Origin of the sequence: Vibrio crassostreae (assembly GCF_024347415.1) — a bacterium.
Classification (GTDB): domain Bacteria; phylum Pseudomonadota; class Gammaproteobacteria; order Enterobacterales; family Vibrionaceae; genus Vibrio; species Vibrio crassostreae.
Genome location: NZ_AP025476.1, coordinates 1,730,147 through 1,787,817, shown reverse-complemented (window position 1 = coordinate 1,787,817; position 57,671 = coordinate 1,730,147). Strand labels below are relative to the sequence as shown.

57 protein-coding genes (2 of these 57 running past the window's edge) are annotated in these 57,671 nt (G+C 42.6%); 33 read left to right on the top strand and 24 right to left on the bottom strand.

The window, feature by feature from the left end; translation table 11 throughout:
* Positions 1–973, top strand: the 3' portion of a protein-coding gene (locus OC193_RS08275) for a hypothetical protein (protein WP_048661960.1). It extends 248 nt beyond the left edge of the window; 973 of the gene's 1,221 nt are visible here — the last part of the coding sequence; its start codon lies beyond the left edge, outside the window; the stop codon is at positions 971–973.
* Between the two features lie 83 nt (positions 974–1,056).
* On the opposite strand, the gene OC193_RS08270 is transcribed toward OC193_RS08275, so the two are convergent.
* The gene (locus OC193_RS08270; protein ID WP_048661961.1) at positions 1,057–1,659 is read right to left on the bottom strand and encodes a DUF2971 domain-containing protein; all 603 of its coding nucleotides are present in this window, start codon (positions 1,657–1,659) and stop codon (positions 1,057–1,059) included.
* A gap of 1,651 nt (positions 1,660–3,310) precedes the next feature.
* Between OC193_RS08270 and OC193_RS08265 the strand changes: the two genes are divergently transcribed.
* Positions 3,311–3,592 carry a hypothetical protein gene (locus OC193_RS08265; protein WP_048666383.1) on the top strand — a complete coding sequence of 94 codons (282 nt, stop codon included), beginning with the start codon at positions 3,311–3,313 and terminating at the stop codon, positions 3,590–3,592.
* Between the two features lie 686 nt (positions 3,593–4,278).
* Here the strand turns inward: OC193_RS08265 and OC193_RS08260 are convergent.
* A complete protein-coding gene (locus OC193_RS08260; protein ID WP_048661944.1) occupies positions 4,279–4,689 on the bottom strand; it encodes a helix-turn-helix transcriptional regulator in 411 nt (136 codons plus the stop codon).
* A 121-nt stretch (positions 4,690–4,810) separates the two neighbouring features.
* Here OC193_RS08260 and OC193_RS08255 point away from each other — a divergent pair, with 121 nt between their 5' ends.
* The 4 genes from OC193_RS08255 (at position 4,811) to OC193_RS08240 (ending at position 7,056) form a co-directional block, all read left to right on the top strand.
* Positions 4,811–6,115: a phage/plasmid replication protein, II/X family gene (locus tag OC193_RS08255; RefSeq protein ID WP_048661943.1), complete on the top strand. Its 1,305-nt coding sequence runs from the start codon at positions 4,811–4,813 to the stop codon at positions 6,113–6,115.
* An 8-nt stretch (positions 6,116–6,123) separates the two neighbouring features.
* Complete coding sequence (locus OC193_RS08250; protein WP_048661941.1) at positions 6,124–6,399, top strand: single-stranded DNA-binding protein; 276 nt, start codon at positions 6,124–6,126, stop codon at positions 6,397–6,399.
* A gap of 2 nt (positions 6,400–6,401) precedes the next feature.
* Positions 6,402–6,755 (top strand): hypothetical protein, encoded by a 354-nt coding sequence (locus OC193_RS08245; RefSeq protein ID WP_048661940.1) that lies wholly within the window; start codon positions 6,402–6,404, stop codon positions 6,753–6,755.
* Between the two features lie 67 nt (positions 6,756–6,822).
* A complete protein-coding gene (locus OC193_RS08240; RefSeq protein WP_048661938.1) occupies positions 6,823–7,056 on the top strand; it encodes a hypothetical protein in 234 nt (77 codons plus the stop codon).
* Positions 7,057–7,649: 593 nt separating this feature from the next.
* On the opposite strand, the gene OC193_RS08235 is transcribed toward OC193_RS08240, so the two are convergent.
* Entirely contained in the window at positions 7,650–8,060 is a 411-nt protein-coding gene (locus OC193_RS08235; protein ID WP_048661944.1) for a helix-turn-helix transcriptional regulator, read from the bottom strand.
* A 121-nt stretch (positions 8,061–8,181) separates the two neighbouring features.
* Between OC193_RS08235 and OC193_RS08230 the strand changes: the two genes are divergently transcribed.
* The 4 genes from OC193_RS08230 to OC193_RS08215 all read left to right on the top strand — a co-directional run bounded on the left by OC193_RS08230 (position 8,182) and on the right by OC193_RS08215 (position 10,427).
* Entirely contained in the window at positions 8,182–9,486 is a 1,305-nt protein-coding gene (locus OC193_RS08230) for a phage/plasmid replication protein, II/X family (protein WP_048661943.1), read from the top strand.
* An 8-nt stretch (positions 9,487–9,494) separates the two neighbouring features.
* A complete protein-coding gene (locus tag OC193_RS08225; protein WP_048661941.1) occupies positions 9,495–9,770 on the top strand; it encodes a single-stranded DNA-binding protein in 276 nt (91 codons plus the stop codon).
* Positions 9,771–9,772: 2 nt separating this feature from the next.
* The gene (locus OC193_RS08220; protein ID WP_048661940.1) at positions 9,773–10,126 is read left to right on the top strand and encodes a hypothetical protein; all 354 of its coding nucleotides are present in this window, start codon (positions 9,773–9,775) and stop codon (positions 10,124–10,126) included.
* Between the two features lie 67 nt (positions 10,127–10,193).
* Complete coding sequence (locus tag OC193_RS08215) at positions 10,194–10,427, top strand: hypothetical protein (RefSeq protein WP_048661938.1); 234 nt, start codon at positions 10,194–10,196, stop codon at positions 10,425–10,427.
* Positions 10,428–11,020: 593 nt separating this feature from the next.
* On the opposite strand, the gene OC193_RS08210 is transcribed toward OC193_RS08215, so the two are convergent.
* A complete protein-coding gene (locus OC193_RS08210) occupies positions 11,021–11,431 on the bottom strand; it encodes a helix-turn-helix transcriptional regulator (RefSeq protein ID WP_048661944.1) in 411 nt (136 codons plus the stop codon).
* Between the two features lie 121 nt (positions 11,432–11,552).
* On the opposite strand from OC193_RS08210, the gene OC193_RS08205 reads away from it, so the two are divergent.
* The 4 genes from OC193_RS08205 (at position 11,553) to OC193_RS08190 (ending at position 13,798) form a co-directional block, all read left to right on the top strand.
* The gene (locus OC193_RS08205) at positions 11,553–12,857 is read left to right on the top strand and encodes a phage/plasmid replication protein, II/X family (RefSeq protein WP_048661943.1); all 1,305 of its coding nucleotides are present in this window, start codon (positions 11,553–11,555) and stop codon (positions 12,855–12,857) included.
* An 8-nt stretch (positions 12,858–12,865) separates the two neighbouring features.
* On the top strand, positions 12,866–13,141 hold the full coding sequence (locus tag OC193_RS08200) for a single-stranded DNA-binding protein (protein ID WP_048661941.1): 276 nt from the start codon (positions 12,866–12,868) through the stop codon (positions 13,139–13,141).
* A 2-nt stretch (positions 13,142–13,143) separates the two neighbouring features.
* A complete protein-coding gene (locus OC193_RS08195; protein ID WP_048661940.1) occupies positions 13,144–13,497 on the top strand; it encodes a hypothetical protein in 354 nt (117 codons plus the stop codon).
* A gap of 67 nt (positions 13,498–13,564) precedes the next feature.
* On the top strand, positions 13,565–13,798 hold the full coding sequence (locus tag OC193_RS08190; protein ID WP_048661938.1) for a hypothetical protein: 234 nt from the start codon (positions 13,565–13,567) through the stop codon (positions 13,796–13,798).
* A 174-nt stretch (positions 13,799–13,972) separates the two neighbouring features.
* Here the strand turns inward: OC193_RS08190 and OC193_RS08185 are convergent, their stop codons facing one another.
* The 3 genes from OC193_RS08185 to OC193_RS08175 form a co-directional block, all read right to left on the bottom strand.
* On the bottom strand, positions 13,973–15,697 hold the full coding sequence (locus tag OC193_RS08185) for an ATP-binding protein (protein ID WP_048658753.1): 1,725 nt from the start codon (positions 15,695–15,697) through the stop codon (positions 13,973–13,975).
* Positions 15,697–16,881, bottom strand: coding sequence for an FIST signal transduction protein (locus OC193_RS08180; protein ID WP_048658752.1), 1,185 nt, complete (start codon positions 16,879–16,881; stop codon positions 15,697–15,699). Before OC193_RS08180 ends, OC193_RS08185 begins: the two co-directional genes overlap by 1 nt.
* 115 nt (positions 16,882–16,996) lie before the next feature.
* Positions 16,997–17,362, bottom strand: a complete 366-nt coding sequence (locus OC193_RS08175; protein ID WP_048665037.1) for a hypothetical protein — start codon at positions 17,360–17,362, stop codon at positions 16,997–16,999.
* A gap of 252 nt (positions 17,363–17,614) precedes the next feature.
* On the opposite strand from OC193_RS08175, the gene ccoN reads away from it, so the two are divergent.
* The 10 genes from ccoN to uspE all read left to right on the top strand — a co-directional run bounded on the left by ccoN (position 17,615) and on the right by uspE (position 26,619).
* Positions 17,615–19,048, top strand: a complete 1,434-nt coding sequence (ccoN, locus tag OC193_RS08170) for a cytochrome-c oxidase, cbb3-type subunit I (protein WP_102424429.1) — start codon at positions 17,615–17,617, stop codon at positions 19,046–19,048.
* A gap of 11 nt (positions 19,049–19,059) precedes the next feature.
* On the top strand, positions 19,060–19,680 hold the full coding sequence (gene ccoO / locus OC193_RS08165; protein ID WP_017059643.1) for a cytochrome-c oxidase, cbb3-type subunit II: 621 nt from the start codon (positions 19,060–19,062) through the stop codon (positions 19,678–19,680).
* Positions 19,681–19,689: 9 nt separating this feature from the next.
* On the top strand, positions 19,690–19,863 hold the full coding sequence (locus OC193_RS08160) for a CcoQ/FixQ family Cbb3-type cytochrome c oxidase assembly chaperone (RefSeq protein WP_004733679.1): 174 nt from the start codon (positions 19,690–19,692) through the stop codon (positions 19,861–19,863).
* Positions 19,863–20,837 carry a cytochrome-c oxidase, cbb3-type subunit III gene (gene ccoP, locus OC193_RS08155; protein WP_048658749.1) on the top strand — a complete coding sequence of 325 codons (975 nt, stop codon included), beginning with the start codon at positions 19,863–19,865 and terminating at the stop codon, positions 20,835–20,837. The genes OC193_RS08160 and ccoP overlap by 1 nt, the downstream gene beginning before the upstream one ends.
* A gap of 108 nt (positions 20,838–20,945) precedes the next feature.
* Positions 20,946–21,425 (top strand): FixH family protein, encoded by a 480-nt coding sequence (locus OC193_RS08150; protein ID WP_048658748.1) that lies wholly within the window; start codon positions 20,946–20,948, stop codon positions 21,423–21,425.
* Positions 21,426–21,430: 5 nt separating this feature from the next.
* Entirely contained in the window at positions 21,431–23,803 is a 2,373-nt protein-coding gene (locus OC193_RS08145) for a heavy metal translocating P-type ATPase (RefSeq protein WP_048665035.1), read from the top strand.
* Positions 23,803–24,039 (top strand): cbb3-type cytochrome oxidase assembly protein CcoS, encoded by a 237-nt coding sequence (ccoS, locus tag OC193_RS08140; protein ID WP_048658746.1) that lies wholly within the window; start codon positions 23,803–23,805, stop codon positions 24,037–24,039. Before OC193_RS08145 ends, ccoS begins: the two co-directional genes overlap by 1 nt.
* Complete coding sequence (locus OC193_RS08135) at positions 24,029–24,703, top strand: sulfite exporter TauE/SafE family protein (RefSeq protein WP_048658745.1); 675 nt, start codon at positions 24,029–24,031, stop codon at positions 24,701–24,703. The genes ccoS and OC193_RS08135 overlap by 11 nt, the downstream gene beginning before the upstream one ends.
* 86 nt (positions 24,704–24,789) lie before the next feature.
* Positions 24,790–25,536, top strand: coding sequence for an FNR family transcription factor (locus OC193_RS08130; protein WP_017632474.1), 747 nt, complete (start codon positions 24,790–24,792; stop codon positions 25,534–25,536).
* Between the two features lie 132 nt (positions 25,537–25,668).
* A complete protein-coding gene (gene uspE, locus OC193_RS08125; RefSeq protein ID WP_017070547.1) occupies positions 25,669–26,619 on the top strand; it encodes a universal stress protein UspE in 951 nt (316 codons plus the stop codon).
* 139 nt (positions 26,620–26,758) lie between these two features.
* Here uspE and ttcA read toward each other — a convergent pair whose 3' ends face one another.
* The 4 genes from ttcA to OC193_RS08105 form a co-directional block, all read right to left on the bottom strand.
* A complete protein-coding gene (gene ttcA, locus OC193_RS08120) occupies positions 26,759–27,652 on the bottom strand; it encodes a tRNA 2-thiocytidine(32) synthetase TtcA (protein WP_017059635.1) in 894 nt (297 codons plus the stop codon).
* A 303-nt stretch (positions 27,653–27,955) separates the two neighbouring features.
* On the bottom strand, positions 27,956–28,606 hold the full coding sequence (locus OC193_RS08115; protein ID WP_048665034.1) for a DUF2987 domain-containing protein: 651 nt from the start codon (positions 28,604–28,606) through the stop codon (positions 27,956–27,958).
* Positions 28,607–28,728: 122 nt separating this feature from the next.
* The gene (locus OC193_RS08110) at positions 28,729–29,577 is read right to left on the bottom strand and encodes a glucosaminidase domain-containing protein (protein WP_048665033.1); all 849 of its coding nucleotides are present in this window, start codon (positions 29,575–29,577) and stop codon (positions 28,729–28,731) included.
* Positions 29,570–30,397 (bottom strand): DUF2189 domain-containing protein, encoded by an 828-nt coding sequence (locus OC193_RS08105; protein ID WP_048612081.1) that lies wholly within the window; start codon positions 30,395–30,397, stop codon positions 29,570–29,572. The genes OC193_RS08110 and OC193_RS08105 overlap by 8 nt, the downstream gene beginning before the upstream one ends.
* Positions 30,398–30,726: 329 nt before the next feature.
* Here OC193_RS08105 and potA point away from each other — a divergent pair, with 329 nt between their 5' ends.
* From potA to OC193_RS08080, 5 genes are all read left to right on the top strand, one after another.
* Positions 30,727–31,842, top strand: a complete 1,116-nt coding sequence (potA, locus tag OC193_RS08100) for a spermidine/putrescine ABC transporter ATP-binding protein PotA (protein ID WP_048658741.1) — start codon at positions 30,727–30,729, stop codon at positions 31,840–31,842.
* Positions 31,826–32,683, top strand: a complete 858-nt coding sequence (gene potB, locus OC193_RS08095; protein WP_017059630.1) for a spermidine/putrescine ABC transporter permease PotB — start codon at positions 31,826–31,828, stop codon at positions 32,681–32,683. Before potA ends, potB begins: the two co-directional genes overlap by 17 nt.
* Complete coding sequence (gene potC / locus OC193_RS08090; RefSeq protein ID WP_004733706.1) at positions 32,683–33,453, top strand: spermidine/putrescine ABC transporter permease PotC; 771 nt, start codon at positions 32,683–32,685, stop codon at positions 33,451–33,453. Before potB ends, potC begins: the two co-directional genes overlap by 1 nt.
* Positions 33,454–33,600: 147 nt before the next feature.
* Positions 33,601–34,635 (top strand): extracellular solute-binding protein, encoded by a 1,035-nt coding sequence (locus tag OC193_RS08085; protein WP_017059628.1) that lies wholly within the window; start codon positions 33,601–33,603, stop codon positions 34,633–34,635.
* Positions 34,636–34,846: 211 nt separating this feature from the next.
* The gene (locus tag OC193_RS08080; protein WP_048665032.1) at positions 34,847–35,884 is read left to right on the top strand and encodes an extracellular solute-binding protein; all 1,038 of its coding nucleotides are present in this window, start codon (positions 34,847–34,849) and stop codon (positions 35,882–35,884) included.
* Between the two features lie 95 nt (positions 35,885–35,979).
* Here the strand turns inward: OC193_RS08080 and cobB are convergent, their stop codons facing one another.
* The 11 genes from cobB to OC193_RS08025 all read right to left on the bottom strand — a co-directional run bounded on the left by cobB (position 35,980) and on the right by OC193_RS08025 (position 47,596).
* Positions 35,980–36,714 carry a Sir2 family NAD+-dependent deacetylase gene (gene cobB, locus OC193_RS08075; RefSeq protein ID WP_048658739.1) on the bottom strand — a complete coding sequence of 245 codons (735 nt, stop codon included), beginning with the start codon at positions 36,712–36,714 and terminating at the stop codon, positions 35,980–35,982.
* A 258-nt stretch (positions 36,715–36,972) separates the two neighbouring features.
* Positions 36,973–38,193 (bottom strand): ammonium transporter, encoded by a 1,221-nt coding sequence (locus tag OC193_RS08070; RefSeq protein ID WP_048665031.1) that lies wholly within the window; start codon positions 38,191–38,193, stop codon positions 36,973–36,975.
* A 377-nt stretch (positions 38,194–38,570) separates the two neighbouring features.
* Positions 38,571–38,987: a hypothetical protein gene (locus OC193_RS08065; protein ID WP_048665030.1), complete on the bottom strand. Its 417-nt coding sequence runs from the start codon at positions 38,985–38,987 to the stop codon at positions 38,571–38,573.
* Positions 38,971–40,044 (bottom strand): formate dehydrogenase subunit gamma, encoded by a 1,074-nt coding sequence (locus OC193_RS08060; RefSeq protein WP_012603931.1) that lies wholly within the window; start codon positions 40,042–40,044, stop codon positions 38,971–38,973. Before OC193_RS08060 ends, OC193_RS08065 begins: the two co-directional genes overlap by 17 nt.
* 13 nt (positions 40,045–40,057) lie before the next feature.
* A complete protein-coding gene (gene fdh3B / locus OC193_RS08055; RefSeq protein ID WP_048658735.1) occupies positions 40,058–40,666 on the bottom strand; it encodes a formate dehydrogenase FDH3 subunit beta in 609 nt (202 codons plus the stop codon).
* Between the two features lie 11 nt (positions 40,667–40,677).
* Entirely contained in the window at positions 40,678–43,533 is a 2,856-nt protein-coding gene (locus OC193_RS08050) for a formate dehydrogenase subunit alpha (RefSeq protein WP_048665029.1), read from the bottom strand.
* A 10-nt stretch (positions 43,534–43,543) separates the two neighbouring features.
* Positions 43,544–43,744, bottom strand: a complete 201-nt coding sequence (locus tag OC193_RS08045) for a twin-arginine translocation signal domain-containing protein (protein WP_004733728.1) — start codon at positions 43,742–43,744, stop codon at positions 43,544–43,546.
* Positions 43,745–43,819: 75 nt separating this feature from the next.
* Positions 43,820–44,458: a TorD/DmsD family molecular chaperone gene (locus tag OC193_RS08040; RefSeq protein ID WP_048665028.1), complete on the bottom strand. Its 639-nt coding sequence runs from the start codon at positions 44,456–44,458 to the stop codon at positions 43,820–43,822.
* 9 nt (positions 44,459–44,467) lie between these two features.
* Positions 44,468–46,129, bottom strand: coding sequence for a 4Fe-4S dicluster domain-containing protein (locus OC193_RS08035; protein WP_048658732.1), 1,662 nt, complete (start codon positions 46,127–46,129; stop codon positions 44,468–44,470).
* A gap of 299 nt (positions 46,130–46,428) precedes the next feature.
* On the bottom strand, positions 46,429–47,142 hold the full coding sequence (locus OC193_RS08030) for a DUF3306 domain-containing protein (RefSeq protein WP_019824643.1): 714 nt from the start codon (positions 47,140–47,142) through the stop codon (positions 46,429–46,431).
* Entirely contained in the window at positions 47,132–47,596 is a 465-nt protein-coding gene (locus OC193_RS08025; protein WP_019824644.1) for a DUF3305 domain-containing protein, read from the bottom strand. The genes OC193_RS08030 and OC193_RS08025 overlap by 11 nt, the downstream gene beginning before the upstream one ends.
* Before the next feature lie 455 nt (positions 47,597–48,051).
* Between OC193_RS08025 and fdhD the strand changes: the two genes are divergently transcribed.
* Positions 48,052–48,891, top strand: a complete 840-nt coding sequence (gene fdhD / locus OC193_RS08020; protein ID WP_048658780.1) for a formate dehydrogenase accessory sulfurtransferase FdhD — start codon at positions 48,052–48,054, stop codon at positions 48,889–48,891.
* A gap of 298 nt (positions 48,892–49,189) precedes the next feature.
* On the top strand, positions 49,190–51,079 hold the full coding sequence (locus OC193_RS08015) for a methyl-accepting chemotaxis protein (protein ID WP_048666382.1): 1,890 nt from the start codon (positions 49,190–49,192) through the stop codon (positions 51,077–51,079).
* Between the two features lie 133 nt (positions 51,080–51,212).
* Here OC193_RS08015 and OC193_RS08010 read toward each other — a convergent pair whose 3' ends face one another.
* The gene (locus OC193_RS08010; protein WP_009846736.1) at positions 51,213–52,796 is read right to left on the bottom strand and encodes an ABC-F family ATPase; all 1,584 of its coding nucleotides are present in this window, start codon (positions 52,794–52,796) and stop codon (positions 51,213–51,215) included.
* Positions 52,797–53,247: 451 nt separating this feature from the next.
* On the opposite strand from OC193_RS08010, the gene OC193_RS08005 reads away from it, so the two are divergent.
* Complete coding sequence (locus OC193_RS08005) at positions 53,248–55,593, top strand: AAA family ATPase (protein WP_048665026.1); 2,346 nt, start codon at positions 53,248–53,250, stop codon at positions 55,591–55,593.
* Position 55,594: 1 nt separating this feature from the next.
* Complete coding sequence (locus tag OC193_RS08000) at positions 55,595–56,482, top strand: mechanosensitive ion channel family protein (RefSeq protein WP_048658728.1); 888 nt, start codon at positions 55,595–55,597, stop codon at positions 56,480–56,482.
* A 136-nt stretch (positions 56,483–56,618) separates the two neighbouring features.
* Here OC193_RS08000 and OC193_RS07995 read toward each other — a convergent pair whose 3' ends face one another.
* Positions 56,619–57,671, bottom strand: partial view of a methyl-accepting chemotaxis protein gene (locus tag OC193_RS07995; RefSeq protein ID WP_048665025.1) — the 3' portion only. It continues 567 nt past the right edge of the window; 1,053 of the gene's 1,620 nt are visible here — the last part of the coding sequence; the start codon falls outside the window, past its right edge; the stop codon is at positions 56,619–56,621.

Sequence of the window (57,671 nt, the reverse complement as noted above, 5' to 3'; positions counted from 1 at the left end):
TCGCGAGAAAGTCGACGCGAAGCAACAAACCTTACGATACGTTATCGATGATGTCAGCAATGCCGCTTCTGCGCTAATGCTTGAGAAGCTTCAAGGTACCTTAATAAGTTCGTTGTTTTCAGACTTACCCGATTACAATCAATTCGCTAGTGTTGCGTATTCGCCATCTTTAAACTTTTCCAAACTCCATGAAATATCCGCGAAAAGTAGGCCATTGAGCTCAAGTTTAATCGAGTTTGTTTCCAATCAAGAGTTTGCAGATAAATATGGAAAGAAATCTAAGGTGATTCTCGATCCAAAAATTGCAGCACGACAGATAGGTATTGAAAATTGTCGTTTATTGTTCCCATTGTTAATGAGTCAACAGCTGATCAAGTGGAATGATGGCAACATTAAACACATCACACCTAAGGTTTGGCAGCACTTGGTCGTGACGTCAAATGCGACTCGAATTCGACTTCAAGAAACGTCGGTTAAAGACCCAAACGTAGGAATTTTACTTGGCGTGTTGCGAGTTCTGCCTTTGTTTCTAATTTGTAACCACTTTTCTTCCACGTTTGAAGACGCATTGGTAAAAACGATGCTTGGTTATCGTGAAGCAAGTGACAAACATGACGAATATTATGCTTGTACTGAGGTGATGCCAAATACACAGTTTCTCGAAGCGATGGTCGAGCAGTTAGAGCTTAAACTACTAAAAAACCTCGTTGAATTTATAGATTGGAGCCCTGGAAACCAGTTCATAAAGAGGGCACTTCTAGAGGAAGTGAATGACACTCCTGTACTTGAGCGAACGGTTTATGGGGCAGCTTTGGCTCAAGGTAGGAAGTATTCTGTTTTCGAAGCGTTAGAGAATAGTGAGTTATTTAACGTTAAGCACCGACCTTATTGGTTTTCAACTGTTCAAATGTCTATAGCGACGATTGAGCAGATGCAAGATCAAGTGCCTGGAAAACTGACGACGAACATGTAAAAAGGGAGCCACATTAAATGTGGCTCTCTTTTTTGTTGCACTGTAACTTAATGAAAGCGCCTGTAAATCTTGCTGTATACCGTTTAACAGACCACTTCGAATGTAAACGACTCCTGCTTGGCAATTGCATGCTTAACGGGTATACCAAGGCGCTGGCAAGTCATCAGAACTTTCAACTTCCTGTCGGCAGGAGCGTGCTCTGACAGAATCACCGAGCTTAGGCATTCTCTATTAAGGTAGAGCTTATTACCGATCATTTCCTCATCAGATAGCACCCAACGGTATTCCTTTTCGTAGCACCAATTAGAGTGCTTAACCTTGAACATTTCAGATCCCAATTCAGATCCTTGCAATTCCCCCAACGATGCTGAGTGGAACATGCTTGGCTCATCTTCGTATTGGACTTCGAAACAGTTGAGATTGGCCTCACCGTTATAGCAGTTGAGGTCATACTCGATGCACATACCTTTAAAGTTGTCGCCATACTGAGACCATAGTATAGGGTGGTCGCTGGATTGAGAAAAACACATAACCTTGAAATTGTTTTGAAGTTCATTCTTGAATATGTGGTTAGATTCAAAAGGGTTATTGAAAGTTTTAGCATAATCGAACCACAGCGAACACTCGGCAATCGACTGTATGTTTCTATCATGGAGGGATCTGAACTTATAAAGTTTAGGCAACATATCAAACACCTAGTTTACAAAATTGCCTGATGTTAACACTTTAATTCATAGTTGAGACCTGAATGCATAGCATTTGATTGCCTAATCACCAAATATATTCATATAACTGTTTGATAGATCAAAATTTAAACATGAAATAGTAGCCTGTTTAAGTGGTTTATCTGGCAGCTGAGCGACAGTAATCTAACATTCGCTTGTTGAAAATAAGATACAACGTAACTTTTAGTTTGTCTGGGTGAGGTTGGTAAACAGGGACTGCTGAGTTTAATAAGCTTCGTGTAAATACCTGAAAGCTATCGGATATATGCTCTAGATCGATTCCAACGACATCCCATAAACTAAGCGTGACATTAAAGTACCCATGTGAAACGCGTACGCATGTTAACGGTTTTAGATGTTAGTACGAACATTGGCGCCAGAAGAAGAGCCACATGAAAAGTTGGTGACGGTTGTAGGTAAAATAATTCAATTTGATTGGCTACTGATAAAGGTGTCGTTTTGGTGTTATCAATAAAGATGGTCGCCTGTGTGAAATCTGAAAAGAAAACAACAACCAATGCCCACAAGATTCACACACAACACAGCAAAAATGACTACAAACATGAGCATGAATCAGGAAACGAGAAGAGAAAAGCTTTCTGTTGATAAAGTTTGTGTGCACGGAGATCGAATTACAGACGGTACATACGTTGGGTACATATAGCTATTTGTTTTTTGTGATCTTAAAGAGCGCTGCTGCATGCTTAAAAAGACCAATACGTTAGATTAGGCGGACATTTTAAAATGGCTCAAACCGGACATTACTAAATTGCTCTAACAGTCTAAGTGCGTATTATGGGTCTAAATTATGTTGAGTGGTTTGCTTGCTTAACTGAATAAGAACGTGGGTGAGCAACATGCTCAATGAGGAGGTCAGCTTGTCTGGCCTTTTTGATGCTCGTTGGGAAAATCGTTGTTAGAAGTTAACCCGTAACATAATTTGCACAATGCGCACTAACATTCTGAGTTTGTTATTGCATGACATACCAGTATGTCAAAAAATGACATACTTTCTTTCTTTTGAATCTCTTCTTTCTTTCGTTCCTAGCTTCGCTTGTTTTTAACGGAAGAAAGCCACCGAACTCCGAGGCAAGCGTAGCGCGGGGTCGGGGCTTTCGTTTCTCAGAGTACACTATCTTTAATAGTGTACTCTTGTCTAAATATTGTATTTCCTCACTGCCTTTTCTTATTAATCAATAAGTTAGCTTTCGCTATTTTTGTCTTAAAAAATCATTTGCGAATCTCTTGTAATTGCAAATATGGTTTGTTATTCTTTTTGTGATTTCAATGCAATCGCAATAGGGTGCTTTATGTCAGATATACCTAGTCCTTGGGACACCAAGAAAGTGCGCCAAATTCATGAGGATAGAAGCAAGTCTTACTCTGATAATTTGGATTCGAATTTTAACTTTCGTTGTAACTCTGAGCTTAAGGAGGATTTTAAAAAGCTATGTAAACGCGATCAGTCTTCTCCAACAGTTGCTTTGAAGAGATATATGCTGTCTTGCCTAAGGAAAGGTCGTATAGATTGATTTTTTGCTGTGAGCATTCAGGGACGTTACAGCGTCCCTGAATGTATGAAACCCCAACCACGAAAATTAGGAATAATCATATGGATACAATTATTGTAAATACACACGCCGATAGCAATGCTCCAACTTATTCGCTTAGTGAGATGGATAAGAAAAAATCATGCGAGAAATATTCCCTGTCTGATTTTTCAGACCAGGTTAACCGTCTGCATAGTATTTCTATGTTTTTGAAATCTGGGGCTTATACGGATGATATTCGTGCTGGTATTACTGAGCATTTGCTTGACGAGATAGAGAGCTTACAGGGGCTTCTTATGTACGCTCAGGTTTTCTCTTTGGCTGATGTTGACCATGATAGTTAGATTAAGCTCGCTTTCTGCTGCTATAAGCTTGCTTGTAGAGCATAAAGGAGCAACAAACGTAGTTTGTACTGTCTCACTTAATAACACGCTAAGTGCGTATTATGGGTCTAAATTATGTTGAGTGGTTTGCTTGCTTAACTGAATAAGAACGTGGGTGAGTAACATGCTCAATGAGGAGGTCAGCTTGTCTGGCCTTTTTGATGCCCGTTAGGAAAATCGTTGTTAGAAGTTAACCCGTAACATAATTTGCACAATGCGCATTAGTAATCAAAACCCAAAATTGATTCATCAAATCTTATTTTTGATTCATAATTTAGCCCCGCAGGGATAAGGGCACTCGATACAGTTCTTGGGCATAACTTCCCCAAATGCCCGAAAAGCAGCGAAGCGTTACTCCCTCAAAAGAAGATCATAAAACCTTCCTTTCATTTTGCCAGAATAGCTTTTTGGTACAGAGCACTCCCAATTTTCGTTTCTATCGGTTACTCGACGTTTGACGACGAACAAGGACGGCGAAGACTGAGCAAGGACGGTGAGAAGGAGAAAAGGAGAAAAAGCCACCGAACACCGAGGCAAGCGTAGCGCGGGGTCGGGGCTTTCCTTTTCGAATATCCACATGTGATGTAAATCACGTTAGTTGGGGTAGACTTCCTTTAATAGTCTACCCTTGTGCCATATTTGCACATTTACCTACTTTCGGCTTGTGCAGCCCAATAAGCATCATCTTTAGTTTTGTTAATTTCATCTGCCACATATGGATCGCCTTCGCAATCAACTTTAAGATCACTGATGAACTTTTTATGATCACTAACATGCTTCCAAGTAATTAATGTTTCTAAGTCTCTATACCTTGTTGCACTTGCCATCTCATAGATGAAGGTCTCAAGACTATACTTGGTATCTAATTCTCCATTACATATTTCGTCGGCTGTTACATCTAGATTTTCGGCCAATAGTCTTATCTGTGTTGCTTTAGGTTCTGTTTCACCATTTTCCCATTTTAGATATGTTTGTTTGGCAACTTTTACTCTTTCAGCTATTTGTTCTTGCGTGAATCCTTTGTTCATTCTCGCTTGTTTAATTACATCTTTAAGCATGAAAAGACCCCTTTAGGTACGTTTATTTATTATTGTAACACCACTTTTTTGTATGCAGCTCTTGAAGTTATGAATGGTAGAGGTTAAGTTATAAAAAAACGTACTTGACAGGCTTTTTAATATGCTCGATTTGCTCCGATTAATGGTTCCATTTAAATCTGAATATTGTTTTCATCTGGAATGTCGTGCTTCGGGTAGTTCTGCATATTATCAAGAGTTGAATGTGGCTAAAGTTGCTGCTGATACTGGATTTATTGGTTCTGGTGCAATTGAGAGAGACGAGTTTGGCAACATCAATAGTGTATTTAGTGAATTTATCCCATTTCAGCAAGTACCATCGAGTTATACGGGTATTGCTCTCAAGTTTCATAATGGTTCAGTAAACATTCCCCCTCATATCGAGTTGAAAGCTAGTCCGGCCAAAATTATTCAGGGTCATAACGTTTTCGGTTCTAATTGCATTTTGCTGGCTTACTCGGAATTTTATTCTTCTCTTACTTTATCGAATCCTGAACTCGCTTTGATGGTTGATTGGGATCTTGCTCAAGTATTGCAACTTGACTGTACTTTTTCCGCTCAAGTTGAAACTGAACAGCAATGTAAACAAGCTATTAACCACTTTAGAAATGTCTCTCATGGTCAGGTTCGCTCTTCTCGATACGATTATGAAACAACTTGTAAGCACAATACCAACTCGTCCTATTGGGGAGGTAAAATTTATTCTAAATATCATGAGTTTATCAAGCAGTACAATGAATATTCGGATAAAGCACAGAAAGGTGATAAACACGCTCAATTCGTATTTGACGCCATGTCTGACCCTAGAATACTTCACTATTCAAAGTATTTAGTTCGCTTTGAATCCGAAATTAAGAAACGAAAATTACAGCAATTAGACATACCTACAAATATCCACGACTTAATTAAATATCAACATCAGCTAAAAGAAGAAACAGGCAAAGAGTTAATCGAAGAACTCTGGAAAGAAACATATGGAAAGCTGATAGACAACACATTCAAAGGTCAAGCTATGAATATTTATGATGATGAGAGAGTACAGGGACAGCTCAGAGAATTTTACAAGAAGTTCACCCCAACAGGAAAAGTTAGTTTCGCTAAAGCGGATAGGGCATTTTCATTTTACCGCCGCTTAATCAATGAAGGCTTTAAAGAGGTTCAGCGTTCTTTTAGTGCTCGTAGGAGTTTTTATAACAACCTGAATATGTTACTCGATGCTGGATTTACTAAGGCTCAACTTCAAAACCTGTCTGGTAATGGCATGAATAAAGTTGTTCCTTTATGCGAAATCATCAGCATAGATTTTTCAAAACAAGTTCCTGATTGGTATGTCGAACCTGATTTTGGTCCTATGACTAGACAGCTTTTAGAGTTAGATACCAGTGTTACTCAACTAAGAACAGCATAAGGCTAAACATGATTAAAATTGAGATTTTCAAAGAAGATGAACGTGTAGAACAGCGCACATCAAGAGCAAAAGATGATAAACCATCACGTACTTTTTATGAGCAAGATGCCTATGCTTATCTAGTTGGTAAATTTCCTTCACTCATTAAAATTTCAATGGAAAAGGATCAAACACCATACGCAGCTGGGTTATATACGCTTCATAGTTCTAGCTATGCTATTAACAATTTTGGAGCGCTAGAATTAAAGCGCTTTGGTCAATTAATTACTCCGATTGAGGCTTAACTTTGAGCATAATTAAACCTGAAGAACTAAAGAAAGTTGCAGGCTTACCTGAGAGTGCCAAATTTCATGGTTGGCTCATTCACAACCCAGAGCAAGATGATTTTCTTCTTCAATACAAAGAGACTGATGCCATATTGAACAAGATTTGGACTGGTTTACCTGATCAAGCTATGAATTTTAATTTATATTCAGAGGCTTTATGCACCATAGAATTTCTTGAATTGAAGAACAGAGCAATCATTGTTGTGGCTTTTGATTTGGGGAACCAGGTTATTGTTATAGCACCAGATGATTTTAAAGGCCGTATGTCTTTACCATCTTCAAATCCATTTAGAACCGATTCTACTAAACACTAAAAATAAAGCCCGTAACTGGTGACACAGCTACGGGCTTTGAACACAACCAACTGAAACGGAGTTGATTATGACCGCTAAAGAATACACGTTATGCGATGCAGAAGATAAATTAAATAACATTGCCCATCTATCAATGTTCTTGCAATCTGGAGCATGTCCATCTGAAATGTCAGTTAATCTTTATGACCACATGCATGATGAGATAGAAACTCTACAAGCTATGTTAGGTTACATGAAAGTTTATCCGCAGATTAAAGCCCAAGAGCAGCTAGATAGCCCCCAGAAAGAACTTACGTCTTAGTGCGTATTATGGGTCTAAATTATGTTGAGTGGTTTGCTTGCTTAACTGAATAAGAACGTGGGTGAGTAACATGCTCAATGAGGAGGTCAGCTTGTCTGGCCTTTTTGATGCCCGTTAGGAAAATCGTTGTTAGAAGTTAACCCGTAACATAATTTGCACAATGCGCATTAGTAATCAAAACCCAAAATTGATTCATCAAATCTTATTTTTGATTCATAATTTAGCCCCGCAGGGATAAGGGCACTCGATACAGTTCTTGGGCATAACTTCCCCAAATGCCCGAAAAGCAGCGAAGCGTTACTCCCTCAAAAGAAGATCATAAAACCTTCCTTTCATTTTGCCAGAATAGCTTTTTGGTACAGAGCACTCCCAATTTTCGTTTCTATCGGTTACTCGACGTTTGACGACGAACAAGGACGGCGAAGACTGAGCAAGGACGGTGAGAAGGAGAAAAGGAGAAAAAGCCACCGAACACCGAGGCAAGCGTAGCGCGGGGTCGGGGCTTTCCTTTTCGAATATCCACATGTGATGTAAATCACGTTAGTTGGGGTAGACTTCCTTTAATAGTCTACCCTTGTGCCATATTTGCACATTTACCTACTTTCGGCTTGTGCAGCCCAATAAGCATCATCTTTAGTTTTGTTAATTTCATCTGCCACATATGGATCGCCTTCGCAATCAACTTTAAGATCACTGATGAACTTTTTATGATCACTAACATGCTTCCAAGTAATTAATGTTTCTAAGTCTCTATACCTTGTTGCACTTGCCATCTCATAGATGAAGGTCTCAAGACTATACTTGGTATCTAATTCTCCATTACATATTTCGTCGGCTGTTACATCTAGATTTTCGGCCAATAGTCTTATCTGTGTTGCTTTAGGTTCTGTTTCACCATTTTCCCATTTTAGATATGTTTGTTTGGCAACTTTTACTCTTTCAGCTATTTGTTCTTGCGTGAATCCTTTGTTCATTCTCGCTTGTTTAATTACATCTTTAAGCATGAAAAGACCCCTTTAGGTACGTTTATTTATTATTGTAACACCACTTTTTTGTATGCAGCTCTTGAAGTTATGAATGGTAGAGGTTAAGTTATAAAAAAACGTACTTGACAGGCTTTTTAATATGCTCGATTTGCTCCGATTAATGGTTCCATTTAAATCTGAATATTGTTTTCATCTGGAATGTCGTGCTTCGGGTAGTTCTGCATATTATCAAGAGTTGAATGTGGCTAAAGTTGCTGCTGATACTGGATTTATTGGTTCTGGTGCAATTGAGAGAGACGAGTTTGGCAACATCAATAGTGTATTTAGTGAATTTATCCCATTTCAGCAAGTACCATCGAGTTATACGGGTATTGCTCTCAAGTTTCATAATGGTTCAGTAAACATTCCCCCTCATATCGAGTTGAAAGCTAGTCCGGCCAAAATTATTCAGGGTCATAACGTTTTCGGTTCTAATTGCATTTTGCTGGCTTACTCGGAATTTTATTCTTCTCTTACTTTATCGAATCCTGAACTCGCTTTGATGGTTGATTGGGATCTTGCTCAAGTATTGCAACTTGACTGTACTTTTTCCGCTCAAGTTGAAACTGAACAGCAATGTAAACAAGCTATTAACCACTTTAGAAATGTCTCTCATGGTCAGGTTCGCTCTTCTCGATACGATTATGAAACAACTTGTAAGCACAATACCAACTCGTCCTATTGGGGAGGTAAAATTTATTCTAAATATCATGAGTTTATCAAGCAGTACAATGAATATTCGGATAAAGCACAGAAAGGTGATAAACACGCTCAATTCGTATTTGACGCCATGTCTGACCCTAGAATACTTCACTATTCAAAGTATTTAGTTCGCTTTGAATCCGAAATTAAGAAACGAAAATTACAGCAATTAGACATACCTACAAATATCCACGACTTAATTAAATATCAACATCAGCTAAAAGAAGAAACAGGCAAAGAGTTAATCGAAGAACTCTGGAAAGAAACATATGGAAAGCTGATAGACAACACATTCAAAGGTCAAGCTATGAATATTTATGATGATGAGAGAGTACAGGGACAGCTCAGAGAATTTTACAAGAAGTTCACCCCAACAGGAAAAGTTAGTTTCGCTAAAGCGGATAGGGCATTTTCATTTTACCGCCGCTTAATCAATGAAGGCTTTAAAGAGGTTCAGCGTTCTTTTAGTGCTCGTAGGAGTTTTTATAACAACCTGAATATGTTACTCGATGCTGGATTTACTAAGGCTCAACTTCAAAACCTGTCTGGTAATGGCATGAATAAAGTTGTTCCTTTATGCGAAATCATCAGCATAGATTTTTCAAAACAAGTTCCTGATTGGTATGTCGAACCTGATTTTGGTCCTATGACTAGACAGCTTTTAGAGTTAGATACCAGTGTTACTCAACTAAGAACAGCATAAGGCTAAACATGATTAAAATTGAGATTTTCAAAGAAGATGAACGTGTAGAACAGCGCACATCAAGAGCAAAAGATGATAAACCATCACGTACTTTTTATGAGCAAGATGCCTATGCTTATCTAGTTGGTAAATTTCCTTCACTCATTAAAATTTCAATGGAAAAGGATCAAACACCATACGCAGCTGGGTTATATACGCTTCATAGTTCTAGCTATGCTATTAACAATTTTGGAGCGCTAGAATTAAAGCGCTTTGGTCAATTAATTACTCCGATTGAGGCTTAACTTTGAGCATAATTAAACCTGAAGAACTAAAGAAAGTTGCAGGCTTACCTGAGAGTGCCAAATTTCATGGTTGGCTCATTCACAACCCAGAGCAAGATGATTTTCTTCTTCAATACAAAGAGACTGATGCCATATTGAACAAGATTTGGACTGGTTTACCTGATCAAGCTATGAATTTTAATTTATATTCAGAGGCTTTATGCACCATAGAATTTCTTGAATTGAAGAACAGAGCAATCATTGTTGTGGCTTTTGATTTGGGGAACCAGGTTATTGTTATAGCACCAGATGATTTTAAAGGCCGTATGTCTTTACCATCTTCAAATCCATTTAGAACCGATTCTACTAAACACTAAAAATAAAGCCCGTAACTGGTGACACAGCTACGGGCTTTGAACACAACCAACTGAAACGGAGTTGATTATGACCGCTAAAGAATACACGTTATGCGATGCAGAAGATAAATTAAATAACATTGCCCATCTATCAATGTTCTTGCAATCTGGAGCATGTCCATCTGAAATGTCAGTTAATCTTTATGACCACATGCATGATGAGATAGAAACTCTACAAGCTATGTTAGGTTACATGAAAGTTTATCCGCAGATTAAAGCCCAAGAGCAGCTAGATAGCCCCCAGAAAGAACTTACGTCTTAGTGCGTATTATGGGTCTAAATTATGTTGAGTGGTTTGCTTGCTTAACTGAATAAGAACGTGGGTGAGTAACATGCTCAATGAGGAGGTCAGCTTGTCTGGCCTTTTTGATGCCCGTTAGGAAAATCGTTGTTAGAAGTTAACCCGTAACATAATTTGCACAATGCGCATTAGTAATCAAAACCCAAAATTGATTCATCAAATCTTATTTTTGATTCATAATTTAGCCCCGCAGGGATAAGGGCACTCGATACAGTTCTTGGGCATAACTTCCCCAAATGCCCGAAAAGCAGCGAAGCGTTACTCCCTCAAAAGAAGATCATAAAACCTTCCTTTCATTTTGCCAGAATAGCTTTTTGGTACAGAGCACTCCCAATTTTCGTTTCTATCGGTTACTCGACGTTTGACGACGAACAAGGACGGCGAAGACTGAGCAAGGACGGTGAGAAGGAGAAAAGGAGAAAAAGCCACCGAACACCGAGGCAAGCGTAGCGCGGGGTCGGGGCTTTCCTTTTCGAATATCCACATGTGATGTAAATCACGTTAGTTGGGGTAGACTTCCTTTAATAGTCTACCCTTGTGCCATATTTGCACATTTACCTACTTTCGGCTTGTGCAGCCCAATAAGCATCATCTTTAGTTTTGTTAATTTCATCTGCCACATATGGATCGCCTTCGCAATCAACTTTAAGATCACTGATGAACTTTTTATGATCACTAACATGCTTCCAAGTAATTAATGTTTCTAAGTCTCTATACCTTGTTGCACTTGCCATCTCATAGATGAAGGTCTCAAGACTATACTTGGTATCTAATTCTCCATTACATATTTCGTCGGCTGTTACATCTAGATTTTCGGCCAATAGTCTTATCTGTGTTGCTTTAGGTTCTGTTTCACCATTTTCCCATTTTAGATATGTTTGTTTGGCAACTTTTACTCTTTCAGCTATTTGTTCTTGCGTGAATCCTTTGTTCATTCTCGCTTGTTTAATTACATCTTTAAGCATGAAAAGACCCCTTTAGGTACGTTTATTTATTATTGTAACACCACTTTTTTGTATGCAGCTCTTGAAGTTATGAATGGTAGAGGTTAAGTTATAAAAAAACGTACTTGACAGGCTTTTTAATATGCTCGATTTGCTCCGATTAATGGTTCCATTTAAATCTGAATATTGTTTTCATCTGGAATGTCGTGCTTCGGGTAGTTCTGCATATTATCAAGAGTTGAATGTGGCTAAAGTTGCTGCTGATACTGGATTTATTGGTTCTGGTGCAATTGAGAGAGACGAGTTTGGCAACATCAATAGTGTATTTAGTGAATTTATCCCATTTCAGCAAGTACCATCGAGTTATACGGGTATTGCTCTCAAGTTTCATAATGGTTCAGTAAACATTCCCCCTCATATCGAGTTGAAAGCTAGTCCGGCCAAAATTATTCAGGGTCATAACGTTTTCGGTTCTAATTGCATTTTGCTGGCTTACTCGGAATTTTATTCTTCTCTTACTTTATCGAATCCTGAACTCGCTTTGATGGTTGATTGGGATCTTGCTCAAGTATTGCAACTTGACTGTACTTTTTCCGCTCAAGTTGAAACTGAACAGCAATGTAAACAAGCTATTAACCACTTTAGAAATGTCTCTCATGGTCAGGTTCGCTCTTCTCGATACGATTATGAAACAACTTGTAAGCACAATACCAACTCGTCCTATTGGGGAGGTAAAATTTATTCTAAATATCATGAGTTTATCAAGCAGTACAATGAATATTCGGATAAAGCACAGAAAGGTGATAAACACGCTCAATTCGTATTTGACGCCATGTCTGACCCTAGAATACTTCACTATTCAAAGTATTTAGTTCGCTTTGAATCCGAAATTAAGAAACGAAAATTACAGCAATTAGACATACCTACAAATATCCACGACTTAATTAAATATCAACATCAGCTAAAAGAAGAAACAGGCAAAGAGTTAATCGAAGAACTCTGGAAAGAAACATATGGAAAGCTGATAGACAACACATTCAAAGGTCAAGCTATGAATATTTATGATGATGAGAGAGTACAGGGACAGCTCAGAGAATTTTACAAGAAGTTCACCCCAACAGGAAAAGTTAGTTTCGCTAAAGCGGATAGGGCATTTTCATTTTACCGCCGCTTAATCAATGAAGGCTTTAAAGAGGTTCAGCGTTCTTTTAGTGCTCGTAGGAGTTTTTATAACAACCTGAATATGTTACTCGATGCTGGATTTACTAAGGCTCAACTTCAAAACCTGTCTGGTAATGGCATGAATAAAGTTGTTCCTTTATGCGAAATCATCAGCATAGATTTTTCAAAACAAGTTCCTGATTGGTATGTCGAACCTGATTTTGGTCCTATGACTAGACAGCTTTTAGAGTTAGATACCAGTGTTACTCAACTAAGAACAGCATAAGGCTAAACATGATTAAAATTGAGATTTTCAAAGAAGATGAACGTGTAGAACAGCGCACATCAAGAGCAAAAGATGATAAACCATCACGTACTTTTTATGAGCAAGATGCCTATGCTTATCTAGTTGGTAAATTTCCTTCACTCATTAAAATTTCAATGGAAAAGGATCAAACACCATACGCAGCTGGGTTATATACGCTTCATAGTTCTAGCTATGCTATTAACAATTTTGGAGCGCTAGAATTAAAGCGCTTTGGTCAATTAATTACTCCGATTGAGGCTTAACTTTGAGCATAATTAAACCTGAAGAACTAAAGAAAGTTGCAGGCTTACCTGAGAGTGCCAAATTTCATGGTTGGCTCATTCACAACCCAGAGCAAGATGATTTTCTTCTTCAATACAAAGAGACTGATGCCATATTGAACAAGATTTGGACTGGTTTACCTGATCAAGCTATGAATTTTAATTTATATTCAGAGGCTTTATGCACCATAGAATTTCTTGAATTGAAGAACAGAGCAATCATTGTTGTGGCTTTTGATTTGGGGAACCAGGTTATTGTTATAGCACCAGATGATTTTAAAGGCCGTATGTCTTTACCATCTTCAAATCCATTTAGAACCGATTCTACTAAACACTAAAAATAAAGCCCGTAACTGGTGACACAGCTACGGGCTTTGAACACAACCAACTGAAACGGAGTTGATTATGACCGCTAAAGAATACACGTTATGCGATGCAGAAGATAAATTAAATAACATTGCCCATCTATCAATGTTCTTGCAATCTGGAGCATGTCCATCTGAAATGTCAGTTAATCTTTATGACCACATGCATGATGAGATAGAAACTCTACAAGCTATGTTAGGTTACATGAAAGTTTATCCGCAGATTAAAGCCCAAGAGCAGCTAGATAGCCCCCAGAAAGAACTTACGTCTTAGTGCGTATTATGTATATTATGTTAAATTGGATTTGGTGTTTATAAGGCAGGTATCTTCATATGATGCCCTGCCTCTTATTTATCTACCAAATCGGCGTTCTATTTAACAGTAAGGCTATTTACCATAAAATACCTAATAAACATATTTCCTAATCTTCGATTAAGAATACGTTTATTAGACTTCAAGCATCAATCGATCAATTGCTTCAGTGATCTCTTTGGTTCTTACTGGCTTGGTCACGAAATCATTCATACCAACATCTAAGCACGAACATTTGTCTTCAACTGATGTGTGTGCTGTTAGCGCGACAATTGGCGTTTTGATGTTCGCGTCTCTCATGTATTTGGTTGTGGTTAATCCATCCATTACCGGCATCGACACATCCATTAAAATAATGTCTATCGAGTCGTTGGCTCTTTCCACAAAGCCAATCGCTTCCTCACCATTGCTGGCGATGAAAACTTCGTGGCCTTGTCGCGTTAGGATTAATTTGATCACCATTTGATTGGTTGGGTTGTCTTCGACAACTAACACTGAATAACGGCTTCTTAAATCTCGTGGACAATCATTATCTTCAATGTTGGCCAGATTGTTCGTGACTCTGGTTAGTACTGGCAGTTGTACTTCGAATTTAGAACCTTTTCCTGGTTCACTCTCTACCGATATACGCCCTTGCATCAGCTCAACCAGTCTTTTGGTGATTGCCAAGCCTAAACCTGTGCCGCCAAATCTGCGTGTGATTGTGCTATCAGCTTGCACAAATGGACTGAACAGCGACGAAAGTTGTTGTGAGCTGATACCAATCCCTGTGTCTTCTACTGTTATATAGAATGAACTCTGCTGGTACTTGATAGAAACATGGACATGCCCACGTTCAGTGAACTTAATGGCGTTGCCAATTAGATTAAATAGGATTTGTGCCAAACGACTTGGGTCGAGATAATGAAGTTCACCCTCAGGGATATCGCTGGTTACGGTTAGCGACAAACCTTTATCGTCTGCTGTCTTCTTTTGTTCAGACAACACAAAAGTTACAGTGTCGCTTACGTTGCTCCATTGAGGCGCTAACGAGAAGCATCCAGATTCAATCTTAGAAAAATCCAACACATCACTGATAATTGCCAATAGGAGCTCAGATGATGTGCTCATGTTGAGTAGTATAGACTGTTGTTCTTCGTTCAATGATGTGGATTTGAGGGTGTCTATTAAGCCAATAATGGCGTTTAGCGGTGTTCTTAATTCATGACTCATCATTGCGAGGAATTCAGACTTTGCCTTATTAGCTCTTTCGGCGTCTTTTCTTGCTGTGACAAGCTCTGCTGTACGTTCTCGAACGGTTGCCTCAAGCTTTTCTTTATTCTCAATATCGAAAACAGCACGTTCTATCAACGGTCGGAAACGGTTTAATGTGGCCTTGGTTTCAATACTAAAGTGCTTGGTATTAGAGTGGATAAAGATGATGACGGATTGTGTTAGTCCGCTATCTATACCCGTAATTAGAACGGAGTTGATTTGGTCGAGAACAATGGGATGCAGAGAGTTGAATTCCCCAAGAGACTTGGGTTCGAAAAGGATGGCGCATTCACCATTGATGACTCGCGATAGCTTGCCACAATCGCTCCAATTCATTTGTTCGAAGACTTTGTTATTGGTTAGCAGGGTTTTGAAACTGCCTTCGTTCCCTACCCTTGATACCACGATAAAATCATCAAACCTAATGTATTTTTTGAGGACAAACTCCAAGCTAGAGAATATCTCAGATATGTTACTCGCCTTACTGATCGCAGAGATGGTTGATAAGATCACTCTGTTCTCTTCAGCCAGTTTTCGCTCACGGGCTTTTAGTTTTTGCAGTTCAATACGAGCTTCTTGCAGCGCTTCTTGACCTTCAGAACCCATTACTTTTTCAACCTATAAAACGTTGCAGACGATACCATTAAATTCCCGTGTGCGTTTTCGCCACCAGAGAGCCTGCCTTGCTCACCAAACGTGAACGGACATATGTATGGAAGCCCATTAAGTGCTTGATTTATTTGCTCGCAAACCTCTTCCATATCTTGCTTTAGGTTGAGCATTGGGCCCGCGCAAAAAATGTTGATTGCTCCGAGCTTCTCTTCAAGATCCATATCGTTGTAATAAGAAGAATGAATGATATTAGCGGCACGGCTTATTAACTGTTGTTTAGAGCCTTGCATTAGATAGATGGTGTCACCTTCACTAATGTCGGTGAAGAGCTCGATCCCGTTGCACTCTGTTTCTCGGATAGAGTGAGAGAGCTTGAAATACGGATAGTTGTAAGATGAGCCAACTTTCCTCCCCAAAGGATAAACAGACGATTTTTCAAAGATATAGCCATCGTCACTGCCACCTAGGTGAAAATTGGTCCATTCGTTATAAACTGTGGCAGCTGGCCGATGGTCTATCTCCAGCAAAATTCTATTTCGTACTTTAGTCACAGTGCCTGAGTAACGTGTAGGCGTATGACCTGCACTGAAAGAGGAATAGATTGACTGAGACGCAAACACCACCGTTAAAGATACGCCATTTATAGATAGCGACTCTTCGGTGAAGATGCTCCAATTTCCAGAAACCTGATTGTCCGCAGCACTACCGCCAATAATAGGCACCTCAGTACCAAACTTTTTATCGATAGCTGCCATCACCTTCTCTTCATTACCAGGAGTGGAATGCAGCAAGATAAGATCGGGGATTTCGCCCTCTCGGTTGGCGTTCTTAAGTGCTTTGTCGATCGCGCTGAAGGTGCTGCGGTCTATGGAGTCGCTAAAGTGCTCGATACCTGTACCGTAGGCGTTGATTCCCGAGTCATAAATGATGAGTACGCCAATTACCGGACCAGAATGAAACCCAGTTTCTGTCATAATGCCGTGACAAGTGGTACAGCCATGTACAGGAGTGTTAGGGAGAGCGTCTACGAAATATCTCTGAACAGCGAGTGTCGAATATTCTTCTGTGCAGTAGCAAATAAGACAAGCAATATCGTCAGCGTTTTCAACCCCGCTGAGCAACTCATCTACTGCGATTTTATCGTCTAGGGAGTAAGAGACTTTTGATAGAAATTTCATAGATTCTGGGAAACTTTATTAATGTTCTCTTTATAACACTTTAATGCATTGTGTTTCACTGATTTGGTACATATTTCTATCAAAAGAACCGAGGCGTACCCCAGTTTTCTCTCTGTTACTCTTTAGACAGGTTTACAGAAAACGTGCTCACCTGTTGTGGAAATGTAACCGTTATTGAGGAATTCTTATCATTAGTTTGTAACAGCCAATCTGATGGCCCTTTTTCTTTCAGAATTCCGCTTTCATTATAGCTAATGATAAATTTGCCAGTTTTAGATGTTTCGATCGAATACCCTAGGTTATCGCCCGAAATTAAAACATTATGATTATCAATACCAAATTCACAAGGTTTTGAAACGATACAGTTCACTGTTTCGTCATTATCGTATGTTACTGTTCTCCAAGTAAATGCAGCTATTAAAATAACCAACATGACGATAATTTGAACAAGCCTGCCTTTTGTTAGCTTTTGTGCCGCCATTATAATCTTTACTCCTTGTTACAAAGTTCAAAGTTTTTAAATAAAAATCCAATTCCTGACCAAGCGTAAGGTTACTACTCTGTCATTGATTTGTTAATTCAAGTATAGTGTCGCGTTGAAAATGCCACTTTTTTTTAAAATCAGCAAGTGGAAATAAAGCCCTGAATAGGCTGAATTTCCTTTTCTAATTTGGGTGGCATTACGACGTGAGTCGTGTTGGAAGTAAAGTGTAGTAAATAAGAAATTGGAAGCATGCAAATGAGCCAAGAAAAGCAGCTTGAACAAAACTACAACTATACGGTCGTCCGTCAATTTACCCTAGTTACAATTTTGTGGGGTATTGTCGGTATGGGCGTTGGTGTTTTGATTGCCGCTCAATTAGTTTGGCCACAGCTAAACTTTGATACGCCGTGGTTGACGTACAGTCGTTTACGTCCCCTGCATACTAATGCGGTTATTTTTGCGTTCGGTACAAGTGCGCTGTTTGCAACATCATATTATGTTGTACAACGTACCTGTCAGACGCGTCTCTTTGGTGGCCCTCTCGTAGCCTTTACCTTTTGGGGTTGGCAAGCGATTATCCTGTCCGCTGCAATTACTTTACCGTTAGGTTTAACCTCTGGTAAAGAATACGCAGAACTTGAATGGCCAATCGATATTGCTATTACTCTTGTGTGGGTAGCTTATGCAATCGTGTTCTTCGGAACCATGATTAAGCGTAAGACATCGCACATTTACGTAGCGAACTGGTTCTTCGGAGCCTTCATCATCACGGTTGCCGTGTTGCACATCGTTAACAGCCTGGCTGTTCCTGTATCTGCGTTTAAATCGTACTCGATTTATTCCGGTGCGATCGATGCAATGGTGCAATGGTGGTACGGACACAATGCGGTAGGCTTCCTATTGACAGCTGGTTTCCTAGGTATGATGTACTACTTCGTACCTAAACAAGCTGGTCGCCCTGTTTACTCCTACCGTTTGTCGATTGTTCACTTCTGGGCTCTCGTGTCTCTGTATATCTGGGCTGGTCCTCACCACCTACACTACACAGCACTTCCTGACTGGACTCAATCTCTAGGTATGGTTATGTCTTTGGTTCTGTTTGCTCCATCTTGGGGTGGCATGATCAACGGTATTATGACTCTATCTGGCGCGTGGCATAAGCTTCGCTACGACCCAATCCTACGTTTCCTAATCGTTTCTCTATCATTCTACGGCATGTCGACATTCGAAGGCCCAATGATGGCAATCAAAACGGTTAACGCACTATCTCACTACACGGACTGGACTATCGGTCACGTTCACTCTGGTGCGTTAGGTTGGGTTGCAATGGTTTCTATCGGTTCGGTTTACCACTTAGTTCCTAAACTATTTGGTCAAGAGCGTATGTACTCTGTATCTCTAATCAATGTTCACTTCTGGTTAGCAACGATTGGTACGGTTTTCTATATTGTTGCAATGTGGATCTCAGGTGTGATGCAAGGTCTGATGTGGCGTGCAGTTAACTCTGACGGTACATTAACTTACAGCTTCGTTGAATCTGTAGAAGCATCTTACCCGTTCTACTTTGTACGTTTCTTAGGTGGTTTCATCTTCCTATCTGGTATGTTCTTAATGGCATACAACACGTACAAAACTGTTTCTGCACCTAAAGATAGCCTTAAAGCTATCCCTCAACCGGCTTAAGGAGATTTAGAATGAGCTCAAATTCAAATAATCGCCATGAGTTGGTAGAGAAGAACGTTGGCCTACTAGCGATTCTTATCGTTATTGCTATCAGTTTTGGTGCTTTAGTAGAAATTACCCCGCTTATTTTCCAAAAGCAGACGACTGAACCTGTAGAAAATCTACGCGTTTACTCTGCTCTGGAAATGGAAGGTCGTGATATCTACATTCGCGAAGGTTGTAACGTATGTCACAGCCAAATGATTCGTCCTTTCCGCTCTGAAACGGAACGTTACGGTCACTACTCTGTAGCTGGCGAAAGCGTTTGGGAACACCCATTCCTATGGGGTTCTAAGCGTACTGGTCCTGATCTAGCGCGTGTTGGTGATCGTTACTCTGATGAGTGGCACCGTGTTCACCTTATCGACCCTCGTGAACTTGTTCCTGAATCAAACATGCCTGGTTTCCCATGGCTTGCTGAGAATGTACTTGATGGCAAATTGACTAAACAGAAGCTTGAAATCTTCCGTAACCAATTTGGTGTTCCTTACACAGACGAACAAATTGCTAACGCTAAACAAGATGTTGAAGGAAAAACAGAGATGGATGCAATCATCGCTTACCTTCAATCGCTTGGCCACGCAATGAAATAAGGAATAATTATGGACATTATTACATTTCAAAGTGTTTGGACTGTTACTGTTTTTGCTTGTTTCATCGGCATCGTTTGGTGGGCTTTCGGTAAAAATCGTAAGTCGCGCTTCGACGAAGATGCAAACCTAGTGTTCGCTGATGAAGCACCTGCGAAAGATAAAAATCAAGGAGTGACGAAGTAATGAGTACATTCTGGAGTATTTGGGTAACAGTAATCACAATCGGTACGCTGATTGGCTGTGCAGCCTTACTTCGTTGGTGTTCCAACGATAAAACAGGTGTAGAAGAAGGTCATGATATGGGCCATGAATACGATGGTATTCGTGAGCTTAATAACCCACTTCCTAAATGGTGGACATACCTTTTCGTTAGCACAATTGTGTTTGCAGCTGTTTATCTAGCTCTATACCCAGGCCTTGGCAACTTTAAAGGTCTACTAGGTTGGACGAGTTCAAACCAAACAGTTCGTAGCGTAGAAGAGTCTCGCTCTGCAATCGCTGCTGCGCAAGCAAACAAACAGTTAGATGCATACGCGAAAGAGCTTGATGATGCAGACACCTACTTTGGTGAAGCATTCAGAAAGCTAGCTCACGACGAAAATGGTCTACGTTCTGTCCCTGACATTGCATCAGATGCTGACGCAATCAAAGTGGGCCAACGTTTGTTCCTACAAAACTGTTCTCAGTGTCACGGCTCTGATGCTCGTGGTCAGAAAGGTTTCCCGAACCTAACTGATAACGCATGGCTATATGGTGGTGAACCACAAGCTATCGTTACTACCATCATGCATGGTCGTGTCGGTCAAATGCCAGGTTGGAAAGACGCTCTTGGCGAAGAAGGCGTAAAAGAAGTAGTTAGCTACACGCTTAGCCTTTCTGGTCGTAGCGTAAACGCACGTGAAGCAGAGGCTGGTAAAGCTCGCTTTGTAGTGTGTGCAGCGTGTCACGGTACTGATGGTAAGGGTAACCCTGCTGTTGGCGCACCTGACCTAACTGACCGCGACTGGCTATTCGGTGATTCTCGCGCTGATGTGACGGAAACAGTCATGTACGGACGTTCTGGTGTAATGCCGGCTTGGAAAGACATCCTCGGTGAGGATAAGGTTCAGCTCGTCTCAGCCTACGTCTGGAGCCTCAGCAACTCAGATAAAGAGTAACATAATGATAACAGCCCCTTCTTAAGGGGCTGTCTTTCTTTTACAGTTATAACCTTAAGTGTTTGTAAAAAATAGTTTTATTTCATTGTATATATTGAGAATAATAATATGGAACAACCTTGGTATAAGCAGTTTTGGCCGTGGTTTTTGCTCTTCCTAACCGTTGGCGTTTCTATGCTAACGTTGGTTCGAGTCGCGATACTTACCAACCATTCAGTTCACGTTGTTACTGAAGATTACTATAAAAAAGGTAAAGGTATTAATGTCGACATTTCAAAAGTAAACGTTGCTAAAGAGCTTGGCCTATCAGCTTCAGTTAGCGAGAAAGGTAACTCGGTTATCATTACTCTCGACAAAGGCAAGCTAGACCACTTCCCTGCTATTAGCGCAATGTTCGTGCACCGAACGCTGCCTGACCGTGATTTTACTCAGCTACTGACCGCTGATGCGAGAGGCAACTACACGTTGACTCTGGACCATGAAATGCAAGGTCCATGGTTTATCGAGCTTTCTCCGCATAATTCTGAATGGTTAGTGCAAGGTCGCATGAACTTCCCTATTGATACTCCTACTCAACTAACGAACTAAAGCTTATGTGTGAATCCTGTTATCACTGCGGTGAAGATGTACCAGCGGAAACGGATTTTAAAGTAGAAATCTTAGGATCGGTGCGGCAGATGTGTTGTCCGGGCTGCGAAACCGTAGCCCAGACAATCGTTGATAGCGGCTTGGTCTCTTACTACCAATATCGTACCGCTCCAGCTGAAAAAGCGGATCTCGTGCCAGAGCAACTTCTGGCACTCAGTCATTACGACAACGAAGATGTTCAATTGGAGTTCGTCCGTAACTCTGAAAATACCTCTGAAGTGACATTGTCACTAGAAGGTGTCTCTTGTGCTGCTTGTGCATGGCTTATTGAGAAGCAAGTCTCTTCAAAGTTAGGGGTTGTTAGTATTCGTGTTAATACCACGACTAACCGCGCCCTGCTCAGTTGGGACAACACTCAGGCTAAACTGAGCGAGCTGTTGTCTGCAATCCACACCCTAGGTTATAAAGCCGCACCATTCGAGGCTGATCAACAAGAAGCCGCCTATCACCGTTCGATGAAGAATTATCTCTATCGTCTTGGTATTGCTGGTTTAGCAACCATGCAGGTCATGATGCTGGCTGTGGCGCTTTATCTTGAAGTCTTTGGTAACCTTGAGCCCGAATTCAAAAGCTACTTCCGTTGGGTCAGCTTAATCTTCGCAACACCGGTTTTGCTCTACTCTGCATTGCCTTTCTATATCAATGCGTGGCGTAGCCTCAAAGGGCGAACATTGGGTATGGATGTGCCTGTGTCGATTGCTCTGTTGTTTGCCTATGTTGCAAGTTTGGTCGCAACGGTGACAGAGAAAGGTGAAGTATTCTTCGAATCTATCTCGATGTTTACCTTCTTCTTACTGCTTGGTCGTTTCCTTGAAATGCGCGCTCGTCGTAAAGCAGCTGCTGCTAGTGGTAACCTGCTTAAGCTCGTTCCTGCTATGGCAACAACGTTAGATGGCGAACAAGTTCCGGTAAAAACCTTAAAAGTTGGCGACCAAATTCGCGTTCTTCCGGGTGAACACATTCCTGCCGATGGCAAAGTACTGTCTGGTCGAGTTCATATTGATGAATCGATGCTGACTGGTGAATCTATCCACGTAGTAAAAAACGAGGGTGATACTGTCTTCGCTGGTACATTGAATGGTGACGAGTCGTTTGAACTGGAAGTGATGACATCAAAAGCGGATTCGGTGATTTCCAATATCGTTCGCCTGCAAGATGAAGCGCAACTTTCTAAACCTAGAATTGCTGAAATTGCCGATGTAGTAGCGCGATACTTTGTTGCGGTTATCTTGATCATTTCATTTGGCACTTGGTTCTACTGGCACCAAACACGACCAGAAGACGCTTTCTGGATCATGTTGTCTGTACTCGTTGCGACTTGTCCGTGTGCTCTGTCACTCGCGACACCGACGGCAATTACCTGTTCCACTTCTCGTATGGGTAACTTCGGTATCTTGCTGCGTAAAGGCCATGTATTTGAAACCTTGTGCAAAGTGAATCACTTGATCATTGATAAAACAGGCACATTGACTGAGGGTGATATTCGTATCAGCCAAGTTGAAACCTTCGCTGAGCTTGATAAAGACACCTGTCTCAAAGTAGCGGCGAGCTTGGAGCAACACGCTAACCACCCTATTGCGAAAGCGTTTAAAACTCATATTTCAGATGATATTGAAGTAGAGTCTGTCAATAACGTGATCGGTTCAGGTATTACTGGTGAGTGGAATGGCTTGGAAGTAGCGATCGGCAGTAGTGAGTTCATTTTGGGTGAAGCTCAACCATCGGAAAGTAACGGTATTTACTTGTCGATGGCGGGCCGTCATATCGCAACGTTTACTTATGAAGATCCCATTCGCAAAGAAAGCATCGAGTTTATTAAGCAATTTAAAGAAGCGGGAATCAAAACGACTCTGCTTACTGGCGATTCTTTGATTAACGCGAAGCCTGTTGCTGAAGAGATCGGTATTACAGACATTGTTGCTAACGCGAAGCCTGAAGATAAACTTGCTTACTTGAACTCTCGAGATGCAAGTGACATTACCATGATGGTTGGCGATGGCATTAACGATGCCCCTATTCTTGCGGGTGCTCACCTTTCAGTTGCTATGGGTGGCGGTACGGATGTGGCGAAAGCTTCTGCGGATATGGTGTTGTTGGGTGATAAACTCGATAGATTACTTAAGTCGCGTACTTTGGCGTTAAAAACGCGTAAGATAATCCGTGAAAACCTAGCTTGGTCATTAGGGTATAACTTACTCATTCTTCCATTGGCTGTTGCAGGTTTGGTTGCTCCATACATCGCCGTTGTTGGCATGTCTGCCAGCTCTATTATTGTTGTGTCTAACTCGTTAAGGCTTTTAAAAGAGCAAGGTAAATAATGGAAAGTTTATACATCCTGATCCCCATTGCGATTGTACTAGTGTGCATCGCTGTTGGTATTTTTCTATGGGCGGTGAAGAGCGAACAGTTTGAAGATCTAGAACGTCAAGGTCACAACATTCTGTTTGATGAAGACGAAAAGGCTCACAACCATTCTGATAGCAAACCTGTCAAGAATGAGACAGCTTACAGCGAAAGCCAAACTAACGTAGACAAAAAGAACGATGACGCCTGATTGGATCGGAGCCTTTGTTGTTGGATTGATCGGCGCAGGCCACTGCATGGGAATGTGTGGTGGTATTGCGTCGCTTCTTTCGATTGGCAACAGTAAACCTTCCCCTGTTATTCCCCTGCTTTATAACCTAGGACGCTTGCTAAGTTATGCCGTGATTGGTGGTGTGATTGGCGGCGCAATTTCTTCGATAGGTCAGCTAAGCGATTTTAACGCTCTGCTGGGTTGGCTGCGATTATTTGCTGCTGGCTTTATGATCGTCTTAGGTTTGTATATCGGTAAATGGTGGTTCGGCTTGTTGTTCTTTGAAAAGATCGGACAGAAACTATGGCGCTATATATCTCCTTTAGGTAAATCATTTCTACCATTGAAGCACCCTAGCCACGCTTTGCCGTTTGGCTTTATTTGGGGTTGGCTTCCATGCGGCCTGGTTTACTCTATGCTTACGTGGGCAGCCGTATCAGGAAGTTGGTACAACGGAGCCGGTATCATGCTTGCTTTCGGTTTAGGCACGCTTCCGGCAATGTTAACAGTTGGCATGGGTGCCAATTTCCTCAAAAAACTGCAACAAGCTGACTTATTTCGCCAACTAGGCGCAATTTTAATCCTCATTTACGGCTTCTATACCGGATATATGGCGCTACAGCTCATTATTTATACCGTATAGCCATTCTTTAAATCCGGTTTTTTTACTACCCTTTAGGATTAAGGAATGCTAAAATATTGACGTATATCAAATAGTGAAAGATTGTTATGATTTCTGAAAAGCCTGTGACGAAACGTGTTCAGTCTGGTGGTTGTGCGATCCATTGCCAGGATTGTAGTATTAGCCAGCTCTGTATTCCGTTTACTTTGAATGAATCTGAACTCGATCAACTTGATCAGATCATTGAGAGAAAAAAGCCTATTCAAAAAGGCCAAGAGTTATTTAAAGCCGGTGACGAGCTTAAATCTCTATACGCTATTCGCTCTGGAACGATCAAGAGCTACACGATTACCGAGCAAGGTGATGAGCAGATTACTGCATTCCACCTAGCGGGCGATCTTGTTGGCTTCGATGCGATTACTGGTGACCTACACCCTAGTTTCGCACAAGCGCTAGAAACTTCTATGGTATGTGAAATCCCATATGAGATTCTTGATGACCTATCAGGAAAAATGCCTAAATTGCGTCAGCAAATTATGCGCCTGATGAGTAACGAGATTAAAGGTGACCAAGAAATGATTCTGCTTCTTTCTAAGAAGAACGCGGAAGAGCGTCTTGCTGCATTCCTTTACAACCTTTCTACTCGCTTCTCTCAGCGTGGCTTCAGCCCGCGTGAGTTCCGCCTAACGATGACTCGTGGCGATATTGGTAACTACCTTGGCTTGACTGTTGAAACAATCAGCCGTCTTTTAGGTCGTTTCCAAAAAGCAGACATCTTGAGCGTTAAAGGCAAATATATCACTATCGAAGATCACGATGCGTTGATGGAACTTGCTGGCGTTTCAAAAGAATAGTCTAGATATCAATGATGTAGTTCAATAATGAGCTACATCATGTTTCTCTCTTAAAACCTCTTATATTTCTCTTAATCTCTCCATAACTACGCTACATTATTTATATGTTCGGTCTGAAAAGTAGGCTTAGTTATGAGTATCTATAACAAAATTTTAGTTGTCGCAGACATTAATCACGATGAGCAACCTGCTCTAGTTCGTGCTATCCAACTTGCCAAGAAAAGCACCTCAACAAGCCACATCACTTTCTTTTTGTCGATATACGACTTCTCGTATGAAATGACATCTATGCTCTCTATCGATGAAAGAGACGCAATGCGCAAAGGTGTAATTCACCAACGCGAAATTTGGATGAATAAAGTCGCAGAACCTTACCTAGATGATTCTATTGAATTTAATGTACAAGTGGTTTGGCATAACCGCCCGTATGAAGCGATCATTGCCGAGGTTTACAGTGGCGAGCATGACATCTTAATCAAAGGTACGCGCAAACACGATACCTTGGAATCTGTCATATTCACTCCAACTGATTGGCATCTTTTGAGAAAATGCCCTAGCCCAGTGCTATTGGTTAAAAATGATTTCTGGCCAGATCACGCGAAGATTTTTGCTTCAGTTCATGTGGGTTCGGAAACAGAAGCTCACTTAGAGCTTAACGACACTATGGTCGACAGGTTACTAGAGATCACGGGTCGTTTGGATGCTGAACCGTTCTTGGTGAATGCCTACCCAGTGACACCTGCTAATATCACGATTGAACTGCCAGAGTTTGATCCAACGTCTTATACTGACGCAGTTCGTGGTCACCACTTGACGGCAATGAAAGCGCTTCGCCAAAAGCACGGTATGTGTGAAGAACAAACTGTAGTTGAGCAAGGCTTGCCTGAAGATGTTATTCCTCGTGTGGCTTCTGAAAATAACGCTGCAATGGTTATTCTGGGTACCACGGGTCGTACTGGCTTGTCTGCCGTGTTTATTGGTAATACAGCGGAGCATGTTATCGACAAAATTAACTGTGATGTGTTGGCTCTTAAACCGTCTGGTTACGTGAGCCCATTAGACCCTAACCTTTCGAAAGGTTAAGTCGTTTAAGCACAGAGCTTCACTACAAGTTCAACTCATAAAAAAACGCCTCAAGCATTGCTTGAGGCGTTTTTGTTTATCTAGAGCAACGCCATTCCAAATACAGAATGGCTAATATCATCTTTATCGACTCAAATGGCTAAACGTTCGTTACGTCGATGAACATTGACTCATCAATGTTTGAAGATGAGATTTCAGCTTCTTCGAATTCGTATGCTTTGCGATCTTCACTACGGTCTAGAGGAAGGTTCACGAAATCAAACAGCTCGCGGTCAGCCAGTTGACTTGGGCTTACGTTCTGGATTGACTTGAAGATCTTCTCAACACGACCTGGCGTTTTCTTATCCCAATCAATTAGCATCGCTTTAATGTTCTGACGCTGTAGATTCTCTTGTGAACCACATAGGTTACAAGGAATGATTGGGAACTCTTTGTGCTCAGCGTATTTGATTAGGTCCGTTTCGCGACAGTAAGTCAGTGGACGGATAACAACGTTACGACCATCATCTGAACGAAGCTTTGGTGGCATAGCCTTTAGGCGCGCGCCGTGGAACATGTTTAGGAACATGGTCTCAACGATGTCGTCTAGGTGGTGACCAAGTGCGATCTTAGTTGCGCCGATCTTCTCTGCGAATGAGTACAAAGTACCACGACGAAGACGAGAACATAGGCCACACGTTGTTTTGCCTTCAGGCACTTTCTCTTTAACCACTGAATACGTATCTTTATCTACGATGTAGTAAGGAATGTTCAGCGTTTCAAAGTACTCAGGAAGAATGTGTTCAGGGAACCCAGGTTGTTTTTGATCTAGGTTTACTGCCACAACATCAAACTTGATAGGCGCTGCTTCACGTAAACGTAGCAAAATGTCTAGCATCGCAAATGAATCTTTACCGCCACTAATACATGCCATTACTACGTCATTCTCTTCGATCATGTTGTAGTCGATGATGGCATTTCCAACATTTCTTCTCAGACGTTTCTGAAGTTTGTTGAATTCAAGTGTTTCTTTTCTATTATCGTTTTGGTTCATTGCGACTCTCACACCGTCGTATTACCGACTGTAGATTGCTAGTGGGACTGTTTTAGGGCGTGGATTATACGGATTTTTATTTCATGTTGAAATAGTAACGGCAGGATAAACAAGCTGAGTATTAGAAAGATTCGGCTTTTATTGTTCGATAAGCTCCCTAAGCGGTAGGGAAACGCGGCTTCACAAGCTCTCGGTTGGTATCACAGATAAAGAAAAGCAGCCTGCTCTAATTCGATCAGGCTGCTTTAAGATATGTCATGAAAGTTTGGAGACTGATTCTGCTAACAATAATTCCTTTAAAAATTATTGCGCGGGAATGTACGGCAATACGCGAACTGTTGGTTCTGGTAACGTGATGCTGTCACTTCCATTCAGTTCTTCTAAGGTGAATTTCGCTCGCCCTTCTTTGATTGGTAGTTGCTTGCCGTTTGAAAGCTCTATGTTGCCTTCAAGCTTATTAGCGAATTCCAGCGTTAACCCTTGGATATCAGGCGTGAACCAACCAGAGAACATACCGCTGACATCTTCAAGCATCGCCTGCATCTGTGGTAATAGGTTTTCTAGTTGAGTTACTTCTACTGTGCCAGCTAAAGGCTCTTGCGTCATCACAACCAAAGAATACGCACACTCTTCTTCTTGAGTTTGTACAAAGATAAGAGGATTAGCTGAACGAAGGTTTTGATCTACAGGTAGAAGCAGTTCATTCGCAGGAGAGACTTTTAGCTCTTCGTAGTGCTCTTCTTTTTCCATCCAAGCTTTGCTGATGTGACAGGTTTGCTGAGCTTGTTGATCAACAAAGAAGACCGCAACTTTGACATCATCATGCCCTTCTTTGGTGTTGTTTTTCAGTTGAGTATAAAGCTTAGAATACGTGAACATGTACTCTTGCGCGGAAGCTGGAAGAGAAACCCCAAGGCCTAATGAGGCTAATAAAGCGAGTGCTGTCTTTTTCATTATTATAATCTTGTCGAAGTTGAGCGTTTATAAATAGAAAGAGCAGCCAATGAGCTGCTCTTTATGTGATGTTATTTGGTCAAACTTATCGTATAAGCTCAACAAATGACTATCAAATCGAGTTACTTTTTCCAGTATAACTCGTTGTGACGGATCATAGCTTGTAAATCAGTCACATAGTCTGAACCTCGCTCAGAATATTTTAGCAAGCCGTTGGTGAGCTCTGTCGCGGTTTCGGTCGTTAACAGATCGTCGCCTTGTGCCGCTAGTTTTGCGCGAATTGCTCTTAGGTCTGCATAAGCACGGTTTCGGTTTAGGTTCATAAAGTAACGGTGCACAGACTCTTGGCTTGAAGAGAATGTTGCAACTTCATGGGAGCTACCTTCGTTACGTTGTAGAGGAACAAGGCCACAACCTTTGGTGTAACACCAGTGTCCGAAATAGTTGTTCGCTTTGGTGGCGAAACGCGACGTTCCCCAAGCTGACTCATTCGCTGCTTGTGTCAGTACGAGCGCTTCTGGCAGTACATTGACGCGATTAAGCATCTCTGTCAGCCATGCCTGATCTAAACCTTCACTAGGCACAGGTAAGCTGTATAACATCCCTAACCTTTTCGCATAAGACGCGTCTTCAGAATCAATTTTGTTTAAACCAGACTCAGAGAGCTTAGTTAAAAACGCGCGCTCTTTGGTGATACGTTTGTTTTCAATATTGATGCTTGGACGTAGGAACGAAAAAAATGTGTCCTTTTTCTCGTTCACATCTTCGATGGCCGCAAAGTTTGGTGTGCTCGAAGAAACCGTCAAGTCACCAAATTGGTCATTGGAATTGGCGCTCTGCTCTGTCGTACGTCGACGCTCCTCTTCTTGGTAAATATAAGGACCAATTAGTGAAATAGAGCCAACAAGAGCCAGTGCCGTCACTTTAAGCGCAAGTGATTTGCTTGCGCTTGCCTGTGTGTCTTTATGCATCGAACACCTGTGGGTTTTTGTTATTGTCGTCGTTATTGCTGTCGTTGTTATCGTCATCACTCTTTGGACGATCTGAAGCAATCAGTTTCAACTTGATGCCAAACATTTCACGGTAAAGGATACCTTTCACGTGGAAGAAGAATGGAAGAACGAAGATTAAGCCAATGCCGTACATCATCGCAGCCACGATGAACATCAACATAACCATTAGGTAAATAGACGCGACCACGAAGATCTTCTTGTTTACCGCTCTTAATGAAAGCAGAAGCGATTGCATTGGCGGCACTTTCTTATCACAAATCAGCAGAATCGAATGACTGAACGCAAGTGAGAAGTAGATAGATAAGAACGGCAGAATCATACCTGCGATGCCTTGAAGCATTAGGCTAAATAAAGTCACTAGGATAACGGGAACCGTAAACTGCAAACCTTTACCGATGTGGCGTACTTTGGTTTGTAGACCAGCAGCGTGGCTCATGGCCATTAAACAGATACCAGCATAGATAGGTGCACTGATCACTTCATAGCTAAAGTTCGCAATAAAAATCGATTCAACGATTTGTGGTGTAAACGACTCTGGGTCGATAACCGCGTCCAATATAACCGCGGGATCACCAAGCTGTAGTTTAAGTGCGATATAAAAGATAGCGAGCTGCACAAACATCAAAGCAATAATCGCAGGGGAAAACGAAAGAAAGTGACTTATCGTATGTTTCCAAGCTTCTTGGAATACAGCCGTTGCTTTGAGCTCATAATCGCCAGAAAGTGCACGGTTGATACTACCGCCCAAATTAAAATCTTTTTCGATGTCGTTGTTCATATTTATACCTAGGTGCGCCGATTAAGCGAGACCACCTAACTTATTGATAAAAAATTACCTTCATTATACTCATATGTCGGATACAAACTAAAATATGATTCTGTAACAAGGCTTGCTTTTGCGTCTTAATGGTTAATAATTAGACACTTGTTGGGGTGTAAACCCAGTAAATAACAGTATGGTAAAGGATGTTTACTTTTACCTGCGAAATTTTTTATCTTCGAAAGGTAAAAAATGCTTTGAATTCACGTTTTTGGTGATTATGATGCGCGCCTTAAAGGTGTATAACAACAGGTCTCAAATAGAACCAAGGTGGAGAAAAACAGACGTTGAACGCTAAAAAATCAGTAGGAAAGCCAGTAGTACAGCTAACTGGCATCAGTAAAAGTTTCGATGGTAAGGAAGTCATCGGCAATCTGGATTTAAACGTAAATCATGGTGAGTTTCTCACGATTTTAGGCCCATCAGGTTGTGGTAAAACAACCGTACTAAGAATGATTGCGGGTTTTGAAACGGCAGATAGTGGTCAAATATTATTAGCTGAACAAAACGTAACCCAAGTTCCTGCTGAACAAAGGCATGTAAACACTGTATTCCAAAGCTATGCCCTATTCCCACATATGACCGTTTTCGACAATGTGGCATTTGGCTTACGCATGCAGAAAGTTCCAAACAGCGAGATTGAACCTCGTGTAATGGATGCTTTGAAAATGGTGCGCCTAGAACAAATGGCACAACGAAAGCCACACCAGCTATCTGGTGGTCAACAGCAACGTATTGCAATCGCTCGTGCTGTCGTTAATAAGCCTAAAGTTCTTTTGTTGGATGAATCTCTATCTGCTCTGGATTACAAACTGCGTAAACAGATGCAAATCGAGCTGAAACAATTACAACGCCAACTTGGTATCACGTTCATTTTTGTAACGCATGACCAAGAAGAAGCGCTGTCTATGTCTGACCGTATTATTGTTATGCGTGATGGCGTGATTGAACAAGACGGAACACCAAGAGAGATCTACGAAGAGCCTAAGAACCTATTTGTAGCGCGCTTCATTGGTGAAATTAACGTATTCGAAGCGACAGCGAAATCTCGTCTAGATGAAAAACGCATTGTTGCGACAATCGAAGGTGAAGAGTCGGTTATCTATCACGATAAAGACGTCACACCGGGTCAAAAACTGCAAGTATTGCTTCGCCCTGAAGATCTTCGTATCGAAGAAATTAAAGAGTCTGAGCAACGCGGTATTGTTGGCCATATTGTCGAGCGAACCTATAAAGGCATGACATTAGATTCAGTCGTAGAACTTGAATCTGGTATGCGTGTCATGGTTAGCGAATTCTTCAACGAAGATGACCCTGATGTTGATCACTCACTGGGCCAAAAAGTTGCAGTAACTTGGGTTGAGAGCTGGGAAGTGGTATTAGAAGATGAGCAAGAAGTTTAATTTACAAAACGCAATTGTTGCTTTAATCACAGGTTGGTTAGTGCTGTTCGTGATGATTCCAAACATCATGATCATCGGTACTAGCTTCTTAACTCGTGATGAAGCGAACTTGATCGAGATGACCTTCACCCTCGATAACTACGTGCGTTTGGCTGACCCGCTGTATTTTAAAGTGTTGATGCACTCTTTCTATATGGCAATTGTCGCAACCCTACTTTGTTTAATTATTGGTTACCCGTTCGCTTACATCGTGGCAAAAATGCCTGCGAAGTGGCGTCCAATCATGTTGTTCCTAGTGATTGTCCCATTTTGGACTAACTCTTTGATTCGTACTTATGGATTGAAGATTGTACTGGGTACGCAAGGTGTCTTGAACAAAAGTTTGTTAGCGCTAGATATCATTGATAAACCGCTACGTATCATGTACTCAGAAACCGCAGTAATGATCGGTTTAGTGTACATCCTACTTCCGTTTATGATTCTGCCGCTGTATTCAGCGATTGAGAAACTGGATGATACGTATTTAGAAGCGGCTAAAGATTTAGGTGCGAACAAACTGCAAACGCTATTGAAAGTTGTACTGCCCCTAACAATGCCGGGCATTATCGGCGGTTGTTTATTAGTACTACTGCCAGCGTTAGGTATGTTCTACATCTCTGACCTATTAGGCGGAGCTAAGAACCTATTGATTGGTAACGTGATTAAGAGCCAAGTGCTCAACGCTCGAGACTGGCCGTTTGGTGCAGCGACGAGTATCGCACTGACCATGGCAATGGCTGTGATGCTGTATGCCTACTACCGAGCAGGTAAGCTATTGAATAAGAAAGTGGAGCTAGACTAATGGGGCGCACAGTTAAGTTCAGCTTTATGGCGCTGGTATACGCCTTTCTATACCTACCTATTATCGTATTGATTGCTAACTCGTTTAATGCCAATAAGTTTGGTATGAAATGGGGTGGCTTCACGACTAAATGGTATGACGCGCTTATTAACAACGACAGCCTAATGCAGGCTGCGTGGCACTCGATCAATGTAGCGGTGTTCTCAGCAACAGCCGCAACGATTGTCGGTAGCCTTACAGCAGTAGCCCTATTCCGTTACCAATTTAAAGGTAAAGGCATCGTAAATGGCATGTTGTTCATCGTAATGATGTCACCAGATATCGTAATGGCAATTTCGTTACTGGCTCTGTTCTTAGTAATGGGTGTACAACTTGGGTTCTTTACCCTACTTGCTGCTCACATTACCTTCTGTCTACCGTTCGTTGTGGTAACGGTTTACAGTCGCTTGAATGGCTTTGATGTGAAGATGTTAGAAGCAGCAAAAGACTTAGGTGCGAGCGAATGGACGATCCTAAAACAGATCATCTTACCACTTGCTAAGCCAGCGGTTGCTGCGGGTTGGTTATTGAGCTTCACTCTGTCTCTGGACGATGTGATCATCAGTTCTTTCGTAACCGGTCCAACGTATGAAATCTTACCACTGAAGATTTACTCAATGGTTAAAGTGGGTATCTCTCCTGAGGTAAACGCCCTAGCAACAGTGATGTTAGTGGTGTCGTTAATACTGGTGATCATTTCTCAGTTATTAGCGAGAGAAAAAATCAAGTAAGTCTCCTACTCTATAAAGAGACAGGCTTGGTAAGAAGTTAAGCTACTTCAAGTTCAAAAAAGTGTTAATCATAAACAGAATGGTAAATTGCCATTCTGTTTTTCTATCTACTGCCTTCGGGCAACGTTTAGTTTGGAGCTAACGTCAATGAAAAAATGGGCTACTCTATTAGCTGGTAGTGCATGTGCGCTTTCAATGTTATCTGCACCATCATTTGCAAAAGATAACAAAGAATTGGTATTCATGAACTGGGGACCTTACATCAACAGTGAGATTCTAGAACAGTTCACTGATGAAACTGGTATCAAGGTTATCTACTCGACTTACGAGTCGAACGAAACCCTGTACGCAAAGCTAAAAACACACAACAAAGGCTACGACCTAGTTGTGCCGTCGACTTACTTCGTATCTAAGATGCGTGACGAAGGTATGCTACAAAAGATCGACAAAACTAAGCTGAACAACTTCAAGAATCTAGATACTAACTACCTAGATAAGCCGTACGACCCAAGTAACGACTACTCTATTCCACACGTAGTTGCGATCACAGGTCTTGCTGTTAACACTGACATGTACGATCCAGAAGATTTCCAAAGCTGGGCTGATCTATGGAAGCCTGAGCTTGAAGGTCAACTAATGATGATGGATGACACTCGTGAAGTGTTCCACATCGCACTACGTAAGTTAGGTTACTCTGGTAACACAACAAACGAGAAAGAGATCGACGAAGCGTACGCTGAGCTACAAAAGCTGATGCCAAACGTTCTAGTATTTAACTCAGATAACCCAGGCGCGCCATATATGTCTGGTGAAGTTGGACTTGGTATGCTGTGGAACGGTTCTGCTGCCGCTGCGCAAAACGAAGGTCTACCAATCAAACTGGTTTTCCCTAAAGAAGGCGGTATCGGTTGGGTTGATAACTTTGCAATCAGTTCTGGTGCGGTAAACGTAGAAGCGGCTCATAAGATGATCGACTTCCTACTTCGCCCTGAAATTGCTGAGCAGATTTCTCGCGATACTGGCTACCTAACGGCAGTTAAAGCGTCTAACGAGAAGTTCAAAGACAGCCCTGCTCTGTTCCCGTCTCAAGAAGATCTTGACCGTGTTGAATGGCAAGCTGCAGTTGGCGACAAGACAGTGAAGTACGAAGATTACTTCATGAAACTTAAAGCAGGTCAGTAACTTAGCTTATTATCTAATGGCGACTAAGTAATAGGTTTACTTCACAAGCCTAGCTAGATAATCAACAAGTTAAAAATAAGAATATCAATGAATAGGCAGCTTAGGCTGCCTATTTTATTATATCGCTGCTATAATATACCGCGATTTTTAGGAATCCTTTTACTTTGGGCTCACTACCCAACTTCAAATCAAACAAATGAACGGAACAGTAATGAAAAAAACACTGTATACCGGCGCATTGTGTGCTGCTACTTTACTTTCTACACCCTCTTTCGCAGCTGACCAAGAACTGTATTTTTACAACTGGTCTGAATATATCCCAAATGAAGTATTAGAAGACTTCACAAAAGAGACGGGCATTAAGGTTTATTACTCTACTTATGAGTCTAACGAAAGCATGTACGCTAAGTTAAAAACTCAAGGTACGGGTTATGACTTAGTGGTTCCTTCTACTTACTTCGTTTCTAAGATGCGTAAAGAAGGCATGCTTCAAGAGCTTGATAAAACTAAGCTAAGCCACTTTGCTGATTTGGATCCAAATTACTTAGATAAGCCATTTGACCCAAGCAACAACTACTCAATCCCATACATTTGGGGTGCAACGGGCATTGGTATCAACTCAGATATGCTAGACAAGTCTTCAGTGAAAAACTGGGGCGACCTGTGGGATACACAGTGGGAAGGTCAGTTGATGATGATGGATGACTCTCGTGAGGTTTTCCATATCGCTTTATCTAAACTGGGTTACTCTCCAAACACAACCAACCCAGAAGAAATCAAAGAAGCGTACGAAGAACTTCGTAAGTTGATGCCAAACGTATTGGTATTTAACTCAGACTTCCCTGCGAACCCTTACCTAGCGGGTGAAGTGTCACTTGGTATGCTTTGGAATGGCTCTGCTTACATGGCACGCCAAGAAGGCGCAACGATTGACATTATCTGGCCAGAGAAAGGCGCTATCTTCTGGATGGACAGCTTAGCGATTCCATCTGGTGCTAAGAACATCGAAGCCGCTCATAAGATGATCGATTTCCTTCTTCGCCCAGAGAACGCAGCGAAAATTGCTCTAGAGATCGGCTACCCGACTCCAGTAAAAACCGCTTACCCTCTTCTTCCAAAAGAATTTGCTGAAGACAAGAACGTTTTCCCACCACAAGCAGTGATGGATAACGGTGTATGGCAAGATGAAGTTGGTGAAGCGAGCGTCATTTATGACGAGTACTTCCAAAAACTTAAAGTGAACAACTAAGTTATTGTTAGTTAATCAGTTAAGTAAATAAAGCGGCGTAAGCCGCTTTATTTTTTTCAGATTCAGAAACTGATGCGCTTTATCAAAGACAAGGCTTAGGCCGTTAAAGAACCTTTCTCTGAACATAACAATTCCCCGACGAGTTTAGGTACCTCGATGCTCGCCTTGCCGTAACGCTTCTCTTCAAACTCACTTTCAACTGCGCTAGGTTCGAGGTTTATCTCGATAGTGTGTGCACCGTGCATTTTTGCATCATGAACAAAGCCTGCAGCTGGATAAACAACACCTGAAGTTCCGATAGAGATAAAGAGATCGGCTTCTTCGAGTGCTGAATAGATGTCACCCATTCTTAATGGCATTTCGCCAAACCACACAATATGAGGACGCATTTGCGCTGGAATTTGACAACAGTGACAAAGTTCACCAGTTTCAATGTCATCTTTATATTCGATAACTTGATTCGATTCACTGCAACGTGCTTTTAGAAGTTCACCGTGCATGTGGATAATGTTGTTGCTACCGCCTCTCTCGTGCAGGTTGTCGATGTTCTGAGTGATGATTGTTACTTTGCCATCAAGTTTGTCTTCAAGCTCACCTAGCGCCTTGTGGGCTGAGTTTGGTTGAATGCCCTCACCTTGTAAACCATGGCGACGCTTGTTATAGAAGGCTTGAACCAAGTCGGGATCTTTTGCAAACCCTTCAGGGGTCGCGACATCTTCGATTTTATGGTTTTCCCATAATCCGTCTTGTGCTCGGAATGTTTGAATCCCCGACTCCGCGGAAATGCCGGCGCCAGTAAGAATTACGATATTTCGATATGGGAAATGCATATAACGTCCTTTTCAATATGTCACTTTGTAACAGCTTAGCACTGTTCAAATTCCAACAATAGTTTTAGGGATTAGACCATAGTCTTAGGCAACTGAATTCATTGGCTATTTGTGACATAACTCGCTTGATAGTTGTGACCGTTCTTACTCAAACTCTCGGTTTTACTTTTCATAGAAACAAAAAAAGCGACCGAAGCCGCTTAGTTCTGTTTAACTGATGCCTACTTGATGAGCCTAAACCCATCAAAGTGAACGACGTTAGTCTTCGTTGATAGATGAGATCTTATGGATTGAAAGATCCGCACCGTTGAACTCATCTTCTTCACTTAAACGTAGGCCAGTTAGCTTGCTGAGCACGCCGTAAACAATCAAAGCACCAATCAGAGCAACAGCAATACCCGCCAGTGTACCAACCACTTGAGAAGCAAAGCTCACACCGCCTAAGCCCCAGAATGCTTGCTGACCGAAGATACCCGCTGCAATGCCACCCCAAGCGCCACATACACCATGCAGAGGCCATACACCCAATACATCATCAATCTGTGTTTTGTTTTGCATGTACGTGAACAAGTAAACGAACAACGCGCCTGCCACACCGCCTGTCACCAAAGCGCCTAATGGGTGCATTAAGTCTGAACCTGCACAAATTGCTACTAAGCCAGCCAAAGGACCATTATGGATAAAGCCCGGGTCATTCTTACCAGCAACAAGCGCCGCAAGAATACCGCCAACCATTGCCATCAGTGAGTTCATCGCCACTAGGCCGCTGATGCCGTTGATTGCTTGTGCAGACATCACGTTAAAGCCAAACCAACCCACACATAAGATCCAAGAACCTAGTGCTAAAAATGGAATGTTCGATGGTGCGAAGTTAGTGTGCTTACCCGCGCGGATGCGACCTTTACGCATCCCTAAGAAGTAAACCGCAACCAATGCAATCCAACCGCCGACACCGTGAACCACTACCGAGCCTGCGAAGTCATGGAAACCATAGCCAAACTGGCCTTCTAGCCAATCTTGGAAACCAAAGTTACCGTTCCAAATGATGCCTTCGAAAAATGGGTATACGAAACCAACGGTAAATAACGTTGCGATCAAAATTGGATAGAAACGTGCACGCTCTGCGATACCCCCTGAAACGATCGCTGGAATTGCCGCAGCGAAGGTCATTAGGAAGAAGAACTTAACCAGTTCGTAACCATTACCTTGTGAGAGCGTTTCAGCGTCGGCAAAAAAGTGTGCACCGTAAGCAACCCAGTAACCGATAAAGAAATAAGCGATGGCGGAGACACCAAAGTCGGAAAGGATTTTAACCAGCGCGTTTACTTGGTTTTTCTTTCGCACGGTACCGACTTCGAGAAAAGCAAAGCCTGCATGCATCAGGAAGACCATGATTGCGCCAAGTAGTAGGAATAAAGTATCTGAACTTTGGGTAAGGGTTTGTACTGCACTATGAACTTGAGTCACCGTTTCACTCATTAAAGCATTCTCCTTCGCTTTATCTGATTTGCACTGATATCGTGCGATTCAATGTTGTAATTAATTAAAGACTCAACAGTAAACGCAAGATGTGTTCCAAGTGTTAAGGGTAATTTTCGTGCAACAGATTTTAATTTTAAGTCATTGATTATTAGGGTCTAAATATTTACGTGCACTTTTATGGTTATTAAAAATTGAAAAAACAACCACGACAATTGCACCAAATAAGGGAGTTGCACCATATTGAAGCGGCCAATAAGTAGGTTCTGATACAGAGAGCGGCTGACAACAATTTACTGTTCCATAGCCTAAAAACAAAAAGCCCAGTGAATTTGAATCACTGGGCTTTCTTTAGATATGTCGTTAACGTGTTAGCGTTACAGGTTTGGCCCTGTCGACGGGCTTTGCGGTAGGTTTTGACTTAAACGCTGCATGCCTTGATACATACGGATAAACCAAACCACAATCGCAACACCACCGAACAACATGCCTACATATGGAATGTAGTAAGCGATGTCATCGACAATATGGTTTTGATACCAGTAATCGTTCACACCGATTAACACGCCATTAGAGGTCGCTACCGTTACGATAAGCACCACGAAGAACGTCAGGTTCAAGAAGAACGAGCGAATCAGTCCGTAGTAATGGGTATCCACTACTTCCCCGTCTTCGCCTTTATCTAAACGATAGCCCGCGTAGATGATGGCAACCACACCAGAGAGAAGGCAAGTAAATGGTGTAAAGCAGCTTAGTATGTAAGCGACCCAAATACCTTTATGAGGTTTGTTCATTCTTATTCACCCCTTCCGTTTTCTCTGTTGCTGCGTTAGCGCTTTGCTCAACGCCGTTTTTCTCTTGTTCCATCACTTCTTTGTACCAAAGGTCATGGTGCTCTTTAGCCCAAGTCTCATCAACTTCGCCTGTTACCATGCCTTCTAGTGCCCCTTCCATACCGAACAAGCCGATGTAGATGTGGAACACGAAACCACAGATAAGGATCAAAGCAGCTAACATATGGACTAGGTTTGAAAGCTCCATATCTCGACGCGTTTGACCGAAGATTGGGAAGTCTAAAACCAAGCCACTGATCGCAGCCACACTACCCATAACAATCAATAGCCAGAACAGTGCTTTTTCACCCGCGTTCGAGAACTCTGCAGATGGGTGAGAACCTTTATGTTTCCCTACCATGCCACCCAGTTTCATGAACCACTGGATATCGACCATCTTAAAGATAGACTTGCGCCACCACTTGATCAGAACAGCCATCAACAGCACATAGAAAATCGGTCCGATGTAGTTGTGGTATTGCTTAGCCAGTAGAACAATGAAGCCCCATAGATCCGTTGGGATATAAGGTTTCAAGAAGTGTTTACCGTAAACCAACATCAAACCACTGAATGCCAGTGTTAAGAAGGTAAACGCCATGCTCCAGTGCAATGCACGATCAAGTCGAGACCAACGTTTGATCTTACGACCTGTTCTTGGTGCGCTTAGCATTAGCGGTCCAATCACAACGTACATCAAAGTCACGAAAGCAATACTGCCAAAGATAGCGACGGCACCGGCTGGTGACATCCACTTCTCTTTCAATATGTACCACGTCTGACCTGGAGTACTGATTAACACACCGTGTTCAGCCGATTGAGATGTGGTGTAACCTTCTTCACCATTTCTTACTTGTCGCCAAAAATCGGCACCAGCAAGTTGAGTGATTTCTCGTTGAGCAGAGCTCGATTGAGTTTGTGATGAGTTCGTCTCAGATGCATGACTCATAGGAGAAAGCATTGTTAGTGCTGCCAACATAGGCAGCACAACAAGGAAGAGACGCTTAAACATTGTAAGCATATGTCTCTCCTACTTAGCTCTTAGTCGCATCGTAAGAAAGGTCGTTGCCGTCTGTCCAACCTGCACCTTTCGCACCACGTTCAACTACACGCTGACGGAAAACATCAGAAACTTTCTCTGCGTCACCCGCTAGCAGTGCTTTAGTTGAACAAAGCGAAGCACACATTGGAAGCTTACCTTCAGCAATACGGTTCGCACCGTATTTCTGACGCTCTTCTATAGAACCTGGTTCTGTTTCAGGGCCGCCAGCACAGAAGGTACATTTGTCCATCTTACCGCGCTCACCAAATGCTTCCTGTTTAGGGAATTGAGGTGCGCCAAATGGGCAAGCAAACAAGCAGTAACCACAACCGATACACAGATCTTTATTGTGAAGTACGATGCCGTCTTCTGTATGTTCAAAACAGTCTGCAGGACAAACCGCCATACATGGCGCATCAGTACAGTGCATACACGCTACTGAGATAGAGTTTTCACCCGGTTCGCCATCGTTCAGTGTGACAACGCGACGACGTTGAATACCCCATTCCAGGGCATCATCATTTTCATTCTTACATGCAGTGACACAACCGTTACATTCGATACAACGCTTGGTGTCACAAAGAAATTTCATTCTAGCCATTTTAAGACTCCTTACGCTTTACGAATATTACAAAGGGTTACTTTCGTTTCCTGCATCAACGTGACAGGGTCGTAACCATAAGTGGTTGCTGTGTTAGCAGCTTCACCAATAACGTAAGGATCCGTGCCTTCTGGGTACTTAGAACGCAAATCTTCACCTTGGAACTTACCACCGAAGTGGAATGGGATGAACGCCAAGCCAGGTTTAACACGACGTGTAACCATCGCTTTCACCTTAATTCGGCCCTTCTCAGCACCCTCAACCCAAACATCATCACCGTCTTTAAAGCCGATGTCGTTCGCGTCTTTCGGGTTTACTTCAACGAACATCTCTTGTTGAAGTTCTGCTAGCCAAGGGTTAGAACGTGTCTCTTCACCACCACCTTCGTACTCAACCAGACGACCAGAAGTCAGGATAATCGGGTATTCACCAGATTTGTCTTGCTCTTGAATCGACTTGTAAAGCGTAGGTACACGGAAGATCGCCTCTTTGTCATCCCATGTTGGGTAGTCAGCAACTAGGTCGCGACGTGGTGTGTAAAGCGGCTCACGGTGCAGTGGCACGCGGTCTGGGAATGTCCAAACAATCGCACGCGCTTTTGCATTACCAAACGGGATACAACCGTGCTTGATAGCCACACGTTGAATACCGCCAGAAACGTCGGTCTTCCAGTTTTTACCTTCAGCAGAGGCTTTCTCTTCTGCTGTTAGGTCATCCCACCAACCCAGTTGTTTCAGTAGTTTGTCACTGAACTCAGGGTAGCCATCTTTGATTTCGCTGCCTTTCGAGTAGCTGTCTTCAGCCAGTAGGTTTTGACCTTCAAACTCAACACCGAAACGAGTGCGGAAGTTACCACCACCTTCAGCGACAGTCTTAGACGTATCGTAAAGGATATGTGTGCCTGGGTGTTTCATTTCTGGCGTACCCCAACATGGCCAAGGAAGACCGTAAGTCTCACCATTTGCAGGCCCGCCCTCTGCTTCCAGAGACGTTTTGTGGAATGTATGCCAGTTCTGTTGGTGCTCTTTCAAACGTTCTGGGCTTTGACCTGTGTAACCGATCGTCCACATACCTTTGTTGAATTCACGAGTAATGTCTTCAATCAATGGTTGGTTGTTCTCAACACGGATGTTTTTGAACAGCTGATCAGAGAAACCAAGCTTCTTAGAAAGAAGGTACATGATTTCGTGGTCAGGCTTAGATTCGAACAGAGGATCTACCACCTTGTCACGCCACTGTAGAGAACGGTTCGATGCCGTTACACTGCCGTAGGTTTCAAACTGAGTCGTCGCTGGTAGCAGGTAAACGCCGTCAGTACGATCATTCATTACCGCTGCAACCGTTGGGTATGGGTCAACAATAACCATCATATCCAGCTTCTGCATCGCTTTCTTCATCTCTGGACCACGAGTCTGAGAGTTCACTGCGTGACCCCAGTAGAACATCGCGCGGATGTTTTCGCGTTGACGAATCTTGTCTTTGTCTTCAAGTACACCATCAACCCAACGAGAGACAGGAATACCTGCACTGTTCATTGGTTTTTGACCGCCGTATGCGTTGTCGTCGAAACGGCCTTTGATCCAATCAAAGTCGATATCCCAAACTTTCGACCAGTGGCGCCATGAGCCTTCAGACAAGCCGTAGTAACCTGGCAGCGTGTCAGACAGTACGCCAAGGTCAGTTGCACCCTGTACGTTATCGTGACCACGGAAAATGTTTGCACCGCCGCCTGATTTACCGATGTTCCCTAGCGCAAGCTCAAGTACACAGTAAGCACGTGTGTTGTTGTTACCTGTGGTGTGTTGAGTACCACCCATACACCAAACGATACAACCCGGACGGTTTTCAGAAAGCAGTTTCGCTGTGTGGTAAACGTCTTCTTCGCTTACGCCTGTTACACGTTCAACTTCTGCTGGGCTCCACTTCGCAACTTCTTCACGGATCTCGTCCATGCCGAATACACGTTGGCGGATGAATTCTTGGTCTTCCCATTTGTTAGCAAAGACATGCCATAACACACCCCAGATAAACGCAACGTCTGAACCTGGGCGAAGTGATACATAGTGATCAGATTTAGCAGCAGTACGTGTACGACGAGGATCCGCAACAACGATCTTACAGTTGTTCTTCTCTTTCGCGATTAGGATGTGTTGCATTGCCACTGGGTGAGCTTCTGCTGGGTTTGAACCAATAAACAGCATCGACTTACAGTTGTGCATATCATTGAACGAGTTGGTCATTGCACCGTAACCCCAAGTGTTTGCAACACCGGCTACTGTGGTTGAGTGACAAATACGCGCTTGGTGGTCAACGTTGTTCGTTCCCCAAAGCGACGCCATCTTACGGAATGCGTAAGCTTGCTCGTTGCTGTGCTTTGCACTACCTAAGAAGTAAACCGAATCAGGGCCAGACTCTTTACGAAGTTCTAGCGCTTTGTTACCGATCTCTTCAATCGCTTGTTCCCAAGAAAGCTTCTTCCACTTACCGCCTTCCAATTTCATTGGGTACTTAAGACGACGTTCACCGTGGCCGTGCTCACGTAGAGCTGCACCTTTCGCACAGTGTCCACCAGCGTTGAATGGGTGATCAAATGCAGGCTCTTGACCTGTCCAAACACCGTTTTGTACTTCAGCGTAGATACCGCAACCTACAGAACAGTGAGAACAGATAGTACGTTTCACTTCTGTTTTTGCTTCTGGATCGACTGATTTAGCCTGTGCTTTCTTCATCATGCCCGGTGCGAATAGACTTGCGCCTACTACTGCGCCACCAGCCGCTAATGAGGTGTTTTTCATGAAGGCACGTCGAGACACACCCAGTTGGTTGGTTTCTTTGCTCACACTATCGGAGCGTTTGACAAGTTTCATCCGTTATCTCCTAAAGCGTGTCGTAGTAATCGCGAATGTGTTGCGTTTCACGATAGCCCGTCTTCTTCATGTCTTCTTTCGGCATTTCAACCGTTTCTGAAGCAGTTGCCACTTTAGTTGTACCAGCGACAACGGCACCAGCTACGGCTGCAGTCGTTAAGCCTTTGAGTAAGTCCCTACGGCTTGTGTTTATTTCTTTATTATCTTTCATCATTGCTTCCTTACCTTACGGTAGATCTTTTGGAGGCTTAATGCCCCTCTATCGATATAATCGCGTACTGCTCGATTACTCGTAATCAGTGACGTTTTTCACATCAATCTTTAATTTATGCTTACTGCTTTTTGTATTAACGCTAAAACGCACTTGTTCTAACGTTAAAAATGCTTCACACAGCTGAGCGGCCGATTTGTAGAAGTTGGCACTTTCTGCACTTTCAAGCTGACGCGTAAAAGAGTTGAACCAAGGACCAAGGTGCTTATTGAAAATCGCTTGTTGCAGGGCTTCTTCTTCACCGGTTAGCATTGCCATTACTTCACACAATGCCGCAATATGATCTTCTGGCTCTTTTACTTGATCATCACGTTCAATGCCTAAAAGCTCTAAATCATGACGAATCTCTGCTAATGGTTTTTCCATCATGGCGCCAGTGCGATGCCAAGAACCAAATGGAACAATCTCTCCACGGCCAATGCCAATGAACAGATCTTGATATTCGTCTTCTAACGCTTCGCGATTTGATTCTGTTGCCGCTTGTTGAATAGCAATCCAAGCTTTTTGCATTGCACTTTCAGACGCTTCAATATCTAGCGTTTTTAGAAAGTCGATCACCTCTTCAGAAGGTGCGCTACGAAACAGTGCAGATAGAACCAAATAGATCTCAGTTCTTAGTGTCTGTTCTTGTGCCTGATCCAAATTAGTTTCCAAGGCTAACTCCTAGTATTTCAATTGTTTCAATGGGTCTTGCGCCATTGAATCGAACATATCCACCACACGACAGTCCTCACACATCGCAATACGATTGATCGCTGCTTCATCTGAAAAGTGAGAGTGACCGCGTAACTTGCTCTGTAACATGTCGATCATAGACTGAGGTGCGAATGGTTTATGGCAACGTACACATTCCGCAGCTTTCTCTTCATGAATCACAACCGCCTTCTGACGTTCTTCTTTTACCCAGTTCATACGAGGCGTCAGAGTCAGAACATTTTCAGGACATGCCTTTTCACACAAGCCACATTGAATACAGTCTTGTTCTACAAATTTAAGTGATGGAGAAGCCCCGTCGGTATGAAGTGCACGTGTCGGACACACAGCCACACAACTCATACACAAAGTACAATCTTTGCTTTCACACGAAACCGTGCCATATGGCGCATTCGATGGAAGCTCAACAATGTTCTCAACTGGAATTCGAGCTGAAGACATCGCATCAAGTGCTGTAAATAGACGTTGACGCTTGTTACCTTGAAGATCGCCAAGTGCAAGATCGAACGAATCCACACAAAGTGTTGGAGGACCTTCACGTAGCGATTCTAGATACAGGATATCGATGGTTTCTTTTGGAATACCGATTTGGTCTAGCAGTTCTTGTGCGATCCCTACTTCGTTATTCAGAACTCGAATGATCGTTTCTGGCATAAAGCGAGATGCTGCAAACAGAACCTGAGTTGCGCCATTTACTAAAGCTGCAAACCAAGTATCAATACCAATAGATGGCAGTTCTTCTACGACAATTGGAATCACGTTATCTGGTAGCGCTTTAAGAGCCATCACGTTGTAAGTTTCATGACGTGAGCTACAGATAAGCACGATAGGATCAAGACCGCCCGCTTGCTCGTAATTCGCTAGCGTACGTTCAATGAATTTTTGAGTATCGTCAGGATTAGGCAATGCGTAAGAGATTGCTTCTGTCGGACAGCTCGTTGCACAAGTACCAACGCCTTGACATAGGTAAGGGTTGATCTCAATCTTATGGCCGGTCTTATCAGAGCCTTCACTTGATAGTGCGCCAGCAGGACAAGCATCAACACAACGCTCACAACCTTTTACGCCACGAGAACTGTGCGCACAAAGGTCAGTGTCTAGACGGAAGAACTTAGGTTTATCAAACGTGCCCATTAGCGTTGGAATCTCTTCCAGTGCTTCAGCCAGTTTTGGATAGCCACGACCTACTGGGTAATAACCTGGTACAGGTACTTCCTCTGTCATGCAGCTATTCAGACATAGGTCTAGAACAACATCGAAACAATCGTGATTAATCGCGACTTTCGCTAGGTTGCTTGATGTGCCTTTACTTTCGATCACAACTTCAAACGTGCCAAGGAAACCGGAGACTTGAACCGAATTCGCGAAATACAGTTCTGGGTTTGTGCCCTTTTCGCCGTCTGTCGACAATAAGGTTAGGCTCGTCAATTGAGGTAATTGCGCCGCAGCACTTTCAATGATCGCAGTTGGACCAATAACAAGAGTATTACCGCCGCTTTCGTAGCTAACAGTAGGTGGAATCAGATTTGTTAACTCAACTGTATTTTCAAATGCATACAGTCTTGCTTTAGCGTTATTTGAAGTTGCTTGTTCTAATAATTGTTTAAGCATTGCTCAGTTCCATCTTTGGACATGGATAATCTGTTCAACTTTCATTGTAGTAAGCGATAGAGAACTTGCTGAGTAATCCGTTAACAACTAACCCTTTAGCCAGTGTGCCGTTCGTCAGACCATGAACTCGTCTATCTACAAAAAAGTTGATAATGAACGTTATTTAGCAAATGCCATGCCAGTTTAATAATCCCTATATATCAGTAGTTTAATGATTTATAGCGTTTATTGTGCGTATAAAAAAACCGCTTGGGACATTTTGTCGCAAGCGGCTCATTGAGTGTTTAGTCAAAATGTACCTATTCTTTGTGTGGTATATTTTGTCCCATCTTTTTCAGGTCAGCTTCGTCTGACATTGTAGCGTCAATATCTGGTACTGTATTTTTATACAGTTCATTTTCTTGTTCTGTTATTTCGTCAATTTCTGACGTTTCAAGTTCATTATCAGATACCTCAAGATCGCTTTCAGAATTTCCTAAAACCTCACCTTCATCTTTATTATCAATGGCTTGCTCTTCTTCTGGTGTGGTTTCGTCTTCCGTTTTGTCTTTAACCCAATCACGCAAGGTTTCCGCAACCCCTTCAGAAAGAGACTTCAAATTACTGTAATCGTCGTCGTAATCATCTAAACCATCACGAACGTTGAACTCTTCTGAGAGGAATAATTTACGCAAGGCCGCTTTTTTTACGCTCTCAGATGCTTCCGACACCAATAATTGAGCAACAGACAAGTCTTCAGTCGTTTCGGATGCTATCTCCTGAGAGTCAATAGCTTGAGAATCGACAGCATGAGTTTCTTCATTGCTTTCTGGAGAACCATTTTCTAAAGTTCTATTTTCTAAAATCTGACGGTCTAATGACTCTGATGTTTCTGCACCTATAGATGAAGCAGCAGACGAAGCCTCTGAAGAAATAAGCTCGGCTTCCTCAAGCGTTTGTTGCGCTTCTAATGGTTCATCAGACGATTCATCGAGCTTTCGTTGAGACCAACGGCTAAAAAAGTTAGTTGCCATTTGATCGACCCGCGCCTTTACGTTTCTTACGTCTTGCTTCTAGTAACTCGCCATGACGGCCAATGAATGCTTCCATCCAAGCTTGTACAGGCAAAGGAATGTCGTATGAAAGGACTTGGTTGTCACCGTCCATGTATTGCCCAGCAACGGTTTGTGATGCCGTAAGTAACTGAATGACTGGCTCAACACCAGAATCGACGTTATCCATCACTAAGAAAAGCTTAGGTTGTTGAGAGCTAAGGTTGAAACGATAGTCTGTACGCTCGTCTTTATGTAATTGAAGTAAACAAACGTCTTGAGTATCGTCTTCTGGCGACAGTTCAAACCCCGTCAATTCCCATTGTGTGGTTACCCAGATACCTGTTTTGATCTCTTTCTCTATTCTTTGGACACCGATTGGCCAAGCTGCTTCTGTTTTTTCATATTGTTCTTGGAATTCTTTTATCTCAGACATACTTCACCCAATTGATTTTCTTTGGTCTGAATGCACTTAGGACATTTTGTACTGTGCGCAATCATATACACCCCATAAAGCAATAAACACGCCAATACGGATTACCTACGAGAGCGTATCTATAGCGTTCGTTATCAAGTTGTCATTATAACGTTAGTCGATACTGGTTATTTCAGACAACCCCACCCAGTGAACTCTCATATTTTGCGCTATTTTAATCTAATGCTTCATGTTTCCATCAATCCCCGTTATTTTGGAATAAGATTTGCTTTAGCTAATTCGCTAATGTTATTCACAGAGCTATGTATTCTCAGAGCTATGGCGCGCTCGATAACGTTAATCGAAACCTAGGCTATAGCGAACTAACAAACTAGCGCATTGATGAATGAGAGCCTTATTGCTCTTGTTGACTTCTTATCTCATAAAATCGCTATCTCATTAAGTAGGAAATGACTGTGGTAAAACCAAACATAATAAAAACCAGTGAGAACCCACTTCAGACAATCGAAGTTGAAGTGTTTGATGAATATGGCGAAAAGCTAACGAAACAGATCGCGTGTGAGCGCCCTCTTACCGTGATGTTGAACTGGAAAGAGATCGTAACCTTAATGACATTGGGCTCTCGTCCTGAGTCATTAGTCTTAGGTTATTTGAAAAACCAAAGCTTCCTTTCCGATCCTGAAGCGGTTGAATCTATTATCATCGATTGGGAAACCAGCTCTGCTGCGGTTATCACCAAAGAAGATACAAGCCAACTTGAGCAAGCTCTTAAGAAGAAGACAGTAACCTCTGGCTGCGGTCAAGGCACTATGTATGGCAACGTAATGAAGCAGTTGGAAGATTACCAAGTGCCTCAAAACAAGATTAAGCAATCTGAAATCTACACAGCGCTTGAAGCGCTGACTCATTATAACGATACCTACAAGAAAGCAGGCGCGGTACATGGCTGTGCGGTTTGTAAAGACGACAAGGTTCTATCGTTTGTTGAAGATGTTGGCCGACACAATGCCGTTGATACATTGGCTGGTGAGATGTGGCTTAACAAAGAGTCAGGTGAAGACAAGATCTTCTATACCACAGGTCGTTTAACGTCTGAGATGGTAATTAAGGTTGCTCAGATGGGTATCCCTGTTCTGTTATCACGTTCTGGTGTAACACAAATGGGCTTAGACCTTGCTCAGAAGTTCGGCATCACCACTATTGCACGCGCAAAAGGTTTACGCTTCCAAGTGTTCACGGGCGCAGACAAGATCGATTTTGATGTAAAGGGTGAGCAAGCGTCGTCAGAAGACTAGATCTCCCCCCTGCTACGAGTGAATAAACAATGCCGTTCATTAAGGTTGATGAACGGCATTTTTATTTAAGTAGGGATAAGTCGTTGGTTCGAGAAACGATGATGCCCAATTTAAGTTAAGCGCATAAGGCTATTAATTCCGTTTCTTTACACAATTACATCTCCTTAACTTTCAATACGAAACCAATCTTGCTTTACGAGCCCTATAAGCTATTAGTTACATATCCATCATTTAAATGTATCTAATAACTATTAAACATTGATGGACATGAAACGTCATAGGCTAAAGGGAGTTAACCATGAACAATCCATCGGAACCTCAGAATCGTTTGCTGTCTCTTTCTATTCGCAGTAAGTTTATTTTAATCAACCTCACCCTGTTTATTTCTGTTTTTATCTATGCCATCTACGAGCAGTTCAGCTTAGACAAATTGGAATCATTGGAGCTCGCTGCGACCGAAAACCTTAGAAGCTCAGTCGATTTATTAACGCTTAGGCGACATGAGAAAGACTTTTTGTCTCGACACGATCAAAAATACGCAGAGCGTTTCGATAAAACTGCCGACACATTGAATCAAAGATTGGTGACGTTGAACCAAACCCTAACCTCGCACGAGCTTCACCTTACCGATCAAATGACTAAAATCTCCGATACCCTTCATCAGTACCAGAAACAGTTCCATCAGATCGTCAATCAAGTGAACGACATTGAACGCACAACCCCACCTTTAGGCTTTGTCGCAACCCTCGATGGAAAAAGAACAGCGCTGAAATCAGCAATCGAATCAGAATCAAGTTTGGCACTGGAACTTGCGTTGTTAGAGCTGATCGAAAAAGACTTCCATTACCTCGCACATATTAATAGCCAAACGAATGCGGCGTTAACCAATGCTCTTGTTGAGTTTGAACCCTACTCCCAAACTTCGATTGCGACTGAACAAGCCTATTCCGAATATAAGGCCGCGGTTGAAACTCTGTTGGTTGCTAACAGCAATCTAGGTTTGTCTGCAGAGTTGGGGCTTAGAGGCGCCTTACGTAGCAATGTTCATCAAACAGAACAAGCCATTGAAGAAGTGCAGAATGAGATAAGCCAAGCGATTACAGCGGCAGTTAGAAACACACAAAACATGTTACATCTGTTTGGTGCAGCTATCGTCGCTCTGCTTTCTCTGTTATTGGTGTTCATCGGTCGCAACATCCTGGGTCGTATCAAAGCGATAAACGTGATGATGGAGTCTATTGCAAATGGAGATGGAGATTTAACCGTCAGAATGAACGCCAGAGGTAACGACGAGCTCGCTCAACTTGCCCACTCGTTCGATACCTTCATCGATAAACTGCACGGTAACATCAAAGAGCTATCCGGCGTGATGACGGTGTTGACAGACAGTTCATGCAGCTCTGAAGAAGCGGCGGTTAAAAGCATGAGCAATGCAGAGAAACAAAAGCAGCAATCTGAATCGGTAGCAACGGCAGTTAACGAGTTAGTGATGACGAGTAATGAGGTGACGGCGAACATCGAAAATGCCGCAACCAATGCCGAGAAGATCAAAGAAAATGCCCATCAAGCGCTACAAAAGACACAATCAACAAACGACAGTATTAATGTCTTGGTAGAAAACATTGCAGAGTCGCAAGATCTCATCGTTCAGCTCGAAGAACAGAGCCGTGAAATCAATCAGGTAGTGACGACCATTCAAGGTATTGCTGAGCAAACCAACCTATTGGCACTTAATGCTGCGATTGAAGCAGCGCGTGCCGGCGATCATGGACGAGGTTTCGCTGTGGTTGCGTCCGAAGTGCGAGAGCTTTCCCTAATGACCAACGATTCAACCCATCAAATAGAATCCACGATTCATGGTTTAACCACTGGAATAGACAAGACCGTCGCTAAGATGACAGCGAGCTTAGAACAAACTGAGCTGGTGAAAAACCAAACCAAAGACGTGGTGAATGCCATAGAAGGAATACACTTCCAAGTTGGCGAGATGTTCGACTTAAACAGCCAGATCTCAACAGCGTCTGAAGAGCAATCGATGGTTTCTGTTGAGATTGACCGAAACATTACTGATATCGCTCACCTTGCTAGTGACACCTATACTGTGGTTTCTGGGTCGGTACGTTGCAGTGAACAAGTCTCGAGTGTGAGTGTGAAGCTAGAGAAGATTGTCGCGCAGTTTAAGTATTAGTGATTAGCGCAAGCTAGTTGATTCGTGTGGTATGGAAAAACAAAAGGCCTCTATCTGATTGCTAAGATAGAGGCCTTTCTAATTTTGAATACGTACTAACGTGTTTTTACGTATCAGCTCTCACTACACGGTATTAGCCGCGTGCTTTCAAGAACTCAGCGTAAGTGCCGCGGAAATCGTTGATCTTGCCATCTTTGATTTCAAGGATACGAGTTGCAAGCGAGTCTACGAATACACGGTCGTGAGATACGAAGAACAATGTGCCTTTGTAGTTCTCAAGAGCCAGGTTAAGCGCTTCGATAGATTCCATATCCATGTGGTTCGTTGGTTCATCCATAAGAAGGATGTTTGGCTTGTGCATCATGATCTTACCAAGAAGCATACGACCTTGCTCACCACCAGAGATAACCTTTACAGATTTCTTAATGTCGTCTTGACCAAATAGCATACGACCTAGGAAGCCACGAACAACTTGCTCGTCTTCGCCTTCTTGACGCCATTGGCTCATCCAATCAAACAGGTTCATGTCTGTCTCGAAATCGTGTGCGTGATCTTGAGCGTAGTAACCGATGTTTGAGTTTTCAGACCACTTGTACTCACCAGTGCGTGGCTCTAGTGCGCCAGCTAGTGTGTTAAGTAGTGTTGTTTTACCTACACCGTTTTCACCGATGATAGCAACACGCTCACCTACTTCGAAGATACCGTCGAACTTGTTGTATAGGTCTTCTTCAAAACCTTGAGATAGGTTTTCAACCACAAGTGCGTTACGGAATAGCTCTTTAGACTGTTCGAAACGGATGAATGGGTTTTGACGGCTAGACGCTTTAACTTCGTCTAGTTGGATTTTATCGATCTGCTTAGCACGAGACGTTGCTTGCTTCGCTTTCGATGCGTTAGCAGAGAAACGAGATACGAATGTTTGAAGTTCAGCAATTTGTGCTTTCTTCTTAGCGTTGTCAGACAATAGACGCTCACGAGCTTGAGTCGCTGCCGTCATGTACTCATCGTAGTTACCTGGGAATAGACGAAGTTCGCCGTAATCAAGGTCAGCCATGTGTGTACAAACAGAGTTTAGGAAGTGACGGTCGTGCGAAATGATGATCATTGTGCAGTTACGTTGGTTTAGCGTATCTTCCAGCCATTTGATGGTGTCCATATCCAGGTTGTTCGTTGGTTCGTCAAGAAGCATGATATGCGGGTCTGCAAACAGTACTTGAGACAATAGAACACGAAGCTTCCAACCCGGTGCTACTTCGCTCATCAGACCGAAGTGCATTGATTCTTCAATACCTACTGCAAGAAGAAGCTCACCCGCTTTCGCTTCTGCCATGTAGCCGTCCATTTCAGCGAACTGAACTTCAAGGTCGGCCACTTTCATGCCGTCTTCTTCGCTCATTTCTGGCAAAGAGTAAATACGGTCACGCTCTTGCTTAATAGCCCAAAGCTCTTTGTGACCCATGATAACCGTGTCGATTACCGTGAATTCTTCGTAAGCAAATTGGTCTTGGTTTAGCTTAGCAACGCGCTCGTTTGGATCGTAGCTTACGTTACCAGCACTTGGCTCAAGTTCACCAGATAGGATCTTCATGAACGTCGATTTACCACAGCCATTCGCGCCGATTAAACCGTAGCGGTTGCCTTCGCCGAACTTAACTGAAATATTTTCGAAAAGTGGCTTAGCGCCGAATTGTTGGGTGATATTTGCTGTGGAGATCAATGCCATTACCTTCTTAATGTGAAAAACGTCGCAACGTTACTTGTTCAGGGCTTTAACTGCAAGTATTGATTGCAATTACTGGCCATTAAGTGAGTGATAACCTAGCCAAATCATAGTTTGAGCTGAATCACATTTTTGATTTTCTATTTATCGCCGAAAAGCCGTCGATTTTCAGGAAATACAAAATATCGAACAGCGCCCCATTATGGGCGGTATATAACGCCCCAAATCATGCCGACCATTGAATATATCGTATGCTGATCAGTTACAGTAAAACCAACCCGATCAAAGCAGCAACAGACATAGCCAAGACTAGCCTAATCCCTGACAATTTCATGACAAAATCGATCGAAACAGGAATAAAGTACTCGCCCCCGATACGGGGTTGGATTTCACAAAGTCAGATTATCTAACTATAGTAATCCTAACCTCATAATTCTAAGAGACTTTTATGCGTTCACTATCGCGCTTCTTAATCCTCACTTTGGCCATTCTCTCTTGGCCTAGTCATGCCAACTTGGCATATGACTTACAATCTCAGCCGCAGGTATCCGATTCTGCTGTTGACCTCGATGATCGAATTGATTCGTTACCCGATCCTCTCTTTATGGAGCCGTCGGACAGACGCCAAGTCAATATTCTGCTTGCCGAAGTTCTGCGAGTTCAAAAACAGGAAATCAAAACCTTCGAGCAACAGATAAAAGCTTACAGAGATAACAGCGACGCCGATCAATGGTTTGCCGTTCAAACCAGTTACGTCACGCTGAATAGCTTGAACGTAAGTAAACAGCATCTTTTAGAGCAGACCAACTCTGCAAACAAAGAGCGTTTAACCGGTTTTGGTCCCTATGGTGTGACCCAGTTTAAGCAAGAGTGGGAATTGACCAAACTCAATATTGAGTATCTTGTTTATTTCCAAATTCGTAGCTTTAAAGCGCTTGTTAAAGACATCTTTATTTCGCCAGTGCCAGTGATTGGCGCATCGTTAAAAGTGTTGTTTATCTATTTTGGTTTAGCGTGGTGGCTTGCCAACAGCACCCGCTTGATTGAACTGTTTCGAATTAACTTTCTTGAAGCGAAAACGAACCCTCCTTTTCTGGTTCGCGTGATTTGGTATATCAGCCGCGCTGATCGTGCGATTGCTTGGCTAATTGCCATCACATTGTCATTGAGAGTGCTTTCTAGTATCCCTAGTCTTCAACATTTGATTTTCCTGGAGATCTTCACTTGGTGGATTCTAGGTGGTTCGATTGCCATCAGCTTTATTTTGGAATTTGCCTACCGTTTAGGTCGTACATCAAATCAAGAAGTGATAGCACTACGCCTATCGACTATTCGCCGTTATGTATGGAGCTTCATTGTTGCGGGTGTGATTCTCCAGATATCAAGTATTACGCTAGGCAAAGGTACGATTTACAGCTGGATTTACAGCGCTCTGTTTTTCTGGTTTGTGCTGGTCACGATCTCAGTTCTCAGACTATGGAGAGCGAAGGTCTTCGATACGTTGCAACACATCTCTGATCGTCCGGTTTGGGTGAATTGGGCAGTAAACCGCAAGGATACCTTCTTACTTAATATATTGGCGACGGCCATTGGCATCGTGTGGTTGAGTGTTTACAACTTTCAACATCGAATTATGGCCCTGCTATCCAATTACACTTTGTTTAGCCAGGCCTTAGCTTATCTATTTAGAATTGAAGTTGCTAAACAGTCTGACCTTGATAAGAATCAGCAAAACTTGGTTCGAATCAAAGGCGATCAAACCTATGAATACATTCTTCCGGGTAATATCGACAGTACGTTGATAGATTACGCAGGAGATGAAATTAAGCAGTTATCACGCTACTTAATGTCAGACAGCCCGGCTATCTGTATTGTGTCTGGCGAACGTGGTGTCGGCGCGACAACGCTGCTATATACCTTACTGCACAAAGTCTCTAACGCTGAGCCTGTATACGTGAGTTGCCCTTATGCGGGTTACCAAGAGCTTTTAGCGCATTTAGCCGTGAGCATTGGCTTGGACGAAGAAGCGACTGAAATTCAAATATTAGCGCATCTTCGTAAGAACAATACCACTTACCTTATCGCGATTGATAACGCACAACGGCTGGTAAAGCCAATGGTCGGTGGCCTGTCTGATTTGATTCGTTTGACCAACCTTTTGCGTCGTTCTAAAAAGAACCACCGTGTCGTGATATCGATCGCCAAATCAAGCTGGCGATTTGTGGATAGAGCGCGTGGCGAACGTTTGCTGTTTGACTTGGTGTGTTTCCTTCCGCGTTGGACAGAGAAACAAGTGGGTGAACTTCTAAATAGCCGTATCAATACGGAGCTTGAGAAGCCGTTGTCTTTTGATGGTTTAGTAGTCCCTAAGCAATGGGACCAAGATGATATGAGTGAAGAAGAACGTGCACGCCAAGGTTTCTATCGAATTTTGTGGCACTATTCTGATGGCAACCCTACCGTTGCGCTGCGTTTCTTCCGACTCTCTTTGAACCGAAACAAAGAGACAGATCAAGCAGTGGTGCGTCTGTTCCATGTCCCTGAAGCCCAGGAGCTGGAAAATATGCCGAAACCTATGCTGGCTGTACTTCGTTCTATCGTACAACTGGAAATCGCTTCTCCGGAAGTATTGTCTGAATGTACACAGCTGAGCACGGCAGAGATAACGGGGATTCTGCGTTACTTTGAAAGCCGTGGTTATATTGGTTGGCATGAAGAAAAGGCTCGGATTTCTGAGCACTGGTTCCGCCATATTACGAACGTTCTCGACCGTCAACATCTACTGGTGAAGTAAAATGAAGAAGTTATTTATCCTACTATTTGTTGGCTTGGCAGGTGCTGTCAGTTTCCCGACCTTTGCGACGGAAGAGTTAGCTAACGTAGAAAACATCTCTAAAATTGCGAGCCTTGTGCGATGGAGCGGTGTGTTTTTCTCTCTCATCGTTATCGGTGCGATGTGGTTACTGCTTAAGTTCATCAATTCGATGGTGACGAGCTTTGGTAGCCAATTCGTGCAATACCGAATGCTGCTGCAAAAGCTTCAGTCGTTTATGCAGTTCTTCATCTATGTGAGCACGGGTCTGATTGTGTTCATGATGAGCTTTAGAATCAACGACCAAATACTGGCTCTGATTGGTGGTACCCTCGCCGTGTCTGTCGGTTTTGCACTTAAAGATTTGGCAGCATCATTCATCGCCGGTATCACGGTAATGATTGATAGACCATTTCAAGTTGGTGACCGTGTCACGTTTGAAGGTAACTATGGCGACATTATCACTATTGGTTTACGTTCTGTGCGTATGAGAACGTTGAATGACGACATCATTACGATTCCGAACAACAAGTTCTTAAACGAAGTGACCACCAGTGGTAACTATGGTGCCTTGGATATGCAGGTGGTGATTCCGTTTTATGTCGGAATGAATGAAGACATCACCCTAGCCCGCGACTTGATTCAAGAAGCGGCGTCTTCAAGTCGCTACATCCATTTACCAAAGCCAGTGACTGTTCTGGTTAAACAGACGATCACCGACAACTACCTTGCGATACAGTTGACGTGTAAGGCTTATGTAGTGGATACCGCGTATGAGAAGTTGTTTGAGACCGACATTACCCTGCGAGTGATGAAAGAGTTTAAGAAGCACAACATCAACCCACCGAAGATCTCAGTGGCAGCGCATTAGTCGCAGTTAGTTTAACGCTCTGAGAGTTAATTGCTCTCCTAGTCAGCAACAAACGAAAACACCTCCGAACTTATCTCGAGTACGGAGGTGTTTTTTTATGTGGTGTTATCTGTGTTAACGCTAAGTGCTTTGGGGTTTATACCTTAAAGTACTTCAACTGTTCTGTTAGATGCTCTGTGGTATTGGCCATTTTCTGACTGTCTTCTGCGAGCGATTGCGATGCCTGCAGAACCTCATTCGCGGCTAAATGAATACCAGTAACACTTTCACTCATTTCCGTTGCGACTGTGCTTTGTTGTTCCGACGCTGCGGCAATCTGAGCCACCATGTCGTTAGCGTTGTGCAGTTCATTCACAATTACATCCAGTTGTTGGCGTGTTTCGTTAGACGCGACAACGCTGTGGTCAACCTTCTCGTTACTGCTTTGCATTGCTTTAAAGGTGCGCTCTGCTTGCTGAGTCAGTTTCTCAATTGTGGATTGCACTTCATTGGTTGAATTCTGAGTGCGGCTCGCTAGGTTACGGACTTCATCTGCCACAACTGCAAATCCTCTGCCTTGCTCTCCCGCTCGAGCTGCTTCTATTGCCGCATTAAGCGCTAACAAGTTCGTTTGTTCTGATACATCACGAATCACACCGACAACTTGGCTTATTTCAGTAACGCCTGATTGCAGATCTCTAACTAAGTTGTTCGCTGTCGAGATGTTATCAGAAACCTGAGAAATGGTTGTAGAAGTGACCTGCATGTTTTGATCGTTCTGGTTTGCATGATCGACCACCTTATTAGTACTAGCGGCCGTGTTCTCTGCATTCACTGCAACATCTGAGATAGTCGCACTCATTTCAGTCATCGCAGTAGACAGTAATTCCAGCTGCGCATGTTGAGCGTTAACACTGGTTGCGGCCTCTTCACTGGCTTGCGCGATGTGACTTGCCATGTTGCTAGACAAATCTGCAGATTCATTGGCGGTGCGAAGCGTGCTTTGTAGTTTATCAAGCATGGTATCTATCTGATGGCTCATATCACCTAACTCATCTTTGCGTGTCATGTTCATGCGTACACGAAGATCCCCATCAGCAATCTTATGGGTGTTATCGATAAGCTTATTCAGTGGCACAAGGATGTTGTTGGAAATCGCGTAACCCATAGCGAACAGTAAGCCAGATAAAACAACCGCTACCATCCCTTC

What these genes read in the sequence shown, in the direction of transcription:
- OC193_RS08185 (WP_048658753.1), bottom strand. Translation starts at nt 15,697, where the DNA reads ATGGGTTCTGAAGGTCAAGAAGCGCTGCAAGAAGCTCGTATTGAACTG.
- OC193_RS08045 (WP_004733728.1), bottom strand. Translation starts at nt 43,744, where the DNA reads ATGAAAGATAATAAAGAAATAAACACAAGCCGTAGGGACTTACTCAAA.
- OC193_RS08230 (WP_048661943.1), top strand. Translation starts at nt 8,182, where the DNA reads ATGCTCGATTTGCTCCGATTAATGGTTCCATTTAAATCTGAATATTGT.
- OC193_RS08065 (WP_048665030.1), bottom strand. Translation starts at nt 38,987, where the DNA reads ATGAACAAACCTCATAAAGGTATTTGGGTCGCTTACATACTAAGCTGC.
- OC193_RS08080 (WP_048665032.1), top strand. Translation starts at nt 34,847, where the DNA reads ATGAAAAAAACACTGTATACCGGCGCATTGTGTGCTGCTACTTTACTT.
- OC193_RS08235 (WP_048661944.1), bottom strand. Translation starts at nt 8,060, where the DNA reads ATGCTTAAAGATGTAATTAAACAAGCGAGAATGAACAAAGGATTCACG.
- OC193_RS08085 (WP_017059628.1), top strand. Translation starts at nt 33,601, where the DNA reads ATGAAAAAATGGGCTACTCTATTAGCTGGTAGTGCATGTGCGCTTTCA.
- OC193_RS08190 (WP_048661938.1), top strand. Translation starts at nt 13,565, where the DNA reads ATGACCGCTAAAGAATACACGTTATGCGATGCAGAAGATAAATTAAAT.
- OC193_RS08200 (WP_048661941.1), top strand. Translation starts at nt 12,866, where the DNA reads ATGATTAAAATTGAGATTTTCAAAGAAGATGAACGTGTAGAACAGCGC.
- OC193_RS08240 (WP_048661938.1), top strand. Translation starts at nt 6,823, where the DNA reads ATGACCGCTAAAGAATACACGTTATGCGATGCAGAAGATAAATTAAAT.
- OC193_RS08130 (WP_017632474.1), top strand. Translation starts at nt 24,790, where the DNA reads ATGATTTCTGAAAAGCCTGTGACGAAACGTGTTCAGTCTGGTGGTTGT.
- OC193_RS08025 (WP_019824644.1), bottom strand. Translation starts at nt 47,596, where the DNA reads ATGTCTGAGATAAAAGAATTCCAAGAACAATATGAAAAAACAGAAGCA.
- fdh3B (WP_048658735.1), bottom strand. Translation starts at nt 40,666, where the DNA reads ATGGCTAGAATGAAATTTCTTTGTGACACCAAGCGTTGTATCGAATGT.
- OC193_RS08265 (WP_048666383.1), top strand. Translation starts at nt 3,311, where the DNA reads ATGGATACAATTATTGTAAATACACACGCCGATAGCAATGCTCCAACT.
- OC193_RS08015 (WP_048666382.1), top strand. Translation starts at nt 49,190, where the DNA reads ATGAACAATCCATCGGAACCTCAGAATCGTTTGCTGTCTCTTTCTATT.
- OC193_RS08050 (WP_048665029.1), bottom strand. Translation starts at nt 43,533, where the DNA reads ATGAAACTTGTCAAACGCTCCGATAGTGTGAGCAAAGAAACCAACCAA.
- OC193_RS08210 (WP_048661944.1), bottom strand. Translation starts at nt 11,431, where the DNA reads ATGCTTAAAGATGTAATTAAACAAGCGAGAATGAACAAAGGATTCACG.
- ccoP (WP_048658749.1), top strand. Translation starts at nt 19,863, where the DNA reads ATGAGTACATTCTGGAGTATTTGGGTAACAGTAATCACAATCGGTACG.
- ttcA (WP_017059635.1), bottom strand. Translation starts at nt 27,652, where the DNA reads ATGAACCAAAACGATAATAGAAAAGAAACACTTGAATTCAACAAACTT.
- potC (WP_004733706.1), top strand. Translation starts at nt 32,683, where the DNA reads ATGGGGCGCACAGTTAAGTTCAGCTTTATGGCGCTGGTATACGCCTTT.
- OC193_RS08135 (WP_048658745.1), top strand. Translation starts at nt 24,029, where the DNA reads ATGACGCCTGATTGGATCGGAGCCTTTGTTGTTGGATTGATCGGCGCA.
- OC193_RS08225 (WP_048661941.1), top strand. Translation starts at nt 9,495, where the DNA reads ATGATTAAAATTGAGATTTTCAAAGAAGATGAACGTGTAGAACAGCGC.
- OC193_RS08115 (WP_048665034.1), bottom strand. Translation starts at nt 28,606, where the DNA reads ATGAAAAAGACAGCACTCGCTTTATTAGCCTCATTAGGCCTTGGGGTT.
- OC193_RS08205 (WP_048661943.1), top strand. Translation starts at nt 11,553, where the DNA reads ATGCTCGATTTGCTCCGATTAATGGTTCCATTTAAATCTGAATATTGT.
- OC193_RS08000 (WP_048658728.1), top strand. Translation starts at nt 55,595, where the DNA reads ATGAAGAAGTTATTTATCCTACTATTTGTTGGCTTGGCAGGTGCTGTC.
- potB (WP_017059630.1), top strand. Translation starts at nt 31,826, where the DNA reads ATGAGCAAGAAGTTTAATTTACAAAACGCAATTGTTGCTTTAATCACA.
- ccoN (WP_102424429.1), top strand. Translation starts at nt 17,615, where the DNA reads ATGCAAATGAGCCAAGAAAAGCAGCTTGAACAAAACTACAACTATACG.
- OC193_RS08070 (WP_048665031.1), bottom strand. Translation starts at nt 38,193, where the DNA reads ATGAGTGAAACGGTGACTCAAGTTCATAGTGCAGTACAAACCCTTACC.
- OC193_RS08030 (WP_019824643.1), bottom strand. Translation starts at nt 47,142, where the DNA reads ATGGCAACTAACTTTTTTAGCCGTTGGTCTCAACGAAAGCTCGATGAA.
- OC193_RS08270 (WP_048661961.1), bottom strand. Translation starts at nt 1,659, where the DNA reads ATGTTGCCTAAACTTTATAAGTTCAGATCCCTCCATGATAGAAACATA.
- OC193_RS08150 (WP_048658748.1), top strand. Translation starts at nt 20,946, where the DNA reads ATGGAACAACCTTGGTATAAGCAGTTTTGGCCGTGGTTTTTGCTCTTC.
- OC193_RS08145 (WP_048665035.1), top strand. Translation starts at nt 21,431, where the DNA reads ATGTGTGAATCCTGTTATCACTGCGGTGAAGATGTACCAGCGGAAACG.
- OC193_RS08005 (WP_048665026.1), top strand. Translation starts at nt 53,248, where the DNA reads ATGCGTTCACTATCGCGCTTCTTAATCCTCACTTTGGCCATTCTCTCT.
- OC193_RS08260 (WP_048661944.1), bottom strand. Translation starts at nt 4,689, where the DNA reads ATGCTTAAAGATGTAATTAAACAAGCGAGAATGAACAAAGGATTCACG.
- OC193_RS08175 (WP_048665037.1), bottom strand. Translation starts at nt 17,362, where the DNA reads ATGGCGGCACAAAAGCTAACAAAAGGCAGGCTTGTTCAAATTATCGTC.
- uspE (WP_017070547.1), top strand. Translation starts at nt 25,669, where the DNA reads ATGAGTATCTATAACAAAATTTTAGTTGTCGCAGACATTAATCACGAT.
- cobB (WP_048658739.1), bottom strand. Translation starts at nt 36,714, where the DNA reads ATGCATTTCCCATATCGAAATATCGTAATTCTTACTGGCGCCGGCATT.
- OC193_RS08180 (WP_048658752.1), bottom strand. Translation starts at nt 16,881, where the DNA reads ATGAAATTTCTATCAAAAGTCTCTTACTCCCTAGACGATAAAATCGCA.
- OC193_RS08105 (WP_048612081.1), bottom strand. Translation starts at nt 30,397, where the DNA reads ATGAACAACGACATCGAAAAAGATTTTAATTTGGGCGGTAGTATCAAC.
- OC193_RS08250 (WP_048661941.1), top strand. Translation starts at nt 6,124, where the DNA reads ATGATTAAAATTGAGATTTTCAAAGAAGATGAACGTGTAGAACAGCGC.
- OC193_RS08215 (WP_048661938.1), top strand. Translation starts at nt 10,194, where the DNA reads ATGACCGCTAAAGAATACACGTTATGCGATGCAGAAGATAAATTAAAT.
- OC193_RS08035 (WP_048658732.1), bottom strand. Translation starts at nt 46,129, where the DNA reads ATGCTTAAACAATTATTAGAACAAGCAACTTCAAATAACGCTAAAGCA.
- ccoS (WP_048658746.1), top strand. Translation starts at nt 23,803, where the DNA reads ATGGAAAGTTTATACATCCTGATCCCCATTGCGATTGTACTAGTGTGC.
- ccoO (WP_017059643.1), top strand. Translation starts at nt 19,060, where the DNA reads ATGAGCTCAAATTCAAATAATCGCCATGAGTTGGTAGAGAAGAACGTT.
- OC193_RS08060 (WP_012603931.1), bottom strand. Translation starts at nt 40,044, where the DNA reads ATGCTTACAATGTTTAAGCGTCTCTTCCTTGTTGTGCTGCCTATGTTG.
- OC193_RS08110 (WP_048665033.1), bottom strand. Translation starts at nt 29,577, where the DNA reads ATGCATAAAGACACACAGGCAAGCGCAAGCAAATCACTTGCGCTTAAA.
- OC193_RS08160 (WP_004733679.1), top strand. Translation starts at nt 19,690, where the DNA reads ATGGACATTATTACATTTCAAAGTGTTTGGACTGTTACTGTTTTTGCT.
- OC193_RS08255 (WP_048661943.1), top strand. Translation starts at nt 4,811, where the DNA reads ATGCTCGATTTGCTCCGATTAATGGTTCCATTTAAATCTGAATATTGT.